The sequence below is a fragment of the Ensifer sesbaniae genome (genome assembly GCF_013283665.1).
In the GTDB taxonomy this organism is placed as follows: domain Bacteria; phylum Pseudomonadota; class Alphaproteobacteria; order Rhizobiales; family Rhizobiaceae; genus Ensifer; species Ensifer sesbaniae.
In genome coordinates, this window is sequence record NZ_JABEKU010000002.1 from 1,546,140 (window position 1) to 1,601,742 (window position 55,603).

Sequence of the window (55,603 nt, forward strand, 5' to 3'; positions counted from 1 at the left end):
TTCGATCGCGCCGCCTTTCATCAGCACGATCCGGTCGGCAAGCGTCATCGCTTCCAGTTGGTCGTGCGTCACGTAGATCGTCGTGGTCTTCAGCTTCTGGTGCAGCCGCGCGATCTCGACGCGCATATGGTTGCGGAGCTTGGCATCGAGATTGGAAAGCGGCTCGTCGAAGAGGAAGACCCGCGGCGTCTTGATCATGGCACGAGCGATCGCCACCCGTTGCTGTTGACCGCCCGACAACTCGGTCGGCTTGCGCGCAAGATAGGGCTCGAGCCCCAGCGTTGCGGATACGGCGCGAATGCGCGTGTCGATCTCCGCCTTCGGCACCTTCATGCGTTTCAGCCCGAAGGCGATATTGTCGTAGATCGTCATATGCGGATAGAGCGCATAGTTCTGGAAGACCATGGCGACCCCGCGGTCGCGCGGCGGCAGGTCGTTGACCGTCCGACCGCCGATCGACACGGTGCCGCCGGAGATGTCCTCAAGGCCGGCGATCATGCGCAGCAACGTGGATTTGCCACAGCCGGAAGGCCCGAGGAACACGATGAATTCGTGATCGGCCACATCGAGGTTGAAGCCCTTGATGACGTCGACGGCACCGTATTGCTTGTCGACATTGGAGCAGACGATATGCGCCATGGCTCAATCCTTCCCGCTGTCCATGAGGATCTGCAGCTTGATATCGGTCGGCCGCGCCGAGGCGGCGCGTTCGAAGGCCTTGATGCTGTCTTCGAACCGGAATGTGTCTGTGATCAGCGGTTTCAGGTCGACCTTGCCGGAGGCGATCAGTTGCAGAGCCCGATCGAAGATGTTGGCGTAGCGAAACACCGTCTCGATGCGGACTTCCTTCGAGATCGCCCCCGGCACGTCGAATTGCACGGCTTCCACCGGCAAGCCGACCAGTACGATGGCGCCGCCCGGTCGGACCAGATCGAAGATCCCTGAGAACGCCTTCGCGCTGCCGCTCGCTTCGAAGACGACATCGGCCCCCCAGCCGCCGGTCTCGGCGGCAATCACATCGGCAAAGGAGCCCCCGGCGATGTTGACCGGCGTGATGCCAGGATATTGCGCGGCAATCGCCAGTTTCTCGGCGCTGAAATCGGAGATGAAGACGCGGCTGCAGCCACCGGCAAGGGCAGCGAGCGCCACCATGATGCCGATCGGACCGCAACCGATGACGGCGGCGACGTCGCCGGGCGCAATGCGCGCGCGGGCGGCTGCCTGCATGCCGATCGCGAAGGGTTCGACCATGGCGCCCTCGGCAAAGGAGACGTTGTCAGGGAGCTTGTAGGTGAAGGCGGCGGGGTGCACGGCGAAAGGGGCGAGTACGCCATGGACCGGCGGTGTCGCCCAGAAGCGCACCTTTGGGTCGACGTTGTAGATGCCGAGCTTGGCGGCGCGCGACGCCAGATCGGGAATGCCCGGTTCCATGCAGACCCGATCGCCGACTTCGAGCGTTTCGACATTACTGCCGACGGCGACGACGGTGCCGGCCGCCTCATGGCCGAGCACCATCGGCTCGCGCACCACATAAGGGCCGATGGCACCATGGGTGTAATAATGCACGTCGCTGCCGCAGACGCCGACCGTGTGGATGGCGATCTTGACGTCATCGGGGCCGAGCTCCAGAGGGAGATCGATCTCCCTGATCGCGAGCTTGCCTTTTTGCTCGAGGACCAATGCTTGCATGTGGGATTTCCTTGTTTTCACCGTGTCTCGGTTTTCATTGGGTCTTGCGCTTGAAGGCGCTGTTGAGCATGCCGCTTAAGACCCCGATGAAGAGCAGGGGCGGGATGGAGAGCAGCACGACGGAAGCATTGAGGATGCCCCAGGGCACGTCGCGACCGAGCTGCGTCAGTTCCGAGGCGACGATCGGCAGCGTCTTGGCGTCGGACGTCGTCAGCATCAGTGCGATCAGGAACTCGTTCCAGACGAGCACGAAGGCAAAGGCGACGGCACCGATCAGCGAGCGGAGCGCGATCGGCAGCGCGACCCGGAAGAAGACCGCATAGGGGCCATAGCCATCGACACGCGCGGCCTCCTCGACCTCCTTCGGCACGCGGGCAAAGGCCGGAACGCTCAGCCAGATGATGGTCGCGAGCGTCAGCAGCGAATAGGTGACGATCATCGACAGACGCGTGTCGTAAAGCCCGAAGTCGAGCCAGATCACCATCAGGGGAATGGCGATCGCCACCGGCGGCAGGAAGCGCAGCGACAGAACGAAGAACTGGATGTCGCGCGACCAGCGGTTCGGATAGCGCGCGATCGCATAGGCCGCCGGAAGCCCGAGGATCGCGCCGATCAGCACCGAAGTGCCCGATATCAGCAGCGAATTGACGAGACCGGCAAAGACGCTTTCGCGCCCGAGAACGTAGGCGAAATTGTCGAGTGTCGGCTCGAAGATGAAAAGCGGCGTCGGTGTGACGATGTCGACGCGGTTCTTGAAGGCGTTGAGCGTCGTCCAGAACATTGGAAACACGGCAGAGAAGGCTGCGAGGCCGAGGATCAGCCGGCCAATGACGCGGCCAAGGGTGCGGGCGGTCATCACTGAACCCTCTTCCAAATGAAGGTGAACGCGATCGTGGTAGCGATCATCATCAGAACAGCCATGCTGGAGGCATAGGAGATGCGGCCGGACTCGATGAAACCTTGCGAGAAGGCGTACATGTCGAGCGTCTCGGTCGCGATGCCGGGTCCGCCGCGAGTCATCACATAGATCAGATCGAAGGCGCGCAACGACTCGATCATCTTGACGAAGGCGAGCGAGATCAGCGGCGCCTTCAGCATCGGCAGCGCGATGAAGGCGTAGATTTCGAAGGTGCGGGCATGGTCGAGCCGCGCTGCCTCGAAAGGCTGCGGCGGCAGGGTTTCCAGGAGCTTCAGTACGATGACGGCGAAGAACAGGCCCCATTGCCACACGTCCACCAGCGCCACAGTGGCAAGCGCCGTCGCCGGATTGGAGAGCAGGTCGAGCGGCTCGCCGGTTATCGCCTTGTAGGGATAGGTGGCGATGCCGTAGAGCGGATGGAAGGCAAACTTCCAGACGAAGGCGGCGGAAACGCGCGGCAGGATCACCGGCACCAGAAACAACAGCGCCAGCAGGTTGCGCATGCGCGGCGAGACGCATTCGAACAGCAGGATGCCGAGGCCGACGGCGATGAGCAGGGTCATGCCGACTGTTACCGCCTCCCAGGTCAGCGAGACGCCAATCGCGTTGATGAAGCGCCGATCCGAGAAGAGGTCGGCGTAGTTGGCGAAGCCGACGAAGCTGCCGTCGGGACGGCTGAGCTCCCGGTTCTGGAAGGATATGTAGATCGCATAGGCCGTCGGCACGAGAGCCAGAACGGCAAGGATCCCGATCGCCGGGGTGAGGAATACCGCCGGCAGGCTGTTTTTCTGCTTCATGTGATCTGTCCTACGGCTAAGCGCGACGCGCTCCCGATGGTGCGGGGCCACCGGCGCGACTTGCGCCAGCCGGTGGCTCCCTTGGGAGGAAGCGGCTTATTGGCTGCGGGCGACCAGGTCCTTGGCAAAGCCGTCGAGTTCGTCGAGACCTTCCTTGATGTCGGTGCGCGTGCCGGTGATCAGCTCTTCGAGGATGATGCCCCAGCGGTCGCCGAGATCAGGCCATTGCGGGCTCTGCCAGAAGTTGACGGCAGTGACCTTGCCGGTGTCGGCAAGCGCCTGGCCGAGATCGGGACCATAGAGCTCGGCGAATTTTGGGGCGGTCATGATGCTGGTGCGGTTGAGTTCGCTGAACTGGTTGGCTTCGAGCCGGCGCGTCTCGTTTTCCTTGGAGGTCGCCCAGGCGATGAAGAGACCGGCGCAAGCCTTGGAGGCCTCATCCTTGTTGGCCTTGGTACCGATTGCCAGGCCATGGCCATAGCCGCCGCCCGTCAGCGGTGCCGGGGGCGGCAGGTAGCCGACCTTGCCGGCGACCTTCGAGGACTTCGGGTCGATCGCCATGCCGACGAGCGGGGTGGATTCGATCAGCATCGCCACCTGTCCCGAAGTGAAGGCGCCGACCGCCTCATCCCAGCCGCCGGTCTGGCTGCCCGGTGCCGAATACTTGAACAGTTCGAGATAGGTTTCGGTCGCCTTGACCGCCTGCTCGCCATCGAAGACGGGCGTCTTGCCGTCGAACCAGTTGCCGCCAAACCCTTTGAAGAGCGGCATCCAGCGCCAGACATTGGCGCCCGAGCCACGCTGACCGCGAAGTGCGGTGCCATAGATGCCCTGGTCGGGCTGGTTGAGCTTCTTTACGGCCGCGATATATTCGTCGAGCGTCTTCGGCGGCGCGATGCCGGCTGCTTCGAGCAGGTCCTTGCGATAGACCATGAGGTCGCCGCCGCCGGTGATTGGCGCAAACCAGACCTTGCCGTCATAGGTCGCGACCTTCTGGCGGCCGGGATCAAAATCGGCGTAGTCGTACTCTGCAGGATAGTAGTCCATCAGCGGCGCGACCCAGCCGGCGGACGCAAAGAGCGCCACATTGGCTTCGTCGATGTAATAGACGTTATATTTGCCGATGGTCGAGGCGTCGGCTTTGGTCTTGGCGCGCCGGTCATTTTCGTTGAGATAATCGATCTCGAAGGAAGCGCCGCCGGAGAGCTTCTCGAATTCGGACTTGTAGTCTTCGAGCAGCGTCAGGCCGTCACGCGGCTGGGCGAGCACCTTGATCGTGCCGGAGCATTCGGCAGCGACCGCCAGCGTCGTGAGCCCGGTGGAAAGAAGGCATGCGAAGGCGATGCTCGAAACGAGCGTCTTGGCTTTTGTCATGTGAAGGACCTCCCCAAGGTCTGCGATGCGCGCTGGAAACTCCTCAGATCCGACGCGTTTTCCCGATAGCGAACCGTTTCGCTGGTCCCGATGATAGGCGCTATGACGTGTCGAACTAGCGTGCGCGATGCGCCGATTCTATACTTTGATGCGATATTTTGGCTCGATCTATCTCTTTGCGGTGCAACAAATGCAAGGATTCATCGTTTCGCTGTCACGGAAGGGATCTAGAGGCGTGCCGGTCGGCGTTGTCCCGTGAGCCGCCGATAGGCCGATGGCGTCATCTTGTGCTGACGCAGGAAGGTGCGGTTGAAGTTCGAGATGTTGAGGTAGCCGACCTCGAAGCAGATGTCGGTGATCGGCATGTCGGTTTCGGCAAGCAGCTTGCAGGCCCGCCATATGCGCAGCTTGTTGACGTGGTCGGTAAAGGTGTTGCCGGTGTTCTTCTTGAAGAAGCGGGAAAACGCCGTCTCGCTCATCCCGGCACGCTTGGCGAGGTCGGCAAGGTGGATGTCGGTGGCGATGTTTTCGTAGATGAAGGCGAGTGCGCCGCGCAGTACGTCGAGCGACTGCGCCTCCAACTCCGGTGCGAATTCCGGCGAAGAGAGCAGCTCGAACTCGTCGGTGTTGACGAGAAGATCGAGGAGCTGGATGAACAGCGAGAAGCGTGAGAGCCCCTTGAGATCGCCCATGCGCTCGATCAGCTCGGCGCCATTTGCACGGGTCTCTCGATGAAAAACCAGACCGCGTTCAGCGCGGGAGAAGAAGGCCTCGAGTTCGGCAAACTCCGGCAGGGCATCGGTGATCGCGCGCATGCGATCCGGATGAAACTGGATGACGATGTCGCGCCCTTCGATGATCTCGTCGGGTTCGGTGGCCGTTACCCAGTCATGCGGCAGGTTGCTGCCGATGACCGTGAGATAACCCGGCCCGAACTGGCCGATGTGATCGCCGACGAAGGCGAGGCCCGAGGCCTTCCGGATGAGATGGATCTCGATCTCCGGATGGAAATTCCAGACGTTTCGCTCCCAGGGGTAGTCATCGAGACGCCAGAGAAACGTCTCGTTGACGTTGGTGACGATGTGCTCGAACGTCGGCGGATTGGCTGCGAGCGAAGCGGGCCTGGCCGGCGCGCGCCTGGTGCGTCGCGTCGTGCTCATTGCCCAGCCCCTGTTCGTGCCGTGCCGATCGCTCGTCTCCCTCGCAGAATATTTGCCTTAAGCGCGCTCCGCCCAGATCTTTGCCAGTTCAACGAGCGTCTTGACGCTCCTCTCCATGTCCTGCCGGCTGACCCACTCGAGCGGCGAGTGGAAGGCATGGCCGCCTGCAAAGAGGTTGGCCGAAGGCAGCCCCAGGAAGGAGAGCCGCGAACCATCGGTGCCACCGCGGATGCTGCCGCGTACAGGCTGCATGCCGGCGCGCCGGATTGCCTCGATCGCGTTCTCGACGATTTCCGGATGGCGGTCGAGAACAGCCTTCATGTTGCGATACTGCTCCTCGACCTCGAAGCTGTAGCTGGAGCCGGGATAGGCGCTCATCACGTCCTTGACGATTGCTTCGAGCATCGCTTCTTTTTGGGCAAGTCCGGCTTCATCGAAATCGCGTACGATGAAACCGAGCCGGGCCTTGTCCATGGAGCCTGTGACACTCGTCGGGTGCACGAACCCATCGCGGCCTTCCGTGCCTTCCGGCGACACGTCATGCGGTAGCCGGCTAATGATCGCGCCGGCGATCTTGATGGCATTCTCCATCCTGTCCTTGGCAAAGCCCGGATGAATGGCGACGCCGTGAATGACGATCTCGACGCCATCGGCGGAGAAGGTTTCATCCTCGATATGGCCGGCCGTTTCGCCATCGACCGTATAGCAGAACTCAGCGCCGAGCTTCTTCAGGTCGACCTTGTCGACGCCGCGACCGATCTCCTCATCGGTGGTGAAGAGCAGCTTGATCGTGCCGTGCTTGATATCGGGATTGTCGACGAGGATCTGCGCGGCCGTGACGATTTCGGCAAGGCCGGCCTTGTCGTCGGCACCGAGCAGCGTCGTACCATCTGTCGTGATGATGTCATTGCCGATCTGATTGTTCAGGACCGGATGGTCGCTAACGCGGATCACCTGTTGCGGGTCGCCCTTGAGCTGGATATCGCCACCCTGGTAGTTGCTGACGATCTGCGGCTTGACGTTCGTGCCGGTGAAATCGGGCGCGGTGTCCATGTGCGAGCACCAGCAGATGACCGGCACCGGCTTGTCCACATTCGAAGGGATCGTGGCGTAGACATAGCCGTTTTCGTCGAGATGGGCATCGGCAAGCCCGATTGCCAGCAGTTCCTCGACAAGCACGCGACCGAGGTTCTTCTGCTTCTCCGTGGAAGGCTGGGTCTTCGACCTGGCGTCGGACTGGGTGTCAATGACGACGTAACGAAGGAAGCGGTCGAGAACGGTATCGGTCATGGCGGGATCCAATGAAGGTGGGCGTCAGACCGCTATACCCCCAGACCGAGACGAGGGAAAGTCCGGGACCGCCCAACGTATGCGGGCGGTCGTGGCCCGATCTGCCCCATCGGGCCACGACGCAGGCATTACCGGTCAGTAGGTCTCGCCGGCCGTCGTATCGGTCTCGTCTCTGGCTCCCTTGAACGCTGCAGGCAGACGGGCGGTTGCACCGACCAGCAGACTGACGTCGCTGGCGAGCGCCTGATCAGAGGTCAGGACTCCGGCCGCCTTTCCGTGCGACTGGATCCGAAGCAAGGCCGCTTCGACCGCTTTTCGCACTTAGCGGAGACATCGAGAGAAAGGTCGGCGACCATTCCGCTTGCGTCATCGGCAATACGGGCAAAAGCACCCGTCTCGATCGCCGGCCGAGAAATGCACAAAACGGGGATGGTTCATCGGTTGGCTTCCGTCTACTTCTGATGCTTGCTCAGCGCAGCGGCGACTTCGATGATGACTTCGAAAGCGGTCTCGGCATCCTCCTCCGTCATGTCGAACTGACCCGCCTGGAAGCGGATCGCGACGCGACCGTCGACACGGGTCTGGGTCAGGTAGATGCGGCCGTCGTCGTTGATCGCGTTGACGAGCGCGATGTTGTGGGCGTCCGGATCCCCTTCATTGCGGTGGCGGAACGAAAACAGCGACAATATCGGCTGTGTCACGATCTCGAAATCCTTGTGTCCCGCAAGCCGCTCCGCCAGCTGTTCAGACCAGCGCACATGGTTACGGATCATCGTCTGCAGCCCTTCAAGGCCGTGGAAGCGCAACAGGAACCACAGTTTTAGCGCGCGGAAGCGCCGGCCGAGCGGGATCGTCCATTCGGAATAGTTGATGATGCCGTCGTAGCCGTGGGTTTTCAGGAATTCCGGCTGGATCGCCAGCGTCTTGACCAGGTCGTCCGGGCTGCGAATGAAATGCGCCGAGCAATCGAACTGGGCGCCGAGCCATTTGTGCGGGTTGAAGACGATCGAATCCGCCTTATCGACGCCGGCCCAAAGCTGTCGGAATTCCTCGCAGATCATCGCGGCACCGGCCCAGGCGGCGTCGACATGGACGTAGAGACCATGGGCGTGCGCGACCCGTACCACCTCGGCGATATCATCGCAGGCGCCCGTGCTGGTGCCACCGGTGCAGGCGATCACGCCGGCCGGCAGCAGTCCCGCCGCCTTGTCCCGAAGAATGGCAGCTTCGAGCGCCTGGCAGTCCATGGCCCGCCTTGGACCCTTGGCTGGGATGCGCACCAGGTTTTCCTCGCCAATGCCAGAGACCCAGATCGCCCGGTCTATCGAGGTATGCACCTGATCGGAGGAATAGATGCGAAGCTGCGGCTGGCTTGCCAGCCCCTTCTTGTTGCCCTGCCAGCCAAGCGCGCGCTCGCGCATCACGAGCACGGCCGAAAGTGTCGCCGAGGAGGCAGAGTCCTGGATCACGCCGGAGAAGCCTTCCGGTAGGCCGATTGCCTGGCGCAGCCAGTCGAGCACTTTTGTCTCAAGTTCGGTCGCTGCCGGTGAGGTCTGCCAGAGCATGCACTGCGCCGCCATGGCCGTCACGAGATATTCGGCAACGACGGAAACCGGCGCCGCATTCGCCGGGAAATAGGCGAAGAAACGCGGATGCTGCCAGTGGGTCATGCCCGGCAGGATGATCTTCTCGAAATCCTCGAAGATCGCCTGCATGTCCTCGCCCGTTTGCGGCGGCCGCGATGGTATCTGCGCGGCAATCGCACCGGGTGCCGTCCTTGCGCGCACCGGCCGGTCGCGCAGCGATGCACGATAGTCTGCACCCCATTTCGCGGCCTTTAGTGACCACTCACTGAAACTCTTCTGGTCCATTTGCTACCTCCCGTTCGCCCGTCTGCCCTATGCCTTCGATTCGGTCGGCATCCTCTACAATCGGATACTGCTCGGCAAGGACGTCACAGGCTGGCGCGGCCTGATCGAAACAGTGAAGGCAAAGGGGCTGAAGTTCACGCTGCTCGACGACATGCGCGAAGTGTCCACGTGACTGCGAATTTGGAGAAGGCCCTGGCTGACGGCGAGGTCGCAATAGCGCAGCGCCCCTTGCGACCAGCAGCCGCCTTCGTCAGGCGGGGCGCAGTTCGCCCCAAAGCGCGAAGCCTTCGAGCAGCGTGCCGGAGACGTTCATTCGCGGAAGGCCGAGCGACAGCGTCGCATCGTGAAAATGCGGATCGCAGTACGCGGGCTGAGCAAGCGGCCGCTTGCGTCGATCTCTCGCCGTCGGTGGCGGTAAGGGTCTTCTCGATCGCGGTCTTTCCGTTGCTGACGCTCAGATCGAAGTCCTGGCGTCCGTCCGCAAGGTTGGCGTTGCGGATGATCAGATCGAACATGGTCAGCCCCTCCATTTCAGGCTCGGTTGACCGTCGCGATGCTCTTACCGAAAGAGGAACGCAATTCCGATCCCAAGCGTCCTCAGTGATAGCATCCAAGCGCGCGTTGCGGTCAAGGGTCGCCGGCTAAAGGCCGAGGGATGGGGTCACGGCGCTATGTAGCTGCGCCAGAGAACGTAGAGGCTGACGGAAAAAATGATGCCGCGGAAGATCTGGGTCAGGACATCGCGGTGGGTCGAAAGCCGGGTGGAGACGATCGTGCCGAAAATCCCGCCCGCAATGCCGCCGGCGATGAAATAGCCGGCGATGCGCCAATCCACCAGGCCTGAGGATGCATAGTTGATCGCCGTCGTCAGGCCGAAGGTGCCGACGGCGAGAAGCGAGGTGCCGACCGCGTTTATGAGCGGCATGCCGGTCGCAAGCAGCAGTCCGGGAACGATGAGGAAGCCGCCGCCGATGCCGAAGAAGCCGGAACAGGTGCCGGTCAGCAGGGCGGTCAGGCCGGTCTTGCCATGGGTGAGCGCCGAGAGCGATTGCGGCGTGCTGGCCGCCTGGCTCTTCGCCCTTCGCATGGCGAAGCTGACGAACATCATCACGAGGCCGAAGAGAAATAGCAGTCGCTGTCCATCGACCAGCTTGCCGAGGCTGGAGCCGAGATAGGCGCCGAGCGAGCCGGCGACGGTGAAGATCAAAGCACAGCGCCACCAGAGATGGCCGCGAAGCGCATGGCTGATAAGGTTGAGGTAGGCGTTGGCGGAAACGGCGAGCGCACCGGTGCCGAGCGCCGTATGCACGTCGCGGATGCCGACGACATAGATCAGCAGCGGAGTCGCAAGGATCGAGCCGCCGCCGCCGATCAGGCCGAGCGTGAAGCCGGTGAGCGAACCGGAGCCGATCGCAAGCAACATTTGCTGGAAGGGGTCCGCCACGATGCCGCTACCCCCACACCGCACCGGGAAGGGCGTCGAGCGGTATCTTCAGGTAGCGCCGGCCGTTGTCTTCGGCGGCCGGCAGTTCGCCGCCACGAACGTTCACCTGGAGCGCATGCAGAATGAGCTTCGGCATCGGCAAGGTCCCGTCGCGCGCCTCGCGCAGGCTGATGTAGTCCGCCTCAGTCTTGCCGGTGACATGCGGGTTTGTGGCCTTCTGCTCCGCCACCGTGCTTTCCCAGCGTGCCTCGCGGCCGCCGTGGCAATAGTCGTGGCCGGTGAATAGGCGTGTCTCGTCCGGCAACGCCAGGATCGCCTGGATCGAACGCCAGAGGTCCCTCGCACTGCCGCCCGGAAAATCGGCGCGGGCCGAGCCGCTGTCGGGCATGAACAGCGTGTCATGGATGAAGGCTGCGTCGCCGATTACATAGTTGATCGATGCCAGCGTATGGCCGGGCGAATGCATGACTCGGGCCTTGAGTTCGCCGATCCGGAATGTCTCGCCGTCGACAAACAGCCGGTCCCATTGCGAGCCGTCGCAAGCAAAATCCGGCCAGTTGTAGATCTCCTTCCAGATCCGCTGCACGCCTTTGACGTGTTCGCCGATCGCCGTCGGTGCGCCGGTCCGGCTCTTCAGGTAGCGCGCTGCCGAAAAATGGTCCGCATGGGGATGGGTGTCGAGGATCCACTCGACCGTCAGGCCCTTGGCGGCGATCTGGTCGAGGATCGCGTCGGCATTCCGCGTGGCGGTCGAGCCCGACTTCTCGTCGAAATCGAGCACTGGATCGATGATCGCGCATTTACCGGTCGCCGGATCGGCGACGACATACTGTATGCTGCCGGTGCGGGAATCGTAGAAGCCGGTAACATCGGGCTTATGCATAGGCGAGGGCCTCTTCAGCCGTGGCGCACGGGAAGAAGATCGCGCGGGCGGGGTCGAAATCGTAGTCGGCTTCGAAGGCGGGTGCGTCCGCCGCGAGTTGCGTTACGCAGTCGAGGATGTACTTCACCTTTTCGTCCGACAGCAGGACGCTGAAGTTCAGGCGCGTGAAGCCGGGCTTCTCGATCTCCTCGCCGGCGAGGATCGCCTGGCGGATTTGCTCGGAATGCGCCGCATCGATCGACAGCAGCCGGTGAACGTAAGGCCCGGCACAGGCACAGCCGCCGCGCGCCTGAATGCCGAAGCGGTCGCTGAGCATGCGGGTGACGAGCTGCTGGTGGACATAGCCGCCCTTGCCGTTCCTGATGCGGAAGGAAAAGATCGGCAGGCGATCCGGCTCTTGAAGACCGAGCAGCTCCAGTTGCGGTACGGCCTTCCAGGCGGCAAACGCCCGCCTGGTCAGCGCGCGGTTGCGCCTCTCGATCTCCTCAAGCCCGATCGCATGTTTGACGATGAAGGCGAGTGCGGCGCGGATGTCGCCGACGACGTTCGGCGTTCCGGCTTCTTCGCGTGCCTCGAGGCTGGCGCTGTAGTCGTGCGTATCGGGCGAAACGAACTTGACCGTGCCGCCGCCCGGCCAGGTCGGATTGTTCGTGGCGACGCCGTCGCGGCGGACAATCAGAATGCCGGAGGCACCCGGGCCGCCGATGAACTTGTGCGGCGAGATGACGACGGCGTCGATCTCGGCACCGGCGGCTGGCGACATCGAGACCGGAATGTAAGGGCCGGCGCCGGCATAGTCCCAGATCATCTTCGCGCCGGCAGCCTTGACCATCCGGGTGATCGTGACGACATCGCTGGTGATCCCGGTGATGTTCGATCCGGCCGAGAGGGTGCAGACCGTCAGCTCAGGCGAACCGGCGTTGAGCGCTTCGGCAAGTTCAGCAAGCTCCGGCCCCCCCGCCGAGCATTCGGCCAGTTCGATGATCTCGGCACCGCTTTCGCGCCAGGGCAGGATGTTGGAGTGATGCTCGTAGGGGCCGATGATAACCCGAACATTTTTCCCGGCCGCAACAGCTTCGGTGACGCCGAACAGCTTGACCAGGCGGTTGATGCCCGAGGTCGCGCCGGACCCGGTAAAGATGACCGCGTGTTCCGCCGTCGCACCGCAGAATTCGCCGATCAGCGTGCGCGCTTCCCGGCGCATCCGGGTCATGAAGCCTCCGCAATAGGAGGCCTCCGTGTGGCTGTTGGCGTAATAGGGCAGCACCTCTTCGAGCACGAAGTCTTCGATCACACGCAAGGCGCGGCCCGAGGCGACATAGTCCGCATAGACCAGGTCCTTCATGCCGTAGGGACCGGCAATCTTCGTCTTGGCACCGACGAGACCGTCGCGGAGGTCGGCAACCACGTCCGGGCCATTCAAAGCCTGGCGGAAACGGGTAAGGGGCGTAAGTGCCTCTGAGGGCTGGCGGTGGACGGCAGGTACGATCATCTCGCTGACTCCTCGGAGCGAACATTGACAGCTATTGTAATCTCGTCCACGGTCGAAAAATTCACCTATTTTCTGCAATTTTGGCCATGGATTGTGTCAGATGATCGAATCTTCATTCAAAATCGATGGCTTCGATCTGAACATCCTTGCCGCATTGCAAAAAGATTCGTCGCTCTCTCAGCGCGACTTGGCTGAAAAGGTCGGCTTGTCACAGAATGCGTGCTGGCGGCGCCTTCAGCGTCTGCAGTCGATCGGACTGATCCGCGGCTCGCACGCAGACATAGATCTGAGTGCGCTAGGGTTGGATCTCACCGTGTTCGTGATGATCCGCACCCGTCATCACTCCAAGGAGTGGAGCGACGGTTTCCGGCAACATGTCGAGAAGCTGCCGGAGGTGATCGACTTCTATCGGATCGGGGGTGATTGGGACTATCTGATCAAGGTGGTGACCAGGGGCATGCGCGGCTACGACAGCTTTTACCAGAAGCTGATCACCAATTTCGACCTCGCAACCGTCACTGGCTTCTTCTCGATGGAAGCGATCATCAACAATCGCCCCGTGGACCTCAGCCGGTTAAAATGAGGCGCCGGCTCTCCCGGCGCCCCACACACATTACATGACGCCGAAACGTTCGAACGCCTCGACGGTGCTCATGCCGGCCTCGATCGCGAGGCGAACCTTGTTTTCGGTTTCGGCCTTTTCCAGGGCTAGCGCGATTGCCTCCCGTTCCGCCTCGCGCGGAATGACGAGCACGCCGTCGCGGTCGCCGAAGAGAATGTCGCCCGGCCGGATACGGATGCCGCCGATCTCGATCGGAATGCCGTAGTCGACGACCTTGCCACGCGGGCCCTGGTCCTGTGCATAGGATCCGTAGCAGAAGGTCGGGAAATCAAGCGCAAGAATGCAGGCGCTGTCGCGGCAATAACCGTCGCAGATCGCACCCGCTGCCTTCAGCTTCAGCGCCCGCGTCGACATCAACTCGCCCCAGACGGCATAACGCGGTGAGGAGCCGGAGCAGACATAGATCTCGTTGGGCTTCAGGCTATCGAGCGCGTGGAACATCAGGCCGAACGGCTTGGCGCTGAACGCCGAGTTTCCGCTCGCCTCGGCGGCCGCGAAGAAATCGGCCTCGAGCACCGGCATCGCCCGCCCGATGGCAACCATGTCATCACGCAATGCCCGGATCTGCGGCGGCAGGAACTGGTGCTGCAGGCCCATCGTATCGAGAATGTCGCCGACCACAGCGGTAAACAGCCGGCTGCGCATGGCGGCAAACAGTTCGGCATCGTCTTCAAAATGGTTCATTTCTTCCCTCAAGCCTTGTGCGCCATGGCGGTCGCGATGCCCTGCATGACGCCTCTGATTTCCGCGAGGCCCTTCAGTCGACCGATCAGCGAATAGCCGGGATTGATCCGCTCCTTGCCGATATCGTCGGCCAGCAGATGTCCGTGGTCTGGCCGAAGCGGGATCTGCCAGTCGGCGCTGCCATCGCGCGCACGACGTTCCTGTTCCTGCATCAGCGCGAAGATCACCGCCGGCATATCGCTCGATCCGCCGAGATGGTCCGCCTCGTAGAACGAGCCGTCCTCCTCGCGTTGGACGTTGCGCAGATGGGCGAAATGAATGCGCGGGCCGAATTCGCGCACCATGGCCGGCAGGTCGTTGTCGGCGCGGGTGCCGTAGGAGCCGGTGCAGAAAGTGATGCCGTTGGCCGGGCTGTCGACAGCGGCGAGGATGCGCCTGACATCGGCTGCCGTCGAGACGATGCGCGGCAGGCCGTAGAGCGAAAAGGCCGGATCATCGGGGTGAATGCAAAGCCGGATACCGACGTCTTCGGCGACCGGTACGATCTCCCCGAGGAAGCGCGCCAGGTTGGCATGCAGATCGTCGGCCGTCACGCCGTCATATTCGGCAAGGGCGGCCAGAAAGCTTGCCCGGTTGAACTGGCGCTCGGTTGCCGGCAGGCCGGCAATGAGATTGCGCTCGATCCGGTCGATCTTTGCCTGGTCCATCTCATCGAGCCGCTGGCGCGCGAGGAAAATCTGCCTCTCGGAGTAGCTGTCTTCGACATGTGGGCGCTTCAACACGAAGAGGTCATAGGCGGCAAAGTCGACCGCATCGAAGCGAAGCGCAAAGCCGCCATTCGCCAAGGGCTGCATCAGCTCGGTGCGCGTCCAGTCGACCACCGGCATGAAGTTGTAGCAGACGATGCTTATGCCCGCCCGCGCCAGGGCGCGAAGCGTGTCCTTGTACCAGCCGATGTAGCGAGCGCTGTCGGCGGTCGCGAGCTTGATCGAATTGTGCACCGGAATGCTCTCGACGACGCTCCAGCGCATGCCCGCGGCTTCGATCAGCGCCTTTTGCGCCAGGATCGCTTCGTCGGGCCACGGCGAGCCGTCGTAGATGTGGTGCAGCGCCGAGACGATCCCTGTCGCGCCTGCCTGCCGGATATGGCTGAGCGGCACCGGATCGTTTGGCCCATACCAGCGAAAGCACTCTTCCATCAGTCTCATGCAAATTCTCCTGCCCGTTTCCGGTCGCCTATTGTTGGACCACGCCAGTCAATAATGTCCGATTGGTCCAACAATTCAAGCCTGAATACGGGCATTTAGCATGAAAATCATGGATGCGACACGGAATTTTCGAGTTTGCGCTTGACTGCCGGCGCAATCTGGACCAACAAATAAAGCATCGCAGGGAGGATGGTGGTGAGCAGTTCGGTACGGGAAGATGCATTGTCGGGCGTAGAGGCCGTGGAGCCGGGTAGGACTTCGGCCGTCGATCGCCTCGTCGAGCAGATCCGCGACATGATCTCCGAGCGCGGTCTCGGCATCGGCGATGCGCTGCCGACCGAGCGCGACCTCGGTGAGCAGTTCCAGGCCGGACGCAATACCGTGCGCGAGGCGCTGCAGGTGCTGCGCGCCTATGGCATGGTCGAGACCCGGCCGAAGGTCGGCGCCGTCATCAGCGGCGGACACGGCGAGGCCATCCGCCGGCTTTTCGCCTTCCACAACGGAATTTCACCGGACTCTTTTCGCGACCTGCAGGGTTTCCGGCGCATCATCGAGACCGGTGTCGGCGAGCATATCATCCTGACGGCTGGGGATGACGACTTAGAGCGGCTGGACGCGATCAATGCGCGGATCCTGGAGGCCGAGACCGTCGAGGATGCGGCGCGCTGCGATTACGAGTTTCATTCGGCGATCGTCGAGCTCTCAGGCAACCGCACGACGCTGGCCGCCTACCACATGCTGCGCTCGGTGATCGAGGAGGTCATGCGGCTCGGCAAGGCAGAGCGCACGGTGCATGCGGAAACCTTCGAGGCGCACGCCGAAATCATCCGGGCGCTGAAGGCTCGTGATCGCATCGCCTACGTCTACCTGATGAGCCGCCATTTGGAGTTCGGCATCCGGTTCGTCGATGCCGCGCCAGGCGGCCAGTAACCGCGATGAGCATATGGGAGTTTTGAGCCACACCGCCTTGGCGGTGCGGGCAGCCGTTTGCCGGATCCACTCGCCCGTTGGTCCGGCGGCACGAACAGGGCACTTGGGAGGAGAACCAATATGAGCAACATGAAACGTCTGGCGCTTGCCGCGCTACTTGCCTCTGTCAGCTTTGCGCCGGGCGCGGCCTTCGCCGGCGGCAAGGCGATCGCCGGCATCGTCTTTCAGCAGGACCAGTATTTCCGCGGCATTCAGATCGGCATGGAGAAGGCAGCGGAAGCTGCCGGAGACGAGCTCCTTGCCGGCAACAGCGACAGCAAGCTGGAGAAGGAAGCCCAGCTGATCGACACCTATATCGCCCGCGGCGTGAACTCGATCGTCGTGGCGCCGCTTTCGGCCGACGCTTCGGTGCCTGCGCTGAAAAAGGCGCGCGACGCCGGCATCACGGTGGTGACCTACGGCACCTCGGCCAACGGCGACGTCGCCCAGGCCACCGTGATGAGCTCGGATCGCGATATCGGCATCGGTACCGGCAAGGCCGCGACCGATTTCCTAAAGACGCTCGGCAACGGCGAGAAGGTGAAGATCGGCACGCTGGCCTTCAAGGCGCTGCTGCCTGAGCAGTCGAATGCCCGCGTCGATGGGTTCCTGAGCGTCGTCAAAGATCAGGTGGACATCGTCGCCCAGCAGGATGCCTGGCTTGCCGAGAAGGCGCTGGCAGTTGCAAGCGACATGCTGACGGCCAATCCCGATATCCGAGTGATCTATGCCGCCAACGAAGGCGGCACGATCGGCGCCGTTCAGGCGGTGAAGAAGGCAGGCCTCGAGGGCAAGGTTTTCGTCTTCGGCACCGACGGTTCCGAGCAACTCGCCAACATGCTCCTGAATTCGGACAACGTGCTGCAGGCAACGACGGCGCAGCAGCCGCTCGAGGTTGGCAAGCAGGCGATCGAAGCCGCGCAGAACCTGCTCGACGGCAAGAAGATCGAGACGAAGGTCAACGTTCCGGTTCTGCCTCTGACCCGCGCCGACGCGGAAGGCGTCGCTGCCTACAAAGAAGGCCTCAAAGCCTTGAAGTAAGGGCCCGAAAGTGAACTGGGCGGCGGGAGCATTGTCCCATCGCTCCTTCACCGCGCACAGCAGGAAATCCGCATGAGCTATCCGCAACCAAGGTCAGCCGCGTTGCAAGGGGTGCAGGGACGGCTGGACTTTCGGGCCGTGACCAAGCGTTATGGCCCGACCGTCGCCCTTTGCGAATTCACCCACAGCTTCGCGCCCGGGAAGGTGCATGCCCTGATGGGCAAGAACGGCTCGGGCAAGTCGACGCTAGTCAAGCTTCTCGCTGGCGTCACCGAACCGACATCCGGCACGATCAGCGTTAACGGCGAGGACCGCCACTTCACCTCGCCGCATGACGCCTTCGCCGCCGGCATCGTCACCGTGCATCAGGAGCTCTCGCTGGTGCCGGAACTTTCGGTCGGCGAGAACATCTTTCTCGGCCGGCTGCCGCATCGGCGGCGCGCCGGTTTCAGCGTCGTCGACTGGACGGGCCTGCACCGGCGCGCCGGCGAACTGCTCGCCGACATGGGACTTGCGCTCGATTCCCGCCAGCCGGTCTCCGCCCTCAGCGTCGGCCAGCAGCAGGTGGTGGAGATCGTCAAGGCGATGTCCTTCAACCCGTCGATCCTGCTGCTCGACGAGCCGACCTCGGCGCTCGCCACCCGCGAGGTCAAGCAGCTCTTTGCGCTGATCGAACGCTTGCGCGCCCGCCGCGTGACGATGATCTACATCACCCACCGCATGAGCGAACTCTTCGAGATCGCTGACACCTGTACGGTGATCCGCGACGGCCACTATATCGGCTCGGTCGCGATGAAAGAGACGACGCCTTCGGCGATCGTCGGAATGATGTTCGGCGATGCGGCGCGTGCCACGCGTCCGCCGCGGCGCGAGCTCGATCGCACCAAGCCGGTGCTCGAAGTGCGCGAACTCAGCCGGTCAGGGCATTTCCACGACGTCTCCTTCGACCTCTATCCCGGCGAAATCCTCGGCATCGCCGGCCTGCTTGGCGCCGGGCGCACGGAACTGATGCGGGCGATTTTCGGCGCAGACCGGATCGACGGCGGTTCCGTCAGGCTCGATGGCCGCATCATGACCGGCGCAAGCCCGCGCGATATGCGCAAGGCGGGGCTTGGCTACACGCCGGAAAACCGCAAGGAGGTCGGGCTCGTGCAGTCGCGCTCGACCGCCGACAACCTCTGCATGGCGAGCCTCGGCCCGATCTCCAACAGGGGCTTCATCTCGCGTCGGCGCGAACAACCGCATGTGCGCCGCCAGATCGCCGATCTGCATATCAAGTGCGGCGACCCGGAACTGCCGGTGTCGTCGCTTTCCGGCGGCAACCAGCAGAAGGTGGTGATCGGCAAATGGCTGAACCGGCAGCCCTCGGTGATGTTCTTCGATGAACCGAGCCGCGGCGTCGACGTTCAGGCCAAGCGCCAGATCTTCGACATCATCTGGCAGAAGGCGGCCGACGGCCTTTCCAGCATCTTCGTATCGACGGAACTCGAGGAGGTCCTCGAAGTCGCCGATCGCATCCTGGTGATGCACCACGGCGCCGTTGTCGCCGAAGTGGATCCGACGAGAACCGATCTTACCGAACTCTACGGCCTGTGCATGGAAGGGGCCAAGCGATGACACTTGTGAGCCAAACGACCGAGGCCGGCGGACAGAAAACGCCGCTCAAGTTCCTCAAGACCTATCCGATGGAGATCATTCTCGCGGCGCTGATGATCTTCCTGATCCTGGTCGCGCCCGGCTTTGCCTCGACCAGCAACGTCTTGAACGTGCTGCGCACGGTCTCGATGCTCGGCATCATCGCCTTCGGCATGACGGCGGTCATCATCAGCGGCGAGATCGACCTTTCGGTCGGGGCGGGCGCAGCACTTGCCGGCTGCATCGTTGCCTGGTTTGCCGACCGCTTCACCGATGCGCTCGGCGATTGGGGCGCGGTCACGGTCGGTTTTGCCGTGGCGCTGCTGCTCGGTTTCATGCTCGGCTATCTCACTGGCCGTTTCCGGCAATGGTTCAACGTGCCGACCTTCATCACCACGCTTGCGCTTTTTGCGGCGCTCCGCGGGGTCGCCAATCTCATCACCGGCGGCTTCCCGATGTCGTCCTTCCCGCTCGGCTTCGATTTCCTCGGCGGCGGCTACCTCTTCGGCATTCCGTTCCCGGTCTATATCTTTGCGCTCACCTTTGCCGGCATGCATTTCCTGATGAAGTATACGAGCTTCGGCCGCGAGGTTTATGCCGTCGGCGGCAACATGGAGGCAGCCCGCCTCTCCGGCATCGACATCTGGAAGGTAAAGGCGCTGACACTGGGGCTCACTGGCGCGCTCACCGCCGTCTCCGGCACGCTGATTGCCTCGCAGATCGGCGCCGGAACCGGGACGACGGCAACGGGCATGGAGCTCGACGTCATCGCGGCCGTGATCATCGGCGGCACCTCGCTCTTTGGTGGCAAGGGCCGTATTTGGGGCACGCTGATCGGGGTCCTGTTCCTCGGTTGCATTTCCAACGGCATGACGCTGATGAATGTCAGCGAATATTGGCAATACGTCGTGCGCGGCGGGATCATTCTCGGCGCCGTGCTCCTGAACCAGGTTCTGGAACGGGTGCGCTGAGACCGGCGCGGGATGCTCGCATCCCGCGGCCCTCATGAAAATCGATCACGCTGATGATCTTGGGTCGCCCGCGATCCAAATCATCGCGATCCATCGCGGAGACAATCATGACTGAATTCAAAGGAAAAATCGCACTCGTCACCGGCACGTCCGGTATCGGCCTCGCCTCGGCGATCCGCCTTGCCTCGTCAGGTGCCATCGTGCTCGCGTGTGGCAATGACCTTGCCACCAACGAGAGGTTCGACAAGATCGCCAGCGAGCGCAATCTGCCGATGTCGACGCGGCTGACGGATGTCTCGGTCGAGGCGGAGGTGGAGGCGGCCGTCCGTGAGGCAGTGCTGCGCCACGGCGGCCTTGATATCATCGTCAATGCCGCGGCCGTCCATCCCTATGGCACGGTAGTCGATACCAGCGCCGAGAGCTTTGCGCGCTGCCTCTCGGTCAATGTCGGTTCGATCTATCTGACCGGCCGCTTCGGCATTCCCGAAATGGTCAAGCGTGGCGGCGGCGCGATCGTCAACATTTCTTCGGTGCAGGGGCACGCCTGCCAGCAAAACGTTGCCGCCTATGTCGCCTCCAAGGGGGCGATCCACGCGCTGACGCGCGCCATGGCGCTCGATCACGCCGCGGCCAAGGTCCGGGTGAACTCGGTCAGCCCCGGGTCGGTGCGCACGCCTTTGCTTTCGCTTGCGGCCCGCACCTATGGCGGCGAGGGCGTCAGCGAGGCGGAAGCCTTTGCTCGCTTCGGTGCCGCGCACCCGATCGGCCGCATTGGCGAACCAGAGGAGGTGGCCGAACTGGTCGCCTACCTCGCCTCCGAGCGCGCCGCCTTCGTCACCGGCTCGGATTTCCGCATTGACGGCGGCCTCACCGCTGGCATCGGCGTCAAGTAATCACACGAGGAATCGACAAATGAAGATCGGCCTTGGGCTCTACCGGGAGCAACTCACTCCGGATAACTTTCAGTTTGCCTTGCAGGCAGGCGCGACCCATGTCGTCGCGCACCTGACCAACTATTTCGCGGGCAAGGATCCGAAGATCGACAGCGGTGATCAGGGCGGCTGGGGCGATTGCTCCAGCGATCGGCTCTGGACTTACGATGAGTTGTCGGCGCTGGTGAAGGACGTGCGCGCCGGCGGCCTGGAGGTGGCGGCGATCGAGAACTTTTCGCCGCGCTTCTGGCATGATGTGCTCCTGGACGGGCCTGAGCGCGCGCAGCAGATCGAGGGGCTGAAGCAGCTCATCCGCGACGCCGGCCGCGCCGGCATTCCCTGCATCGGCTACAATTTCTCGCTCGCCGGCGTCTATGGCTGGACCCGTGGCCCCTATGCCCGCGGTGGCGCCGAATCCGTCGGCTTTGGCGTCGAAAACAGCATCGCGCCGAGCCCGGATGCGCCGATCCCGGACGGCATGGTGTGGAACATGCGGTACCGCCGCGGCATCCCCGGTGTCGCCCCGGTTTCCGTCAGCTCGGCGGAGCTTTGGGACCGCCTCAGCCACTTCCTGAAGGCGGTTGTACCGGTCGCCGAAGAGGCGGGCGTCGTACTTGGCGCTCACCCTGACGATCCGCCGGCGGAGGAACTGCGCGGCACGGCGCGGCTCGTCAACCGACCGGAGAAATACGATCGGCTGATGGCGATCGTCGACTCGCCCTCGAACGGCCTGGAACTCTGCCTCGGCTCGCTGCAGGAGATGCCGGGCGGCGATATCTACGACCATGTCCGCCGCTTTGCCCGCTCCGGCCGCATCGGCTACATCCATTTCCGCAACGTGCGCGGAAAGATGCCGCGCTATGTCGAGACCTTCGTCGATGAGGGCGATATCGACATGGCCGAGATCATCCGCATCCTGCGCGACGAGAACTACCGGGGCGTGATGATCCCCGACCACACGCCGGCCATGACCTGCGGTGCCTCCTGGCATGCGGGCAAGGCTTTTGCGCTCGGCTACATGAAGGCGCTGGTGCAGAACGCCGAAGCGCTCGGGCCATCGCGCTCGATCCCTGCAAGCATGGCGGCGGAATAGGAGGCAGCGATGGCACCCGAGCTTATCTGTGTCGCGCCCGTCGGCGACCGCTGCGGTGAGGGCGCCGTCTGGTCCGCGGACGAGGCGGCTGTCTACTGGACGGACATCAACCGGTTCCTCGTGCATCGCTACGACGAGGCAACTCAAGCGGTCAGAACCTGGTTGTTCGACGAACCGGTGGTGGCGATCTCGCTGACAAATGAAGCCGGCCGCCTGCTCGTTGCTCTCGGTTCGAAACTCCTCTGGTGGTGGCCGGAGACCGATCGGCGCGAAGATCACGGCTTCCGCCTACCCGGCGCGCCGCGGGTACGGCTCAATGATGGCCGCACCGATCCCGCCGGAAACTTCTGGGTCGGTTCGATGAAGAACAATGTCCTGCCCGATGGCGAGCTCGGCGAAGCGGGCCCGGGCGAGGGCATTCTCTTTCGCATCGCGCCTGACGGGACTGTCACCGAATGGCGCCAGGGGCTCGGCATCTCCAACACGCTCTGCTGGAGCCCGGACCAGCGCACCTTCTACTTCGCCGACACGCTGGCAAACGAGATCTATGCCTTCGACTATGACGCGGCCGAGGGGGCGATTTCAGGCGAACGGCATTTCTTCACCGGATTCGATCGCGGCTCGCCCGATGGCTCGACGATCGACAGCGAAGGCTTTCTCTGGAACTGCCGTTTCGGCGGAAGCTGCATTGCCCGGATCGCACCCGATGGCCGTCTTGCCGAAGTAATCGACGTGCCGGTGACCAACATCACCACCTGCACCTTCGGTGGTGCCGATCTGAAGACGCTCTATATCACCACCGCCAGCATTCTTTCCGGCCCCGGTGAACGCCTCGCCGGCAGCCTTTATGCCATGCGCGTCGAAGTTCCCGGCCTTCCGGAAAACCGGTTTGGAGTGGCAACCAGGTGAGTGCGGTGACGACACGACGCGCGCTTGCCTGGGCGCATGGCTGCCTTTCGGTGCAGTCGCTCGGCGGCATGCTCGGCCCCGTGCTGTTTTTGCTGCCGGACGGGCGGCACGTCAGTCCCTTGCATGTGGCACCTTGGGGTAGTGATCCCGAGCGCGACACGCTGCCCGAAATCCTGCAAGAATTGCGCGGCGAATGGCCCTGCGTCCCCTTCGGCAGCGACGCCGACCGGGCGCTTCCCGCAGGCTGGTCTGCGACAGGAGAAAGTTTCGATGGCGCCGGCGTGCCCCATGGCCATAGCGCCAATGCTCATTGGGATTGGAGCGCTTGCGACGACCGTCAGATCACCATGGAATGCCGGTATCCGGAGGACCATCCGATCGGCCTTTTGCGGCGGAGGATTATGCCGGATCCAAGCGCGGCCGCCATCGACATCACCCTGGAAATCGAGGCGCGGCGGCCATGCCGGCTGCCGATCGGCCTGCATCCGACGTTCCGGCTGCCGAGCCGCCCGGGTTCGGTCACTATCGAACCCGGTGCCTATGATCGCGTCTTGAGTTTTCCCGGCGACGTCGAACCGGGCGCGGCCTTGTTCTCGCTCGATCGGCAATGGCCATCGCTTGGCAAAGTCGAGACCCGTAGCGGTGCGACAATCGACGCCTCGCAGGTGCCGCTCACCGAAGAAACCGAGGATCTGCTGCAGCTCTGCGGTGTCGACGGCAGCCTGGCGCTCCACTATCGCGACGAGGGGTTTCGCGCGCGGCTCACCTGGCAGAAGGATCACTTTCCGAGCCTGCTACTCTGGTTCAGCAATCGCGGCCGCAAGGCCTATCCCTGGAACGGGCGGCACGTGGCGCTCGGCCTCGAGCCCATCGCCTCTGCTTTCGATCTCGGACCGGCGGTCTGCACGGCGGCTAACCCGCTGGCATTATCGGGCGTTGCCACGGCGATTGCGTTCGAGCCGGGTCAGATCTTCATCACCCACTACCGACTTTCCGTCGAAGTCGCTCCTATCAGCAATCCTGCCGGGCACGCGGCCACAACAAGCCTAGCTGCAGTTCGGCAAGTTTAGTCGCATCACTGCTGGCCGACTAATGCCTAGCTGGTCAGCATTTTTCATTGGGGCAAGTCATGTCTAGTCTTGCATGCATTCTCGGGGCCGGAAATGTGGATCCCGCCATTCTTGAATTCCTTCACAGGTCCGGGCAGGTCCAGGATAAGCAGGCGTGGGCGATTGAGCCGCTGACCGGCGGCGTCGCATCGGACATTTGGAAGGTCACGACGAATGAAACGAGTTTCGTCGTCAAGAAGGCGCTGGCGAGCCTGCGCGTAGCCCAGGACTGGAAAGCGCCGGTGACGCGAAACGCCAGCGAGGTCGAATGGATGCTCGAGGCCGCAAAGGTCGCTCCGAATGCCGTTCCGCGCATTCTTGCACATGATCCGTCGCTCGGTGCATTCGCCATGACCTACTTCAATCCTTCCGAAAATCCCGTCTGGAAGGAGGAACTGCGTAATGGGCGCGTCGATGTGACGTTCGCGCGTCGTCTGGGGGGCGTTGTTGCGGCGATCCATGCGGCGACCGCGCACTCGCAAGATATCGGCCGCCGGTTCGCCAATGACGAGGTCTTTCACTCGATCCGCCTTGAGCCCTATCTTGAAGCGACGGCGCAGGTGCATCCTGATCTTGCTGCACCGCTTCTTGCACTGTCGCGGGACGTGATGAACACGAAGACCGCACTTGTTCACGGGGACGTCAGCCCAAAGAACATTCTGATTGGCCAGGATGGTCCGATCATCCTCGATGCAGAATGTGCTTGGTATGGCGATCCATGCTTCGATCTTGCCTTCTGTCTCAATCACCTGCTGCTGAAGTGTATCTGGCGACGGCAGGATGCGGCGGAGCTTCTGCACAGTTTCGAGGCTCTCGTGAAATCATATCTCACGGGAGTGACCTGGGAGCCGGCAATTGCGCTTGAGGCCCGGGCTGCGAGGCTCTTGCCGGCTCTTCTTCTGGCGCGCGTCGACGGAAAGTCGCCGGTCGAATACATCACAACAAGCACAGACAAGGACTTCGTCCGCCAATTTGCCCGTAACCTGATCCAGTCACCCCCAGCCACCCTGGCCGATGTAACGCGAGCCTGGGCCGAGGAACTCTGCAAATGAACGACACGCAAATCGCCGGGATCAAGGGCCGGCGCGTTTGGGACTCGCGGGGAAACCCGACCGTCGAGGCCGAAATTACGCTTGCCAGCGGAGCGCAAGGCCGCGCGATCGCACCGGCCGGCGCTTCGAGAGGAACCCGCGAAGCAACTGACTTGCGTGATGGCGGCAGCAGCTTGTGCGGGAAGGGCGTTGCAAAGGCCGTGGCAAATATCGACGGGCCGATTGCGAGGGCGCTGATCGGAAGGGACGTCTTCGATCAATCGGGAGCAGACGCTGCCCTCTGCGCGCTCGACCCGTCGCCGTCAAAGGCGGTTCTCGGCGGCAACGCCACAGTCGCCGTGTCACTTGCGGTATTGCACGCCGCTGCTGCGGCCGCCCGTGAGCCGTTATGGCGCCGTGTTGCCAGCGCATATGGCCGGCAGCCGTCCATCCCTCTGCCCGAGATCCAGATATTCGGTGGAGGGGCTCACGCAGGCAGGCGCGTGGACGTGCAGGACTTCATGATCATGGTTCCGGGCGCCTCGAGTTTCGAAGAGGTCATGGAGATCACCAATGCCGTTTACTTCGCCGCCGGCGATCTTATGGCGAGCAGAGGCCGGCTTGCGGGGGTGGCGGACGAGGGCGGATGGTGGCCCGCTTTCGATAGCAACGAAGAGGCGCTCGAGACGTTATGCGACGCTATCGTGAAAGCGGGCGAGACACCGGGCGACCGGGTCGTCATCTCGCTTGACGTTGCTGCCTCGGAGTTCGGACGAGGTGGCCGCTACAAATTGGCGCTGGAAAATCGCGAACTGGATTCGGGCGAGATGATCGACCAGCTGGGCCGATGGCTCGATACCTACCCGATCGCGTCGATCGAAGACCCTCTGGCCGAGGACGATATCGAAGGCATGGCCGCATTTACGACCCGTTTCGGGGGGCGTGTCCAAATAATCGGCGACGACTATCTCGTGACAAACGCGGCTCTCGTCCGCGATGCAGCCAGCAATGGCGCCTGTAATGCCGTACTGATCAAGGTCAATCAGGTAGGAACAGTCACGGAAGCCGTGGAAACCTATCTCACCGCCGAAAGGGCCGGTTGGCGATCGGTCGTGTCGGCACGCTCGGGAGAAACGGAGGACATATCCATCAGTCATCTCGCCATAGGGCTCGGCGCCGGCCAGCTGAAGGTTGGTTCATTCACGCGCTCGGAGCGGATGGCCAAGTGGAATGAGTGCATTCGAATCCAGGAGCAGCTCGGTGCCAGCGCGTTCGTGGCCGGCGCTCCGCTGCACAACACCTGGTGGTCTAAAAAGAACAATAGGACAACAGTATGAAATTGGTCCGGATAGGCGACATCGGTCGCGAAAAACCGTGCATGCTCGACGAGAACGGCAAAGCATGGGACGTATCCTCGTTGATCGGGGACGTCACGCCCGAAACGATTGGAACTGTAAGCGCGCAGCTGGCAGACGCCGATTTCGACGCACTTCCCGAGGTTGCGGTCTTGTCGACGCGTATCGGCGCCCCCATCAAGCAACCGCGCAACATTTGGTGCATCGGCCTCAACTATTCGGACCATGCTGCTGAAGCCGGGCTGCCGGTGCCTGCTGAACCAATCCTCTTCAACAAGGCGGCCGGCACCTATTGCGGTCCGAACGATCCAATCCTCTATTCGAGGACGATGGCCAAGCTCGACTGGGAGGTCGAGCTCGGCATCGTCATCGGCAAGCGGGCGTTGAATGTTTCGCGTAGCGAGGCGATGGACCATGTCTTCGGCTACACGGTTGTCAACGATGTCTCGGAACGCGCCTGGCAGATGGAGCGCGGCGGCCAATGGGTGAAGGGCAAGAGCTTCCCAAACTTCTGCCCGACGGGTCCGTGGCTCGTCACCCGTGACGAGGTGCCGGATCCGCAGGCGCTTTCGATGTGGCTCGACGTCAACGGCGAACGCATGCAGGCGGGCACGACCGCGCGCATGATCTTCGATGTCGCGACCATCGTCTCCTACATGAGCGAGTTCTGCGTGCTTGAGCCCGGCGATCTCATCTGCACCGGCACACCGCCAGGCGTCGGCATGGGCAAGAAGCCGCCGCGCTATCTGAAACCCGGCGACGTGGTGGAACTCGGCATCGACCGGCTCGGCCGCCAGCGCCAGATCGTTCAGTCACTCTAGGCTTACAAAAGGGGTCTCGCCATGAATGGAAAGACGGAACGTTTGGCCGGACGCGTGGCCGTGGTCACGGCGGCCGGCCAGGGCATCGGCCGTGCCGTCGCCGAGCGGCTGATATCGGAGGGCGCCGAGGTTCACGCCAGCGACATCAATGCCGACCTGCTCGCCACCCTTGACGGCGCCGCGACGACGCGGCTCGATGCGACCGATCACGCGGCGGTCGCCGCCTATTTCGAGGCCTTCGCACGGATCGATATCCTGGTGCATGCCGTCGGTTACGTGCATCAGGGCACGATCGAGGAATGCTCGGCTGCCGACTGGCGCCGCTCGGTAAACATCACCCTCGACAGCGCCTATAACGTCATCGCCGGCGCGGTCCCGAAGATGAAGGCTGATGGCGGCAGCATCATCACCATCGGATCGGTCGCCTCCTCGATCAAGGGCTTTCCGCGGCGCGCCGCTTACGGCGCCGCCAAGGGCGGCGTCATCGGGCTGACCAAGGCAGTCGCCGCCGACTACGTGTCCCTGGGCATTCGCTGTAACTCGGTCTGCCCCGGAACGGTCGCATCGCCCTCGCTGGAGGAACGCATCGGCGAACTTGGCGAGAAACTCGGAAGCCGGGACGAGGCTTACCGGTCCTTCATCAGCCGACAGCCGGCCGGGCGTTTCGGCACGGTGGAGGAGGTCGCTGCCGTCTGCGCCTTTCTCGCCTCCGACGAGGCTGCCTTCATCACCGGCCAGGCGATCAACATCGACGGCGGCATCACGATCTGACGCGATACTGTCGCTCAATGCGTCAAACGCAAGACACCTCCGGATGCGCTCCGGAGGTGTCTGTTTGTCGGGTGGCGCGTCGGGCCGACGCCACGCCCTGCGGCATCGTCCGCTGATCAGGCCGACAGCGCCTTGAACTCGGAAAGGATGGCGTCGCCCATCTCTGTCGTGCCGACCTTCTTCGCACCTTCGGCCATGATGTCGCCGGTGCGGATGCCCTGGTCGAGCACGTTGGCGATCGCCTTCTCCAGATTGTCGGCGTCCTTCACCAGGTTGAAGGAGTAGCGCAGGCACATGGCGAAGGAGGCGATCATCGCGATCGGGTTGGCAATGCCCTTGCCGGCGATGTCCGGGGCCGAACCATGCACCGGCTCGTAGAGCGCCTTGCGCTTGCCGCTGACCGCATCCGGGGCGCCGAGCGAGGCCGACGGCAGCATGCCGAGCGAGCCGGTCAGCATCGCCGCCACGTCCGACAGCATGTCGCCGAACAGATTGTCGGTGACGATGACGTCGAACTGCTTCGGCTGGCGCACCAGCTGCATGCCGCCGGCATCCGCCAGCATGTGCTCGAGCTGGACGTCGGCGTATTTCGCCTTGTGCGTCTCGGTCACCACCTGGTTCCACAGCACACCCGACTTCATGACGTTGCGCTTCTCCATCGAGCAGACGCGGTTCTGCCGCGTGCGGGCAAGCTCGAAGGCGACGCCGGCGATGCGCTCGATCTCGTAGGTGTCGTAGACCTGGGTGTCGATGCCGCGCTTCTGGCCGTTGCCGAGATCGATGATCTCCTTCGGCTCGCCGAAATAGACGCCGCCGGTCAGCTCGCGCACGATCAGGATGTCGAGGCCTTCGACGAGCTCGGGCTTCAGCGACGAGGCGCTGGCGAGCGCCGGATAGCAGATCGCCGGCCGCAGGTTGGCGAAGAGCTCGAGGTCCTTGCGCAGGCGCAGCAGACCGGCTTCCGGGCGGACCTCATAGGGCACCGCATCCCACTTCGGGCCGCCGACGGCGCCGAACAGCACCGCATCGGCGGCCAGCGCCTTTGCCATGTCCGCCTCCGAGATCGCCTGGCCGTGGGCGTCATAGGCCGAACCGCCGACCAGGCCCTCGTCCGTCACGAAGCCGGCGCCAAGCTCGGCATTCATGTAGGCGATGATCTTGCGGACTTCCGCCATGGCTTCCGGGCCGATGCCGTCGCCGGGAAGGATGAAAAGTTTGCGAGCCATTTCGGCACTCCTGTCGTTTTCGTCTGATTGTGAGCGGCGTTGCCGCAGGGGTTGGTTGAAAGCTGCGCCTGGTTACGAGGTGGCGGCGCCATGCTCGACGCCCGGCAGCGGTCGAGCGCCCTCGATTTGCGCGATGCGCTCCCTGAGGGTGTTGGCTACGGCGTGCGAAGCCGAGGACATGGCGATTTCGAGGTTCGCCTTGCCTCCATCCACCTCTATGGCAAGCTTGGAAACGCTGACGCCGAGCCGGCGAACGATGTCGAGCAGGCGGGAGACGATGTTTTCCAGGTCGCCGCTCTCGATGGTGTAGCGCATCGTGTGGCTCATCATGCGACCTTCGGCCAAGGCCGCTGCTCAGGGCGCATGGTTTCAAAGGCGCGTGCGAGACGCAGCACACCGATGTCGTCGAAGGACTGACCGATGATCTGCAGACCGATCGGCAGGCCGCCCGAAGTATAGCCGCAATTGATCGAAATCGCCGGTTGCCCGCCCATGTTGGCGGCGACGGTGAAGGCGATATGCTCGAACGGTTTTTGCGGGTCGTTGATCGGCGAGGCCCATTCGGCCGGATAGGACGCCGTCGGTGCGGTCGGCGACAGGATGAAATCGAAGCCGTTAAGGGCTGCGTGCAGCGCATTGCGCATGGCCTCGATCTGGGCGAAGCCGGTATAGACCTCGCGACCGGAGAAATTCTCGGCCGTTTTGATCCAGTCGAAGATGTAGGGCAGGATCTGCGCCTGTTTTTCCGGCGAAAGGCGCGACACGTCCTCCCAGCCGCGCGCCCGCCAGAAGCGGTCGAGGCCGTCGATCATCTCGCGGGTGAGGAACGGGCCGACCGGTTCGATGATCGCACCGGCATCGGCGAAAAGCTTCGCCGCCTGGCTGATCGCCTGTTCCGTTTCCTCGGTAACAGACTGGCCAAAGCCGGCGTCGAGCCAGAGACCGATCTTCAGGCCCCTCACGTCGCAATCGAGGTCGAGCCACGGGAGTTCCGCATAGGGCAGAGCCATCGTGTCGCGGGCATCGGGTTTTGAGAGCACGGACATGTAGAGCGCGGTGTCGGCGACCGTCCGGGTCATCGGCCCCGCGACGCGGCCGATGAAGGGTGGATTGATCGGGATCCGCCCCGCCGAAGGTTTCAGGCCGACGATGCCGCACCAGCCGGCCGGCAGGCGGACCGAGCCGCCGATATCAGTGCCGATATGTAGGGGACCATAGCCCGCGGCGGCTGCCGCTGCGGCGCCAGCGCTGGAGCCACCGGGATTGGCCGAAAGATTCCACGGGTTGCGGGCAAGTTTGTGGAAGCTGGAAAGGCCGGAGGAAAGCATGCCGTAGTCGGGCATGGTGGTCTTGGCGAGCAGAATGCCGCCCGCCTCTCGGGTGCGTGCGGCCGGCGGCGCGTCAGCGGCGGCCGGTGTGAGCGTCACGGCGGCGCAGCCGAGCGGGACCGCTGTCCCCTTGGTTGCGATGTTCTCCTTGATCGTCACGGGCACGCCATCGATCGCGCCCAGAGGAGCGCCTTTCGCCCAGCGTTCTTCCGAGGCCTTTGCGGCCTTGCGCGCTTCGGCCGGGTCATAGGCCCAAAGCGCGTTCAGTTTAGGTTCCGAGGCGTCGATGCGGGCGATGACGGCTTCGGTGACATCGACAGGGGAGAGCTTTTTCGAGCGGTAGGCCTCGACAAGATCGACGGCGGAGAAATCGGCAAGTTCGGACATGGGATCAATTCCTAGGCGAAATGGCAGCGGGCGGACCAGGCCGGCGATACCGGCTTGGCCTCAGGCGTTCGGGTCCGGCAGATCTCCTGCCTCATCGGACAGACGGCGGCATAGGCGCAGCCGGCTGCGGTCGTTGCGGTATGGACGGGCGTTTGCGGCGGTGCATCAGAGCGAATCCGCTTGCGACGGCCGGAAAACGGTTTCGGCACGGCGGCGACCAGCGCCTGGGTGTAAGGATGGCGCGGATTGTCGAAGACCTCAGCCGTCGGTCCCTCCTCGACGATCCGGCCGAGATGCATGACCGCGACCCGATCGGTGATGGCGCGCACCACGCCGAGATCGTGGCTGATGAAGAGATAGGAGAGGCCGAGCTTCTCCTGCAGGTCCATCATCAGGTTCAGGACCTGCGCCTGGATCGAGACGTCGAGCGCCGAAACGGGCTCGTCGGCGACGATCAGCGCCGGCCGGGTAATGAGCGCGCGGGCTATGGCGATGCGCTGGCGCTGGCCGCCGGAAAACTCGTGCGGGAACTTGTCGGCGGATGCAAGCGGCAGGCCGACAGCTTCCAGCACCTCGGCGATGCGCTTGTTGCGCTCCGCCGTGCTGGTGCCGCGTTCCAACGAAACGATCGGCTCGGAGATGATCGTGCGGACCGTATGGCGCGGATCAAGCGAACCGTACGGATCCTGGAAAATCGCCTGAAAGCCCTTGCGCGCTTCGCGCAGTCCGGCGCGGTCGAGCGCATAGATGTCCTTGCCGGCAATATTCACCTCACCCGATTGCGGCCGCTCCAGTCCCATAACCGCGCGTGCCAGCGTCGATTTGCCGGAGCCGCTTTCGCCGACGATGCCGAGGCTCCGGCCGGCTTGGAGTTCGATGCTCACGCTATGCAGCACCCGCAGGCGGCTTTGTTTCGAGAAGATCGAAGGGCGCGGCAGATCGTATTCACGCACGAGATCAGTGGTTTTGAGAATAACCTCGCTCACGGTGCCACCATCCTTTCGCGCGGATGAAAGCAGGCGGCGCGATGCTCGACATTTTCATCGGTGTTGATCAGATCCAGTGCCGGGATCGCCCGCCGGCAATCCGGCTGAACGTAAGCGCAGCGCTCGGCAAAGGAACAGTGAGGCGGCCGACCGAAAGGATCGGGAACGATGCCGGGGATAGCGTTCAGTCGCGGACGTCCTTCGCCCGCTTGGCGTGGCGCAAGGGCCGCGCCATGTGGTGAGGCGGCAAAGAGGCCGCGGGCATAGGGATGTGCCATGCGGGCGAAGACATCGTCGGTCCGCCCGGTTTCGATGATGCGCCCGGCATACATGACCGCGATGCGGTCGGTCATCTCGGAGACGACGCCGAGATCGTGGGTGATCAGCATCAGCGCGGTGCCGGTGTCTTCAACCAGTTCGTCCAGCAGGTCGAGGATCTGCGCCTGCACGGTGACGTCGAGCGCGGTCGTCGGCTCGTCGGCAATCAAGAGGTCCGGTTCGCAGGCGATCGCCATGGCGATCATCACGCGCTGCCGCTGGCCACCGGAGAGCTGATGCGGGTAGAGGTCCAGATCGAAGCGCGGCGCCGGCAGGCCGACCCGGTCGAGAAGCGCACGGGCCCGCTTTTCAGCATCGGCCCTGGTTTCGCCGAGGTGAAGCCGCCGTCCCTCGGCAATCTGCGCGCCGATCGATTTCACCGGGTTGAGCGCTGTCATCGGCTCCTGGAAGATCATCGCCATGCGCCGGCCGCGATAGTCGCAATAGTCGGCTTCCGACAGGCCGGCGAGATTGCGGCCGTCGAAAGAAAGTTCGCCCCGCACTCGCATGCGCTGCGGCAGCAGACCCATCACGGCGAGTGCGGTCATAGACTTGCCGCTGCCCGATTCGCCGACGATGCCGAGGCGCTCGCCACGTTTGAGCTCAAGATCGATGTCGCAGACGATATCGACCTGGCTCGTGCCCGCCGTGAGTTCGACCGACATGCCGGTCATTCTAAGCAAGGGTTTCGTCATCGTTGCCGCCTCACGCGCGGGTCGAGAATGTCGCGCAGGCCATCGCCTAACAGGTTGAGGCCGAGCACGGCAAAGGTGATCGCCAGCCCCGGGAAGATCGCGAGCCAGGGCGCCTGGTAGATGAAGGTCTGGGCGTCGTTCAGCATCTTGCCCCAGCTCGGCATCGGCGGCTGCGTGCCGAGCCCAACATAGGAGAGACCGGCCTCGGCGACGATCGCCAAGGCGAACTGGATCGTCACCTGGACGAGCAGCACGTGGTTGATGTTGGGCAGGATGTGCAAAAGGGTGATCGCCACGTCGCCGCGGCCGGCGCAGCGCGCCGCCTGCACATATTCGCGCTTCCAGAGCCCCATCGAGGCGCCACGGGTGACGCGGGCAAAGACCGGGATATTGAAGATGCCGATCGCGATCATCGCATTCGTTGCACCGGGGCCGAAGATGGCGGTGATGATGACGGCGGTCAGAAGCGCCGGAAAGGCGAAGGCAAGGTCGCTCATGCGCATGACGAGGCCATCGACAAAGCCGCCGCGCGCGGCAGCCCAGGCGCCGAGCGGTACGCCGATGCCGGCACCGACCAGAACCGCGACGATCGAAACGCTGATCGAGTTGCGTGCGCCCACCATGATCATCGACAGGATGTCGCGGCCGAAATTGTCGGTGCCGAACCAATGGGCAAGACTAGGCCCCTGCAGCTTGTCGCGGAAGTTCATCCCGGTCGGCGAATAGGGCGTCCAGACATAGGAGACGATCGCCATTGCCAGGAGGATGACGGTGACGGTGGCGCCGATCGTCAGGTTCCTGCTGCCGATGAGCTTGGAGACGATGCCTTGTTCAGAAGCGACTGCGGGATTGGACATCAGTGGCCTCCTCGCGACAGCCGCGGATCCAGATAGCCGTAAACCAGATCGACGAGGAAATTGATGGTGATGACGGAAGCCGCGAGCAGCGTCACCAGCGTCTGCACCGTCACCAGGTCGCGCTGAGCGATCGCCTGGAAGACCAGGCGGCCGATACCCGGCAGGTTGAAGACGTTCTCGATGATGATGGTGCCTGCAAGCAGGAAGGAAAACTGCAGGCCGATGATCGTGACGACCGGGATCAGCGCGTTCGGAACCGCATGCGTCCACAGCGCGCCGGACCGGCTGAGCCCCTTGGCGCGGGCGGTGCGGATGAAATCCTCGCCGAGCGTCTCGATGACGGCCGAGCGCGTGACGCGCCCGAGAATGGCGGCAAGCGGCAGGCCGAGCGCGAAGGCCGGCAGGATCAGCGAATGCAGGCCGTTCCAGATGCCGCCATCCCAACCGGCAAAGCCGGAGGCCGGAAACCAGGCAAGCTTCAGCGCGAAGAGCAGGATGAAGAGCAGCGCCAGCCAGAAATTCGGAATGGCGACGCCAACCTGGGCGATGCCCATGACCACCGTGTCTCCGGCCTTGCCGCGATTGGCGGCGGCATAGACGCCGATGGCGATGGCGACGACCACGGAGATCGCCATCGAGAGCAAAGCCAGCGGCAGCGTTACCAGGATGCGCGGACCGAGCAAGTCGCGGATCGGCACGGAATAGGTGAGGCTCATGCCGAAATCGCCGACAACGAAGCCGCCGATCCAGTGGAGGTAGCGGATCCAGATCGGCTGATCGAGGCCCAGTTGTCTGTGCAGCGCCGCAATCGCGTCCGGGTCCGCGTTCATGCCGAGCATCAGCACCGCCGGGTCGCCGGGCAATACCTGCATCAGCAGAAAGACGATGACTGAGGCGACCAATGTCGTCAAAACCAGCGACACGAGGCGACCGCCAATGAAGGAAATCACATCAACCTCCCGGAAAGAGCGAGCGTTGACCGGCGCCGGGTGCGGCGGTCAACGGCATATCTGCAGCCACCCTTCCCGACGGGAAGGGCGGGATGCCGGGGCGGGGTGCGGGTTTCTGCCCGCATCCCGCTCATTGAAAGTCGATCAGTTTTCCCAATGGGTCTGGGTCTGATCGTCGGCTGGCACCGGCATGTTCTTCCAAAGCCCCTTTACCTTCTTGTTCCAGACGCCGATCTTCGGCAGCGCATAGAGGAAGACGTTCGGTTCGTCGGCTGCCAGCTTGCGCTGGAGCTGGCCGCTGAGGTCCATCTGTTCGGTTTCGGTCGAGGCGAGCGTGTAGGACTTGTAGAGCGCCTTGTATTCCGGGTTCTGGTAGTTGAAGTAGTATTTGTCGCGGGCATAGATATCGAGGTCGCGGGCCTCGGCATGGGCGATGATCGTCGCGTCGAAGTCCGAGTTCTTGAACACCTGGTCCAGCCACTGCGCGAACTCGATCGGGACGAGGTTCACCTTGACGCCGACTTCGCTGAGCATGGCCGCGATGATCTCGCCGCCGCGGCGGGCATAGGCCGGCGGCGGCAGCATGATGGTGATCTCGAGACCTTGGACGCCCGCTTCCTGCAGCAATTGCTGCGCCTTGCCGGGGTCGTAGGGGTAGGTCTCGTTCAGATCGACGTAACCGGGTTCGACCGGCGAATAGTGCGAGCCGATCGTCGTGCCGAAGCCGGAATAGGTGCCTTCGACCAGCGCCTTGCGGTCGATTGCATAAGCGAGCGCCTGACGGACACGCACGTCGTCGAACGGCTTCCTTGCATTGTTGAGAGCGAGGACCACCTTGCCCGAGGTACTGCCGACCTCGACCTGGAGGTTCGGATCGCTCTGGAACTGGCTCACGAGTTCCGCTGCCTGGAACATTGGGAAGGCATCGACATTGCCAGCGAGAACGGCGGCGGCAGCGGCCGAAGGATCGCTGATGAACTTGAAGGTCACTTCGCTGAGCTTGGCCGGTTCGCCCCAGTAGTCGGCGTTCTTTTCGAGTACGACCTTGTCGCCCTTTGCCCATTCCTTGAACTTGAACGGACCGGTGCCGACAGGCTTGGTCTTGTTGTCGGCGGCGGATGAAGGCGCGATCATCACCGCGTCGCCCCAGGCCATGTTGAAGAGGAAATTCGACGCCGGGCGCTTCAGCGTCACGACGGCGGTGGCTGGATCCGGGCATTCGGTCTTTTCGATCGGCTCGAACAGGCCCTTCTGCGCATTGGTGGAGTCCGCCGCAACCGCGCGTTCATAGGAGAACTTGACGACCGAGCAGTCGAACGGCGTGCCGTCGTGGAACTTGACGCCCTGGCGAAGCTTGAAGCTGTAGGTCTTCTGGTCCCCGGAGACGGTCCAGCTTTCGGCGAGCAGCGGCTTCACCGTGCCGTCTTCCACCACGCGCACCAAGCCCTCGAAGAGGTTGCCGTAGGTGATGTAGCGGATCGGTGCTGCGGCACCGGCGGTCGGGTCGAGGCCCGGCGGCTCCAGCACCTGGCCGACGGTGATTGTGTCCTTGGCCATCGCCGTCGTCAGCGACGCGGCGATGAAGCACGAGGCAAGTGCCCATTTCGTCAAGTTCATCATGGTTCCCCCGCTTTGCGGTTTCGTTGTTTATGGTCCCAGTTACTTAGATCGAGCGTCCGCCGTCCACATCCAGTGCGACGCCGGTGATCATCGAGGCCTGCGGCGAGGCGACGAAGGCGGCGGCCTCGGCGAGATCCTCGGGCTTCAGCAGGCGTCCGAGCGGAATGGAATCGCGGAACTTCTTGCGGATTTCCTCGGTGTCTTCTCCCATGAAGGTCGAAAGCAGCGGCGTCTCGCCGGCGACCGGATTGAGCGCCACCACGCGGATGTTGAACGGCGCAAGTTCGATCGCCAGTGCCTTGGTGGCGGAGACCACCCAGCCCTTGGTCGCATTGTACCAGGCCAGATTCGGTCGCGGCCGGTTGGCGCCGGTGGACGCGATGTTGACGATGACGCCGGCCTTATTTTCCTTCATGTGCGGCAGCAGCGCCCGGGTCATCAGGTAAACGCCGCGCACGTTGACGCCGAGGATGCGATCGAACTCATCAGGCTCGACCAGTTCGGCGTTTTGCGGCTTGTGGCCGATGCCGGCATTGTTGATCAGGATATCGACGCGGCCGAACGACTCGATACCGGCCGCGACGGCGGCTTCGACATCGGTCTGCTTGGCGATATCGGCAACGACGGCAATGACGTTGTCGCCGAGTTCCTTGGCAACGCGCTCAGCGCCGACGGCATCGCGGTCGACGACAATGACCTTGGCGCCGCCTGCGACGAAGCGTTTCGCAATGCCCTCACCGAAGCCCGAACCCGCGCCGGTGATGAGAGCGACTTTACCTTCTAGTGACACGTGTTCCTCCCGGGGCAAACTTGGATCAGAAATTAGAGCGGGATGTGGGCGGAAAACGCCCACGGTTCCTGGCTCTAGCCGTGGTAGACGGAAATGGTTTTCATGCTGGCAAAGCCGTAGAGGGCCTCAAAACCCTTTTCGCGGCCATGGCCCGATTTCTTCACGCCGCCGAAGGGCAGCTCGACGCCGCCGCCCGCGCCATAATTGTTGATGAACACCTGGCCGGCGTGCACGGCGCGCGCCATGCGCAACTGCCGTCCGCCGTCATTGGTCCAGACGCCGCAGACGAGGCCGTAGGCGGTGCCGTTGGCAAGGCGGATTGCCTCCTCTTCGCCGTCGAAGGGCATGATCACCTGCACCGGTCCGAAGATCTCTTCCTGCACCGTGCGGTGTTCGTGCGGCACGTCGCGCAGAAGCGTGGGGGCGACATAGGCGCCCTCGGCGGGTGCGTCAGCGACGATCTCGCCTTGAGCTGCGATCTTCAGGCCATCCTTTGCAGCGTCGGCAAGGAAGCTCTCGATGATCGCCTTCTGCCGCTGCGAGACGACCGGACCGACCGAGAAATCGGCGCCGGCCGGGCCGACCTTGAGCGCACGATATCTCTCGCTCATGCGCGCGACCACCTCCTCGTAGACCGACCGCTCAACGAGAATGCGCGACGAGGCCGAGCAGGTCTGGCCGGCGTTCTGAATGCCGGCATTGACGAGGAAGGGAATGGCGCGATCGAGATCGGCATCGGCAAAGACGATCTGCGCCGACTTGCCACCGAGTTCCAGTGTCACCGGCACCGCATTCTTCGCGGCTGCCGCCTGCACCATCTCGCCGGTGCGGACAGAACCGGTGAACGATATGTGGTTGACGTCAGGATGTTCGGAAAGGGCCGCACCGGCCTCCGCGCCGAAGCCGGTGACGATGTTCAGCGCGCCCGCGGGCAGGCCTTCTTCTTCGGCGATGCGGGCAAATTCCAGAATGGTGAGGCAGGCTTCTTCCGCCGGCTTGACCACCGCCGCATTGCCCATCGCAAGCGCGGCACCCAGGCTACGGCCGAGGATCTGCATCGGGTAGTTCCAGGGGATGATATGGCCGGTAACCCCGTGCGGTTCATAGACCGTCAAGACGGTGAAGCCGTTCTGGTAGGGGATCGTGTCGCCATGCACCTTGTCGGCGGCGCCGCCATAGAATTCGAGATAACGGGCGAGCGCCACGACGTCGGCGCGCGCCTGCGTCAGCGGCTTGCCGACATCGCGCGCCTCGAGCTCCGTCAGCAGATCAATGTTGCGCAGCACTGCTGCCGAAATCCGGCTCAGCACCCGCCCGCGCTCCGTGGGCGTCATGCGCCCCCAGTCGCCGGAGAGCGCCGCGCGTGCAGACCGCACGGCGAGATCGATGTCGTCCCGGGTGCCCCGGGCAATGCGCGCGAATTCCTGGCCGTTGGAAGGGTCTCTGACGGCGATGAACTCTCCACCCGATGCATCCTGCCATTTGTTCGCGATGAAATTGCCGTAGGTCTTCACGATCATGCCTCGTTGTCAGTCTCGCGCTCGTCGAGGAGCGCTTTCAATCTCGTTGCGGTCGCGTGGATATGCGCGCGCGCCAGCTTCTCGGCCTCGTCGAGGTTCCGTGCCGCGATCGCCTCGACGATCAGCTCGTGTTCGGCGACGGCCGCGCTGGCGCGTTCGCTCGAAAGCGAAAAGGCCGGCGCAAAGACCTGCGAGGTCATGCGCAGAAGCGGGCCGAGCGGTGCCAGCGATGCATTGCGTGAGGCGGCGACGATTGCCTCGTGAAAAAGGACGTTGGATTGGGTGTAGGCACCGGGATCCCAGTTCTCGACGATCTTGCGCTGTCGCTCAACCTGCTTTGCGAGATCCTTGATTTCGGCCGGTGTCGCGCGCTCGGCGGCGTTGCGTGCCGCGACACCGTCCATTGCCTCGCGCACAGCATAGGCGTCGAGAAGTTTCGGCAGGTCGGCAGTCGCGACCCTGACGCCGCTGCCCGGCTTATTGACCACGAGCCCGTCGCGCTCCAGCACCCGCAGGGCTTCGCGCAGCGGCGTTCGGCTGATGCCGAATTCGGCAGCGATCCGCTCCTGGCGGAGCGTCGCTCCGGGGGCGTAGACGCCGGCATAGATGCGTTCGCGAAGCGCTTGCGCCACTTCGTCGAGTAGGCGCGATTGGCTTCGCCATTCGAAGGATTGGTTCATCGATCCCTCCCACAGTCGAAGCAAATTGTATCCAGGATACAGGTCGTGTCAATCCGTTGATGGAATGTAAGTCGCCAGGATGCTCAATCCCCGAGGCCACGACCTCGGCTCCGGCAAATCCCGATTACGCCGACGCGTTGACGAGTCACGCGTCGCGGCTTCTATTAGGAATAGCTGTGATGGGAGGCTGGGCCGTGCAGATGCTTGATTGGATTGCGATTATTCTGTTTCTCGCGACCTGGGTGGGATTGGAGCCGATGATGGCTCTTGGCTGGCCGCGCCGGACTGACAGCCTGATGCTGGACATGGTGCGTGTGAGGCAGGCCTGGATGCGCGAGGTTCTGACACGAGACACCAATTTCATCGGCGATGCGGCCATCCTCGGCCACACGATCAACTCGGCCTCGTTCTTCGGTTCGGCCAACCTTATCGTCATCGTCGCCATGAGCAGTGCGCTTTTCATCCAGCCGACGATCGGCCTTCAGGCGGGGATCATCGCGATCTTCGCCCCAATCGAGCCGCTGTGGCTGTTTCAATCCAAGGTGCTGCTCGTCATGGCGACATTGCTGCGAGGGCTTTCCGAGTTCATCTGGGCCGTGCGGCAGATCAACTATTGTCTCGCGGCGATCGGAGCCAGCCCGTCGCGCGATGAAGTCCGAGACATCACTGCCTGGACCCAGGCCCTGTCGCTGATGATCAATCCGGCGCTTCGCTCCTTCAGCCAGGGCGTTCGCTCGTACTACTTCACAGTTGCCGCGGCTCTCTGGTTCCTGGGTCCGATCGCGTTTCTCGTCGCCATCGTCGGCTCGGTAGGACTTCTCGTCTGGAGACATAGCTGGTCGGATACGGCCAAGGGCGTGATGGAGGTGCGCAAGCTGCTCGACAAGAGCAATCCACCCGCCGGCGCGGCACAGCCGACCACGGCGATCAGTTCTCCGGCGGCGGATAGCTGAGGACGAACCGCGGTGAGGGCCTAGGAATCCGGTATGTTCCGCTGTCCTTGACCAGGCTCGGCAGGTACTTTTGGCCCGATTGGTTGGAATTCGCGGGCAAGGCAACCATCTAGAGATTACCAATGTTTCAAAGGCGGCGACTATGTCCGACAAACCGATCAAGATTCCCGGCCCAGATCATCCGATCAGTATTGATCGAAACACGGCGCGCGTCGTCGTCAAGCTCGATGGACGCGTCGTTGCCGACACCCGCGACGCATTGACGTTGCGCTAGGCGTCCTACCCGCCGCTTCAATACATTCCGCGTGAGGATGTCGATATGTCCTTGCTTCAGCGCACGGATCATGCGTCGCATTGCCCTTACAAAGGCGACGCCTCCTATTACCAGCATCCCGATCGGTGGCGAGCGGTCGAGAAATGCCGTCTGGACCTACGAAAACCCGCATGCGGCGGTGGCCGAAATCAAGGGCCGCCTGGCCTTCGATCCCGATCGGGTGGATAGGATCGAGGAATTGTAGTCACCTTGCCCGTCCGTCTCATGGGTTGCCGAGGTGTCGTGGCACGCTCGTCGTTCTTGAGGCCCGGCGGCCCTTAATCAGCCCGAACACGGAACGTCTCGCGCACTGCCTTCAGGAACTGCGCCACTTTCGGCAGATCGCCCAGTTGCTGATGATAGAGGTAGTAAAGGGTCGTGGGCGGTCCCGACCATTCGGCAAGAACCGGAACCAGCCGCCCCGTGGCGACCCCGTCTGCGGCGAGCGCATCACTGAGCAGACCGATGCCGAGGCCCTCGGCGATCAGGCGCTCTCCAATGGCCGGATCGTCGACCACGATGGATGGTGGCCGCTCCAATGTGAAGTGCCGGTTGCCATCCGACAGCAGCCAGTGGGCGAGTTCGCGCCGCATGCGCGTCCGATGCGCCACCAGGGCGACCCCCATCAGATCCTCGGGTGACGACAGGGTCACCCCGGTGCAGTAGGTCGGGGCGGCATAGAGGCGCTGCTCGATCGTTCCGATCTTTCGGTAGATCATCTCGCTGTCGACCGGCTCGCCCATTCTCAGCGCCACGTCGACGCTTTCGCCAATCAGGTCGACATTGTGATGGGTCGTCTGCAGGTCGACCTGAACTTCGGGGCAGAGATCTGCGTAGAGCTTGAGGATCGGTGGCAGGTAAGTGCGCGCGAAAGCCACCGATGTTGCGACCCGCAGCCGCCCGCGGGCCGTTCCGTCGGCGGGGCGGAAACTGGCAATGCCACGATCGATCAATTCCACTGCTCCACCAATCGACTCCAGCAGCTGTTTGCCGGCTTCGGTCAAGGAGACGCGGCGCGTCGAGCGCAACAACAATGCGACGCCGAGCACGGTCTCTAGCTCCAGCAGGCGTCGGCTGACCGTGCTCGGTGGAAGGTGCAGGCGAAGCGCGGCGGCGGAAAAACTCTCGGTGCGGGCGACCTCCAGGAAGATCCTGAGGCTATTGAGATCGGGAGACTGGGGGGATTTCATGCGTTTCCGGAACAATCACTTCCATGATCGAAGGATAATCGACGAAGGGTTGAATTGATAGCTTCATCGCATTCAATCGAAGGAGCCGATCATGACCACCCGCAGACAAGCTTTGGGTTTTCTCGCCGCCACCGCCCTGTTGCCGCTCGCGCCGCGCCTGGCCTTTTCCGCCGCGCCGTTCTCGACCGTTGCCAATGCCGGTTTCTACCGCTTCCGCTTCGGAAAATATGAAGTCACTGCGCTGTCGGACGGCACGCTGGCGCTGCCTATGGCGACGATCTATCAGAACGAACCGGTGGACGACCTGCAGCGCAAGCTCGACGACAACTTTCTCGGCAAGGAGCCGCATCTGTCGATCAATGCCTATCTGGTGAACGACGGCGAACGCCTGGTGCTGATCGACGCGGGGTCGGGCGCGCTGCTCGGCGCCGCTGCCGGCAAGCTCCTTCGCCACATGACGGCCTCCGGCTACGCAGCCGAGCAGGTCGACGCCGTGATCCTGACGCATGTGCACGCCGATCATTCGGGCGGCCTCACCGTCGATGGCAAGCCGCAATATCCGAATGCCGAGATCCATCTCGCCGATCGCGAATATCGGTTCTGGATCGAGCGCGAAGGCGTGACGTCGATGACCGAGGCACAGAAGACCGACTTCCAGCGTGCCCACGATGCTCTCGCCCCCTATATCGCCGCCGGAAAGGTGAAGCGTTTCGCCGACAACGCCGACGTTTTGCCGAACATCGGTTCGATCCTCAGGGCCGGGCATACGCCCGGACATTCATCGATCGTGTTGAAATCCGATGACGGTCAACGCCTCGTCTTTTGGGGTGACGTGATCCACGGCGACCACATCCAGTTCGATGCACCCGACGTCTTCGTTACCTTCGACGTCGACGGCGCTGCGGCGGTCGCGACCCGTGCCATGGCACTTGCAGATGCGGCGGATGGCCGTTACCTCGTCGCCGGCGCGCACCTGCCGTTTCCCGGCATCGGCCACGTGGCCAGGGATGAAACGCTCTATCGCTTCATTCCCTGGAATTACATCGAGTAGCGCGCGCTCTTGCCGCTGCCTGAGGCGACGAGATCACCTCGAAACGACCGACTTCCCTCACGCGGCGCAACGGCGGAGGGCGGCCGGTTCGCTTAGGGCTCGATATCCAGCTCGCGATAGCGACGGAAGATGCCGTCCTCGTTGAAGGCCAGCCGTCGCGGCGAAGCGAGATAGGCGCCAAGCCTTGGTCTTGCCTTGACCCAGGCATGCAGCTTCAAGAGGTTGGGGTACAGGTGCTCATAGTGCCGCATCGCCCTGGGAAAAGCATAGCGCAGTCCTTCGATCACCTGGAACAGCGAGAGATCGACATAGCTAACGGCGCTGCCAACGGCGTGACCGCCGCCCTCAGGGTTCTGCGCAAGAACGCGCTCGAAATAGCCGAGAAACTTCGGGATGCGGTTCGTGACGAATTCGGATGCGCGGGCCTTCGCCTCTTCCTTCTGGTCTTCGTAGTATTTCGACGTTGCAATCGGGTGGTGTGTGTCATGCACTTCGGCGACGAAATCGGTGATGGTGAGCTGCAGGCCGTTGGCGTACCAGCGCAGCGCCTCCTCCTTTGGTGCAAGGCCGAGCTTGGGACCGAGGTAGAGGAGGATGTTCGCCACATGGGAAATGATCTGGTCGCCGTCTCTTAGGAACGGCGGCGCGAAAGGGATGTGTGCTGCGGTGGTACTTCCCATGAGCCTCATCATCTCGCCGGTGCCGCGGTCAGCGACGCGTGTGACATCGACGTAAGCCGCGTCGGCATCTTCGAGCGCCAGTCGTACGAATTCGCCACGGCCCTGAATGCCGTTCCAGTAGTACAATTCATAAGTCATGGAAGCCTCTGTGGTTCTTGGGCATCCAGTTGATATAGGCCATCGGCGGTAAGCGGCGAGGCTGACGCAGCAATTGCGGCGCGCACGCTGTCGAACGGGCCGTGCCGCATGCTATGGCGCTGTGGAGATGCATCGGAAATCCAGGCGAGGGATGTTGGGGTGAGCAAACCGAACTATCGCGATATCGCCAAGTTGGCAGGCGTCGGAACCGCGACGGTCGAGCGGGTCCTGAACGGGCGCGGCGGCGTTCGCCCGGATCTGGTCGAAAAGGTCGTCGTCGCCGCCCGCACGCTGAATTACCCGCGCACGCTTCCCGATACCCATCGCGGGCTGCTGCGCATAGATGTGCTAATGGTGCGGCCCGAAACCACGTTCTATCGGCGGCTGTCCCAGGCGTTCCAGCGAATTGCCGAGACGCTCGATCCGCTCGTCGTCGTCCAGCGCAGCTTCGCCGAGGAAATGAAACCGGAGGAGATTGCTGGGCGAATTCTGTCGAGCGAGGTGCCGCGTGCCGGCCTGATCCTTGCAGTGCCCAACAGCCCGCTGATCAGCGCCGCGGTCGAAGCGGTCGTCGCGCGCGGTGTGCCGGTGGTCCATGTCGTCACGCGGGCATCCGAGACGCTCGGAGAGTTCGTCGGGATCGACAACCACGCCGCCGGAAGAACGGCGGCCCTCTTCATCGCCCGCATGGCGCGTCGGGCCGGCCCGGTCGTTGCCCTCTGCCATCCGATCTATCAGGTCCATCGCGATCGTATCAGCGGCTTTTCGGATTATTTCCGCGAACACCCAGGCGAACGTCGGTTCGAGTGGCTGGGCTTCACCCGCGACGAAGAACTCTACGGCGCCGAAGCGCTGCGATCGGCGCTCGAGATCTATCCTGATATGGCCGGGCTCTATAATGCGGGCGGGGCCAACGCGGCCCTGATCGATGTGCTTCGCCGGCATCCGCGCGGCAGGGAGATCTTTTTCGTCGGCCACGAGCTCACCGACTATACGCGCAACGCTCTTAGCGACGGCGTCATGGACGTCGTGCTCGACCAGGCACCTGAAGCTCAGGCCCGTCGCGCCCTTGATATTGTCCTCCGCCGAATCGGCCTTACCGAAATGGAACCCGACAGGGCGCCCATTCGCTTCATCACTGTCACGGCCGAAAGCCTTTGATCTGATTTGATCAAAGAAGGCTTCGTCGTTCAGGCCGCCTCCTGCTAGATTTTTGTCAAGAAGGAGGCCGGGCTCCAGCGGCGAACCGGAACCGGCAAAAGCGCTGAAGGCGCCCCTTCCATCAGTGAAATTGTGCGGAGCGCAGGCGATCCGCCGGGAGGAGAGCGTCATGGATGATCTGAAGTATGGAACGCGCAACAAGCGCGGCGACTGGGCGCCGAACCAGCCGATCGAGACGGCGCCGCTGTTTGCCTTTCCACCCAGGCTCGTGGCCCTGATCAAGTGGCTGCCGCACTATTTCTTTCCGTGGAATGCCATCTTCGCCGTTTCGGCGGTCGCCTATTGGGCCTGGGTGATTCCGCCGATGGGAGCGATGCAGACGCTTGGCATCGGCTGGATCGCCTGGCTTTACGCGGTGAACGCCGTCTGCGTGTTCCTGTTTTATGGCGCTTTCGAACTGCATCTCTATGTGCTGAAGCGGCAGGAAAACCGCTTCAAGTACAATGGCAAATTCCCGGCCGAGCAGAAGAGCAAGGCCTTCTGGTTCGAGAGCCAGAACCTCGACAACATCCTGCGCACCTTCCTTTCGGGCGTGACCATCTGGACTGCCGTCGAGGTCGCCATGCTCTGGGCCTATGCCAATGGTTATGCGCCATGGCTGAGCTTCGCGGAAAATCCCTGGGCGCTCGCCGCGGTCGCGCTCGTCGTGCCCGTGATCCACGAGTTCCACTTCTTCTGCATCCACCGGCTCATCCACACGCCGTTCCTCTACAAGTGGGTGCATTCGGTCCACCACAATTCGGTGAATCCGTCGCCGTGGTCGTCGCTGTCGATGCATCCGGTCGAGCACCTGCTCTACTTCGCAACGGCCTTGTATCATCTGATCCTGCCGTCCAACCCGATCCTGATGCTCTATCAGCTTCACTATGCGGGCTTCGGCGCCATTCCCGGCCACGTCGGCTTCGACAAGGTCGAGGTCGGCGAAAAGACCCTCGTCGATAGCCACGCCTATGCCCATTACCTGCACCACAAGTATTTCGAGGTGAACTACGGCGACGCGCTCATACCGCTCGATCGCTGGTTCGGCACCTGGCACGACGGCTCGGCCGAGGGCGAGGCGCGGATGCAGGAACGCTACCGCAAACGCAAGGAAAAACTCGCAGCCCGCAAGGCACGCAACACGATCGGGGAGGCAGCCAAATGAGCAACATGATCACCTGGGTACCAGCCTGCAAGCTTGAGGACATCGAACAGGAAGGCGCGATCCGCTTCGACCATGCGGGCCGCACCTATGCGGTCTACCGCGGCCCGGACGACAGCGTCTATTGCACTGCCGGTCTCTGCACCCATGAGGCGATCCATCTCGCCGATGGGCTGGTTATGGACTTCGAGGTGGAATGTCCCAAGCATTCCGGCGCCTTCGACTACCGCACCGGCGAGGCTCTCAGGCTTCCCGCCTGCGAAAACCTCAAGACCTACCCCGCCGAAATCGTCGACGGAGAGGTCCGCGTGGCGCTCGGCTAGAGCCGCCTTCGGCGCTGCCGTGCGCCGCGATTGATCGGGCCCGCCGGGCCTTCCGGAATGCGATCGGGTGATCCGGCACCCATTGGGAGGATATGATGAAATCCATGTACCTGGCGGCAGCGCTTGCCGCCTTGCTGGGAAGTGCTGCCTCGGCGGAGACAATCGGCGTCTCGATGCAGAGCTTCGACAACAATTTCCAGACCCTGCTGCGCGCCGGCGCATTTCTCCTGCCTGCGCCGGCCACTTTTTCCTGAGCGGGATGAGGAAACGTGCGCGCGGTTTTCCGCCCGCATCCCGCTCCAACTTACGATCTACGGAGCAAGTTATGGACGGCATCGTTATCATTGGCGCCGGGGAGTCCGGCACCCGTGCGGCCTTTGCGCTGCGGGAAACAGGGTTTTCCGGCAGCGTCACGCTGGTCGGCGCGGAACCGCATCTGCCCTATGAGCGCCCGCCGCTCTCGAAGCCATTGGATGGTGCGGTGCAGATGAAGCCGATCTGCAGGGGCGACGCGCTGGAGTCCGTCGGGATCGACTATCTTCAGGGCGTATCCGCCTTGAGGATCGACGCGGATGCCCGGTCCGTCGCTTTGAGCGATGGACGGACGCTCGCCTATGACAAGTTGCTGCTCGCCACCGGCGCCCGCCCGCGACGGCTCAATTGCCCGGGGGCCGAGCGCGCGCTCGATTTTCGCACCTATGCCGATGCGGCGGCGATCTTCGCCCGTGCCGAAGCCGGCAAAATGGTTGCGATCATTGGCGGCGGTCTGATCGGCTTGGAGCTTGCGGCCGTGCTGCGCGGCAAAGGGATCGCCGTCAGCGTCATCGAAATGGCGCCGAAGCCGCTCGGCCGCGCCGTTCCTCCGCGCTTCGCCACAAGACTCCACGCCCGCCATCAGGATGAAGGCGTTGTTTTTCATCTCGGGCAGAGTATCGCCGAAATCACTGACGATGCGATTGTTCTCGCCGATGGCATTGCGGTGCCGGCCGATATCGTTGTCGCAGCCATTGGCGTTCAGCCGGATATCGCGCTCGCCGAGGCGGCGGGGCTTGCGACAGGAAACGGCATTCTGACGGACGGTCATCTGCGGACCAGCGACCCGAATATTTATGCGGCTGGCGACTGCGCGGCCGTTGCTCAGCCGGGTGGAGGGCATGTGCGATTTGAAAGCTGGCGCAATGCGCGCAGCCAGGCGGAGACGGCGGCTCGGAACTTAGCCGGCGGCAAAGAAACACTCATGGCCATCCCCTGGTTCTGGTCCGATCAGTACGATCTCGGCCTCCAGGTAGCGGGCTTGCCGCATCCAGACCATCAGAGCGTTACGCGCCGGCTCGACGGCGGCGAACTCGAATTCTACCTGGATGGCGGGCGTCTCGTCGCGGCCGCAGGCCTCGGTCTCGGCAATAGTCTCGCCAAGGATATCAAGCTGGCGGAGATGCTGATTGCCGCCGGCGTCAGCCCTGACCCCGCTGCACTCGCCGACACGAGCGTGAACCTCAAGGCACTGCTCAAGAGCGCGCGGGCGGCCTGATGCAGACGCTGCTTGTCTTTCAATCACTCTGGGCGATGGAACGTCGGCATGCCGACGGCTACGAGCGCAGCCTCGAAGAAAACATCGCTGATATCGTCGCGGCCGGGTTCGACGGCATCAGCGCGCACTACACCAGCCGTCGCGACGTCGTTCGCCTTAACGAAGCGATCCGGGGCACCGGCCTGAAGATCGAGGGCGTCTGCTTTCCACGGACTGTCGAGGACCTGCGGCTGACGCTCGAACTGGCGACGGATTTTCCCGTCAGCCACATCGATCTGCAGGCGGATGTCCGTCCGCGCCGGATCGAGGACTGTCTGCCGCTTCTCGACGGATGGATGCGGCTCGCAGAGGAGACAGGCGTTCCCGTCTATATCGAGACCCACCGCCACCGGATCACCAGCGACCTGTTGTTCACGCTCGATCTCCTCGAGCATCGACCCGATCTGCCGCTTCTCGCCGACCTCTCGCACTATCTGGTTGGTCGCGAATTTGCCTTCCCGGTCGAAGAGGAAAGCCACGCGCAGATCCGGCGCATCCTCGACAACGCCGAGGCCTTTCACGGCCGTATCGGTTCGTGCCAACAGATTCAGGTCGAGATTTCCTTTCCGCACCATCGCCCCTGGGTCGATCTCTTCTGCGGCTGGTGGAGCTATGGTTTCGCCAATTGGCGAACCCGTGCTTCTGCCGATGCCGAACTGGTCATGACCTGCGAGCTTGGTCCCAGGCCCTATGCGATCACCAGGGCGGACGGCGAAGACTCCACGGACCGGTGGGCCGAAGCGCTCGCGCTTCGGCAAATGGTACGGCAGCTATGGGGTGAGAGCACAGACGCCTCGGGCAACAGGATGCCCGACGTGCGAATGCCGGCCCTCATCACGTAACGAACGAAGGCCGGAAGGGGAGATTGTGCTCAAGGCCGAGCCAGGGCGGGTTTTCCGCATACATTTCCTCGATCAGCTGCTTGATCAGCTCGATGTGGCGCGAATTGTCGCCGACCCGGTGGTTGAGGATGACAGGCGAGGTCGCGCGTTCCCCCTCGATCATGCGGTAGTGGAGATCCGAGCGCACCTGGCGCGCCGAGGAGGGGACAATGCAAAGACCCGCTTCCGAGGCGACAAGACCAAGGGCGCTCTGGATCTCGCGCACTTCATGCACCTCCGCCGGGCGCACATCGTGGGCGTGAAGCAGGCTTAGCACGTGGTCGGCATAGCTCGGGCGCGGCTCCTTCGGATAGACGATCAGCGTCTGGCCACCAAGCGCACTTAAGGGCAGGGGCGACGTTTCCTCAGCCAGCGGCGTGCCCTGGGGTATCGCCAAGGCGAGGCGTTCCTCACGCATGAGGATGCCGACGACGTTGGGATCGTTGTGGTGAAGCCGGCCGAAGCCGACATCGATCCGTCCTTCCTTCAACGCCGCGATCTGCTGCACCGACACCATCTCGAGCAACCGTATGTCGAGCTCGGGCGCGTTCTGGCGCAGCTTGCGCACGAGCGTCGGCAATCCGCCATAGAGCGTGGAGGCGACGAAGCCGATGGACAGGACGCGGTTCTGGTTGAGGCCAACGCGGCGCGTGGCCTCAACCATCTGCTCGACTCGCCCCAGAACCTGCAGCGACTGTTCGTAGAACAACCGGCCGGCCTCAGTCAGCCGCACCGGGCGGCTCTTGCGGATGATCAGCGGGACACCCAGCTCTTCTTCCAAAAGCTGGATTTGCCGGCTGAGCGGGGGCTGGGCGATGTGCAACTGCTCGGCGGCGCGCGTGAAATTGCGCTCACGGGCGACGGCGACGAAATAGCGAAGCTGGCGCAGATCCATGGTCTAGCTCCCGATATTCTCCTACTATTGCGGTATGTTGCAATGCGGCAACTGCCTGAATACCCGCAATCTTTGCCATACTATATCATAAAGGTATCATAGCGAACCTAATTGGTGTTGGACGCCGCCGGGTCCGCGGCGCACAGTCACGCCATGAACAAGATCCTTGCCCCCATTGCTCCGACCGCAGCCCTTTCCCCCGTTGTCGAACGGGTCGAAACGATGCTGGTCGACCTGCCGACCATCCGGCCGCACAAGCTCTCCGTTGCGACCATGACCGGCCAGACGCTGATGCTGGTGAAGGTGCACTGCAGCGACGGCACGGTTGGCATCGGCGAGGGCACGACGATCGGCGGTCTTGCCTATGGGGGCGAGAGCCCGGAAACGATGAAGCTTGCCATCGATACCTATTTCGCGCCTGTCATGATCGGCGAGGACGCGAGCCATGTCCGCGCTCTGATGATGCGGATTGGCAAGGCGGTGAAGGAAAATCGCTTCGCCAAGAGCGCGGTGGAAACCGCCCTGCTCGACGCCCATGGCAAGCGTCTTGGCCTGCCGATCAGCGAACTGCTTGGTGGGGCATTGCGCAAGCGGCTGCCGGTCGCCTGGACGCTTGCCTCCGGCGATACCGCGAAAGACATTGCCGAGGCCGAGACGATGCTCGACCTTCGCCGCCATCGGATCTTCAAATTGAAGATCGGCGCCAGGCCTTTGAAGGACGATATCGCCCATGTGGCAGCGATCAAGCAGGCGCTGGGTGACCGCGGCGCTGTGCGTGTCGACGTCAACATGGCCTGGAGCGAATTCGAGGCGGCCTACGGCATGGCGGCGCTGGCGGAGGCCGGCTGTGAACTGATCGAACAGCCGGTCGCTTCGACGGCGGCGCTCAAGCGCCTGGTCCGTCGTTTCCCGGTGGCGCTGATGGCGGACGAGTCGCTCACCGGTCCGGAATCTGCCTTCGAGATAGCGAAGAGCAAAGGCGCCGACGTTTTTGCCGTCAAGATCGAGCAGAGCGGTGGCCTCTTCAATGCCCAGCGTGTCGCGGCGATCGCCGATGCCGCCGGCATCGAGCTCTATGGCGGCACGATGCTGGAAGGTGGCGTCGGCACGGCGGCGTCAGCCCATGTGTTTTCCACCTTCGCCAATCTGCAATGGGGCACGGAGCTTTTCGGCCCGCTGCTCTTGACCGAGGAAATTTTGGCGACGCCGCTCGATTACAGCGATTTCGAACTGACGGTGCCGGATGGACCGGGTCTCGGGATCGAACTCGACGAAGACCGCCTGAAGTTCTTTGCGCGCGACGGACTGCGCAAGACGATCAGCGTTGCAAAGTGAGGAGCAGGTCATGCTGTTTCACGTCAGAATGGACGTCTGCATTCCCCATGATTTCCCCGCCGAACAGGCGGCCGAAATTATCGCCCGGGAAAAGGCCTATTCGCAGGAGCTGCAGCGGAACGGCAAGTGGCGGCACATCTGGCGGATCGCCGGTGAGTACGCGAACTATAGTGTTTTCGACGTCAGGGACAATGCCGAGCTGCACGAGGTCCTCTCCGGCCTGCCGCTCTTCAAATTCATGGAGATCGCGGTGACGCCGCTTCTTCGGCATCCTTCATCGATCCGCGAGGACGATACCTAGAATTCGTTCAGCCGTCGCCGGGAGGTTGGCAGACGGCACCCGCTTTCAAACTGATCCAAGTGGAGGAATTGATATGAGCGTGAAGATTTTCGACAAGCCGGAGACCCAGGACTTCCTGAAGGTCTTGAGCGGCCTCGACAAGGACGGCGGCAACCCGCGCGTCAAAGAGATCGTGCACCGGCTGATGTCCGACCTGTTCAAGGCGATCGACGATCTCGACATCACTCCGGACGAATATTGGACTGGCATTGCCTGGTTGAACGAGATCGGTGCTGCCGGTCAGGCCGGCCTGATTTCGCCCGGCCTCGGCCTCGACCACTTCCTCGACGAACGTCTCGACGCGATCGACGAGGAGCTCGGCATCAAGAACCCGACGCCACGCACCATCGAAGGGCCGCTTTATGTCGCCGGCGCACCGGCTTCGGAAGGTTTCGCCCGCCTTGATGATGGCCGCGACACCAATGGCAAGACGCTGATCATGCACGGCACCGTCTATGGTGCTGACGGCAAGCCTCTCCAGGGCGCGACCGTCGAAGTCTGGCACTGCGACACCCGCGGCTTCTATTCCCACTTCGACCCGACCGGCCTGCAATCACCGTTCAACATGCGCCGCACGATCGTGACCGATACCAAGGGCTGTTACAAATTCCAGAGCATCGTGCCCCATGGTTACGGCGTCCCTCCAGGAAGCCCGACCGAACAGTTGCTCTCGGCGCTTGGACGCCATGGCCAGCGCCCGGCCCATATCCACTTCTTCATCAGCGCCGACGGCCACCGGAAGCTCACGACCCAGATCAACATCGCCGGCGACCCGCTGGTCAATGACGATTTCGCCTATGCGACGCGTGACGGCCTGGTGCCTGATGTTACCGAGCGGACCGACGAGGCGAGCATCAAGGCCAACAATCTCTCCGGCCCGTTTGCCGAGATCGAATTCGACATCCATCTCACCGCCTTGGTGAATGGCGTCGACAACCAGATCAACGAGCAGCGCAAGCGCGCTGCCGCCTGATCCTTTCCAGCGGCGGCCAAATGAGCCGCCGCCCCCGACACCGACATTGTTGCAATCGCCGAGCCGAACACGGGTCAGCCGTTTGCGGGAGAAGAACCATGTCTGCGATTATCGATAAAGCTGAGGCCCTCGACAACCTGCTCGCGACCGCGGTCGAGGATGATCATGAGGCAGGCACGTTCCGCTGCCGTCGCGACATCTTCACCAACGAAGATCTCTTCGAACTGGAGATGAAGCACATCTTCGAAAGCAACTGGGTCTACCTCGCCCACGAGAGCCAGATCCCCGAGAACAACGACTATTACACCACCTATATCGGCCGGCAGCCTGTCGTCGTCACCCGTGACAAGACAGGCGAGCTACACGCGGTCATCAATGCCTGTGCCCACCGCGGCGCGATGCTCTGTCGGCGCAAGCACGGCAACAAGGGCAGCTTCACCTGTCCCTTCCACGGCTGGACCTTCTCCAACGCCGGTAAGCTCTTGAAGGTGAAGGACGAGAAGACGACGCAATATCCGCCGCAATTCGCGAAAGACGGCTCGCACGACCTGAAGCGCGTCGCCCGTTTCGAGAGCTACCGCGGCTTCCTGTTCGGCAGCCTGAACCCGGACGTCTCGTCGCTCGAAGACTATCTCGGCGAAACCAAGGTCATCATCGACCAGATCGTCGACCAGGCGCCCGACGGGCTCGAAGTGCTGCGCGGCAATTCCTCCTACATCTACGACGGGAACTGGAAGCTGCAGATGGAGAACGGCTGCGACGGTTATCACGTCAGCTCCGTGCACTGGAACTATGCCGCCACGATGGGCCGTCGCAACGAAGAGGGCACCAAGGCGGTCGACGCCAGCAGCTGGAGCCGCTCGATCGCCGGCGTCTATGGCTTCGACAATGGCCACATCCTGCTCTGGACCAACACTATGAACCCGGAGGTTCGGCCGATCTTCAGCCATCGCGAGGAGATCAAGGCGCGGGTCGGCGAGGTCCAGGCGGATTTCATCGTCAACCAGACACGCAACCTCTGCCTCTATCCGAATGTGTTCCTGATGGATCAGTTCAGCACGCAGATCCGCGTGACCCGCCCGATCAGTGTCGACAAGACCGAGATCAGCATCTTCTGCTTCGCGCCGAAGGGCGAAAGCACTGCCGATCGCACACTGCGCATCCGCCAATATGAGGATTTCTTCAACGTCTCCGGCATGGGCACAGCGGACGATCTCGAAGAGTTCCGCGCCTGCCAGCAAGGCTATGCCGGCATCACCGCGCTCTGGAACGACCTGTCGCGCGGTGCCCCGCTCTGGATCGATGGCCCGGACGAGAATGCCAGGCGCATGGGTATCGAGCCGCTGCTTTCGGGCGAGCGCAGCGAGGACGAAGGCCTCTTTGTCCGCCAGCACGAGTATTGGGTGAAGGTGATGCGCGCAGCGCTTGCCTCTGAAAGGAAGGGAGCGGTCGCATGAGCATCTCCTTTGAAGCCGCTTGCGCCTTTCTCTACCGCGAAGCGCGCCTGCTCGACGATCGCCAATGGGACGAATGGCTGACCTGCTATGCGCCCGACGTCAGCTACTGGATGCCCGCCTGGGACGACGACGATCAACTGACCGAGGATCCGCAGTCAGAGATCTCGCTGATCTATTATCCGAGCCGCGACGGCCTGGAAGATCGCGTCTTCCGCATCAAGACCGAACGTTCCGGTGCATCCACGCCGGAGCCGCGCACCAGTCACAACGTCACCAATGTCGAACGGGTGGCTGATCGCGGTGAGGAGGCGGACTTCCGCTACAACTTCCACACGCTCAACCACCGCTACAAGGTCACCGACCATTTCTTCGGGACCATGTTCGTCACGCTGCGCAAGAGCGGCGGTGAGCTCGTGATTTCGCGGAAGAAAATCGTGCTGAAGAACGACTACATCCGCCAGGTCATCGACGTCTACCACATCTGACGGTCGGCGCCTGACAAGACAGGAATGGGAGGAGCAACCATGGCCAGCTACAGGATCGCTTTGAATTTTGAGGACGGCGTCACTCGCTTCGTCGAATGCAGGGACGATGAGAAGGTGCTCGACGCCGCCTTCCGCAACAAGATCAACCTGCCGATGGACTGTTCCGACGGTGTATGCGGCACCTGCAAGTGCCGCGCCGAAAGCGGCGCTTATGACCTCGGCGACGACTTTATCGACGATGCGCTGACGGCGGACGAGGCTCAGAGCGGATTGGTGCTCACCTGTCAGATGAAGCCGTCGAGCGATTGCGTAATCGCGGTGCCGACGACGTCGGCCGCCTGCAAGACCGGACAGCAGAAGTTCGCGGCAACAGTCGCGCGTGTCACGCCACACAATGATGCGGCGATCGTGCTCGAACTGGATATCGAAGGTGCTGCGGCGCCGGCCTTTCTGCCCGGGCAGTATGTCAATATCGACGTGCCCGGCAGCGGCCAAAGCCGTTCCTATTCCTTCTCGTCGGCGCCCGGTGAACAGCGCATCTGCTTCCTGATCAAGAAGATCCCGGGCGGGGTGATGAGCACGTGGCTGGAGCGTGCCGAAGTCGGCGCGAAACTCAACCTGACCGGCCCGCTCGGCAGCTTCTATCTGCGCGAGGTCCATCGCCCCCTCCTGTTTCTGGCTGGCGGCACCGGCCTTGCGCCGTTCCTGTCGATGCTTGAACAACTCGCCCGCACAAACGCCGAGCAGAAGGTCCATCTCATCTACGGCGTCACCCGCGATCTGGACCTGGTGCTGGTCGACGAGATCGAGGCCTACGCCAAACTACTTCCCAACTTCACTTACGCGACCGTCGTCGCGGACGCCGCCTCCAGCCATCCGCGCAAGGGGTGGGTCACCCAGCATATGCCGGAAGAGCTGCTCAACGGTGGTCATGTCGACGTCTATCTCTGCGGTCCGCCGCCGATGGTCGACGCGGTGCGCAAGCACTTCGACGAGAGTGGCATTACGCCCAACAGCTTCCACTACGAGAAGTTCACGCCGAATGTCGTGGCGAAGGAGGCAGCATGAAAACGGTCCTCTTTGCCGACCGTTTCGCCGGCAAAGTAATCGTGGTGACCGGTGCCGCCCAGGGCATCGGCCGTGCCGTGGCGCTGCGGGCCGCGGCGGAAGGCGGCAAGGTGCTGTTCGTCGACCGCGCCGATTTCGTCGCCGAGGTGGCGGCGGAGGCGG

The 55,603-nt window shown here is 63.0% G+C and carries 53 protein-coding genes and 5 pseudogenes (2 of these 58 only partly in view); 29 read left to right on the forward strand and 29 right to left on the reverse strand.

Annotation, left to right across the window (positions count from 1 at the left end):
* From BHMPCIPO_RS24945 to BHMPCIPO_RS25005, 13 genes and pseudogenes are all read right to left on the reverse strand, one after another.
* A protein-coding gene (locus tag BHMPCIPO_RS24945; RefSeq protein WP_173519429.1) for an ABC transporter ATP-binding protein crosses the window boundary here: on the reverse strand, positions 1-639 show its 5' portion. It extends 444 nt beyond the left edge of the window; the window shows 639 of its 1,083 coding nt (coding positions 1-639); its start codon is at positions 637-639; the stop codon falls past the left edge of the window.
* A gap of 3 nt (positions 640-642) precedes the next feature.
* Complete coding sequence (locus tag BHMPCIPO_RS24950; protein WP_173519430.1) at positions 643-1,689, reverse strand: NAD(P)-dependent alcohol dehydrogenase; 1,047 nt, start codon at positions 1,687-1,689, stop codon at positions 643-645.
* Between the two features lie 34 nt (positions 1,690-1,723).
* Positions 1,724-2,545 (reverse strand): carbohydrate ABC transporter permease, encoded by an 822-nt coding sequence (locus BHMPCIPO_RS24955; protein ID WP_173519431.1) that lies wholly within the window; start codon positions 2,543-2,545, stop codon positions 1,724-1,726.
* The gene (locus BHMPCIPO_RS24960) at positions 2,545-3,405 is read right to left on the reverse strand and encodes a carbohydrate ABC transporter permease (RefSeq protein WP_173519432.1); all 861 of its coding nucleotides are present in this window, start codon (positions 3,403-3,405) and stop codon (positions 2,545-2,547) included. The genes BHMPCIPO_RS24955 and BHMPCIPO_RS24960 overlap by 1 nt, the downstream gene beginning before the upstream one ends.
* A gap of 96 nt (positions 3,406-3,501) precedes the next feature.
* On the reverse strand, positions 3,502-4,779 hold the full coding sequence (locus BHMPCIPO_RS24965; RefSeq protein ID WP_173519433.1) for an ABC transporter substrate-binding protein: 1,278 nt from the start codon (positions 4,777-4,779) through the stop codon (positions 3,502-3,504).
* 227 nt (positions 4,780-5,006) lie between these two features.
* Positions 5,007-5,939 carry a helix-turn-helix domain-containing protein gene (locus tag BHMPCIPO_RS24970; protein ID WP_173519434.1) on the reverse strand — a complete coding sequence of 311 codons (933 nt, stop codon included), beginning with the start codon at positions 5,937-5,939 and terminating at the stop codon, positions 5,007-5,009.
* A gap of 57 nt (positions 5,940-5,996) precedes the next feature.
* On the reverse strand, positions 5,997-7,229 hold the full coding sequence (pepT, locus tag BHMPCIPO_RS24975) for a peptidase T (RefSeq protein ID WP_173519435.1): 1,233 nt from the start codon (positions 7,227-7,229) through the stop codon (positions 5,997-5,999).
* A 135-nt stretch (positions 7,230-7,364) separates the two neighbouring features.
* Positions 7,365-7,550 (reverse strand): annotated as a pseudogene (locus BHMPCIPO_RS33130) (2-keto-3-deoxy-L-rhamnonate aldolase); the annotation flags it as partial.
* A gap of 131 nt (positions 7,551-7,681) precedes the next feature.
* Entirely contained in the window at positions 7,682-9,100 is a 1,419-nt protein-coding gene (locus BHMPCIPO_RS24985) for a pyridoxal phosphate-dependent decarboxylase family protein (protein WP_173519436.1), read from the reverse strand.
* 156 nt (positions 9,101-9,256) lie between these two features.
* Positions 9,257-9,615 (reverse strand): annotated as a pseudogene (locus BHMPCIPO_RS24990) (cytosine deaminase); the annotation flags it as partial.
* A 146-nt stretch (positions 9,616-9,761) separates the two neighbouring features.
* Positions 9,762-10,523: a sulfite exporter TauE/SafE family protein gene (locus BHMPCIPO_RS24995; RefSeq protein ID WP_173520180.1), complete on the reverse strand. Its 762-nt coding sequence runs from the start codon at positions 10,521-10,523 to the stop codon at positions 9,762-9,764.
* Between the two features lie 28 nt (positions 10,524-10,551).
* Positions 10,552-11,427 carry an MBL fold metallo-hydrolase gene (locus BHMPCIPO_RS25000; protein ID WP_173519437.1) on the reverse strand — a complete coding sequence of 292 codons (876 nt, stop codon included), beginning with the start codon at positions 11,425-11,427 and terminating at the stop codon, positions 10,552-10,554.
* A complete protein-coding gene (locus BHMPCIPO_RS25005) occupies positions 11,420-12,919 on the reverse strand; it encodes an aminotransferase class V-fold PLP-dependent enzyme (protein WP_173519438.1) in 1,500 nt (499 codons plus the stop codon). Before BHMPCIPO_RS25005 ends, BHMPCIPO_RS25000 begins: the two co-directional genes overlap by 8 nt.
* Before the next feature lie 100 nt (positions 12,920-13,019).
* Between BHMPCIPO_RS25005 and BHMPCIPO_RS25010 the strand changes: the two genes are divergently transcribed.
* Complete coding sequence (locus BHMPCIPO_RS25010; protein WP_173519439.1) at positions 13,020-13,502, forward strand: Lrp/AsnC family transcriptional regulator; 483 nt, start codon at positions 13,020-13,022, stop codon at positions 13,500-13,502.
* A gap of 30 nt (positions 13,503-13,532) precedes the next feature.
* Here BHMPCIPO_RS25010 and BHMPCIPO_RS25015 read toward each other — a convergent pair whose 3' ends face one another.
* Entirely contained in the window at positions 13,533-14,225 is a 693-nt protein-coding gene (locus BHMPCIPO_RS25015; RefSeq protein WP_173519440.1) for an RraA family protein, read from the reverse strand.
* Positions 14,226-14,233: 8 nt separating this feature from the next.
* Positions 14,234-15,424, reverse strand: coding sequence for a mannonate dehydratase (gene uxuA / locus BHMPCIPO_RS25020; protein ID WP_173520181.1), 1,191 nt, complete (start codon positions 15,422-15,424; stop codon positions 14,234-14,236).
* Positions 15,425-15,628: 204 nt separating this feature from the next.
* On the opposite strand from uxuA, the gene BHMPCIPO_RS25025 reads away from it, so the two are divergent.
* From BHMPCIPO_RS25025 to BHMPCIPO_RS25080, 12 genes are all read left to right on the forward strand, one after another.
* Entirely contained in the window at positions 15,629-16,363 is a 735-nt protein-coding gene (locus BHMPCIPO_RS25025; RefSeq protein ID WP_173519441.1) for a FadR/GntR family transcriptional regulator, read from the forward strand.
* Positions 16,364-16,483: 120 nt separating this feature from the next.
* On the forward strand, positions 16,484-17,443 hold the full coding sequence (locus BHMPCIPO_RS25030; protein ID WP_173519442.1) for a substrate-binding domain-containing protein: 960 nt from the start codon (positions 16,484-16,486) through the stop codon (positions 17,441-17,443).
* 72 nt (positions 17,444-17,515) lie between these two features.
* Entirely contained in the window at positions 17,516-19,060 is a 1,545-nt protein-coding gene (locus BHMPCIPO_RS25035; protein WP_173519443.1) for a sugar ABC transporter ATP-binding protein, read from the forward strand.
* The gene (locus tag BHMPCIPO_RS25040; RefSeq protein ID WP_173519444.1) at positions 19,057-20,049 is read left to right on the forward strand and encodes an ABC transporter permease; all 993 of its coding nucleotides are present in this window, start codon (positions 19,057-19,059) and stop codon (positions 20,047-20,049) included. The genes BHMPCIPO_RS25035 and BHMPCIPO_RS25040 overlap by 4 nt, the downstream gene beginning before the upstream one ends.
* A gap of 107 nt (positions 20,050-20,156) precedes the next feature.
* Entirely contained in the window at positions 20,157-20,942 is a 786-nt protein-coding gene (locus BHMPCIPO_RS25045) for an SDR family NAD(P)-dependent oxidoreductase (RefSeq protein WP_173519445.1), read from the forward strand.
* Positions 20,943-20,961: 19 nt separating this feature from the next.
* The gene (locus BHMPCIPO_RS25050) at positions 20,962-22,074 is read left to right on the forward strand and encodes a mannonate dehydratase (protein ID WP_173519446.1); all 1,113 of its coding nucleotides are present in this window, start codon (positions 20,962-20,964) and stop codon (positions 22,072-22,074) included.
* Positions 22,075-22,083: 9 nt separating this feature from the next.
* Positions 22,084-22,983: an SMP-30/gluconolactonase/LRE family protein gene (locus BHMPCIPO_RS25055; protein WP_173519447.1), complete on the forward strand. Its 900-nt coding sequence runs from the start codon at positions 22,084-22,086 to the stop codon at positions 22,981-22,983.
* A gap of 5 nt (positions 22,984-22,988) precedes the next feature.
* A complete protein-coding gene (locus tag BHMPCIPO_RS25060) occupies positions 22,989-24,053 on the forward strand; it encodes a hypothetical protein (RefSeq protein WP_173519448.1) in 1,065 nt (354 codons plus the stop codon).
* A 95-nt stretch (positions 24,054-24,148) separates the two neighbouring features.
* Complete coding sequence (locus tag BHMPCIPO_RS25065; RefSeq protein ID WP_312033064.1) at positions 24,149-25,144, forward strand: phosphotransferase; 996 nt, start codon at positions 24,149-24,151, stop codon at positions 25,142-25,144.
* Complete coding sequence (eno, locus tag BHMPCIPO_RS25070; RefSeq protein ID WP_173519449.1) at positions 25,141-26,460, forward strand: phosphopyruvate hydratase; 1,320 nt, start codon at positions 25,141-25,143, stop codon at positions 26,458-26,460. The genes BHMPCIPO_RS25065 and eno overlap by 4 nt, the downstream gene beginning before the upstream one ends.
* Positions 26,457-27,299 (forward strand): fumarylacetoacetate hydrolase family protein, encoded by an 843-nt coding sequence (locus BHMPCIPO_RS25075; RefSeq protein WP_173519450.1) that lies wholly within the window; start codon positions 26,457-26,459, stop codon positions 27,297-27,299. The genes eno and BHMPCIPO_RS25075 overlap by 4 nt, the downstream gene beginning before the upstream one ends.
* 21 nt (positions 27,300-27,320) lie before the next feature.
* Positions 27,321-28,070: an SDR family oxidoreductase gene (locus BHMPCIPO_RS25080; protein ID WP_173519451.1), complete on the forward strand. Its 750-nt coding sequence runs from the start codon at positions 27,321-27,323 to the stop codon at positions 28,068-28,070.
* Between the two features lie 116 nt (positions 28,071-28,186).
* Here BHMPCIPO_RS25080 and leuB read toward each other — a convergent pair whose 3' ends face one another.
* The 11 genes from leuB to BHMPCIPO_RS25135 all read right to left on the reverse strand — a co-directional run bounded on the left by leuB (position 28,187) and on the right by BHMPCIPO_RS25135 (position 39,427).
* Positions 28,187-29,296 carry a 3-isopropylmalate dehydrogenase gene (gene leuB / locus BHMPCIPO_RS25085; RefSeq protein WP_173519452.1) on the reverse strand — a complete coding sequence of 370 codons (1,110 nt, stop codon included), beginning with the start codon at positions 29,294-29,296 and terminating at the stop codon, positions 28,187-28,189.
* Between the two features lie 72 nt (positions 29,297-29,368).
* Positions 29,369-29,623 carry a hypothetical protein gene (locus BHMPCIPO_RS25090; protein ID WP_173519453.1) on the reverse strand — a complete coding sequence of 85 codons (255 nt, stop codon included), beginning with the start codon at positions 29,621-29,623 and terminating at the stop codon, positions 29,369-29,371.
* Positions 29,623-31,011: an amidase gene (locus tag BHMPCIPO_RS25095; RefSeq protein ID WP_173519454.1), complete on the reverse strand. Its 1,389-nt coding sequence runs from the start codon at positions 31,009-31,011 to the stop codon at positions 29,623-29,625. Before BHMPCIPO_RS25095 ends, BHMPCIPO_RS25090 begins: the two co-directional genes overlap by 1 nt.
* Positions 31,012-31,022: 11 nt before the next feature.
* A complete protein-coding gene (locus tag BHMPCIPO_RS25100; RefSeq protein ID WP_173519455.1) occupies positions 31,023-31,997 on the reverse strand; it encodes an ABC transporter ATP-binding protein in 975 nt (324 codons plus the stop codon).
* A complete protein-coding gene (locus BHMPCIPO_RS25105) occupies positions 31,994-33,010 on the reverse strand; it encodes an ABC transporter ATP-binding protein (RefSeq protein ID WP_173519456.1) in 1,017 nt (338 codons plus the stop codon). Before BHMPCIPO_RS25105 ends, BHMPCIPO_RS25100 begins: the two co-directional genes overlap by 4 nt.
* Complete coding sequence (locus tag BHMPCIPO_RS25110) at positions 33,007-33,867, reverse strand: ABC transporter permease (RefSeq protein WP_173519457.1); 861 nt, start codon at positions 33,865-33,867, stop codon at positions 33,007-33,009. Before BHMPCIPO_RS25110 ends, BHMPCIPO_RS25105 begins: the two co-directional genes overlap by 4 nt.
* Positions 33,867-34,817: an ABC transporter permease gene (locus BHMPCIPO_RS25115; protein WP_173519458.1), complete on the reverse strand. Its 951-nt coding sequence runs from the start codon at positions 34,815-34,817 to the stop codon at positions 33,867-33,869. The genes BHMPCIPO_RS25110 and BHMPCIPO_RS25115 overlap by 1 nt, the downstream gene beginning before the upstream one ends.
* 144 nt (positions 34,818-34,961) lie before the next feature.
* Entirely contained in the window at positions 34,962-36,437 is a 1,476-nt protein-coding gene (locus BHMPCIPO_RS25120) for an ABC transporter substrate-binding protein (protein WP_173519459.1), read from the reverse strand.
* A 43-nt stretch (positions 36,438-36,480) separates the two neighbouring features.
* Entirely contained in the window at positions 36,481-37,227 is a 747-nt protein-coding gene (locus BHMPCIPO_RS25125) for a glucose 1-dehydrogenase (protein ID WP_173519460.1), read from the reverse strand.
* Between the two features lie 74 nt (positions 37,228-37,301).
* Positions 37,302-38,747, reverse strand: coding sequence for an aldehyde dehydrogenase family protein (locus tag BHMPCIPO_RS25130; RefSeq protein WP_173519461.1), 1,446 nt, complete (start codon positions 38,745-38,747; stop codon positions 37,302-37,304).
* Positions 38,744-39,427 (reverse strand): GntR family transcriptional regulator, encoded by a 684-nt coding sequence (locus BHMPCIPO_RS25135; RefSeq protein WP_173519462.1) that lies wholly within the window; start codon positions 39,425-39,427, stop codon positions 38,744-38,746. Before BHMPCIPO_RS25135 ends, BHMPCIPO_RS25130 begins: the two co-directional genes overlap by 4 nt.
* Before the next feature lie 200 nt (positions 39,428-39,627).
* Here BHMPCIPO_RS25135 and BHMPCIPO_RS25140 point away from each other — a divergent pair.
* Both BHMPCIPO_RS25140 and BHMPCIPO_RS25145 read left to right on the forward strand, forming a co-directional pair.
* A pseudogene (locus BHMPCIPO_RS25140) lies at positions 39,628-40,311 on the forward strand (DUF599 domain-containing protein); the annotation flags it as partial.
* A 211-nt stretch (positions 40,312-40,522) separates the two neighbouring features.
* Positions 40,523-40,898: pseudogene (locus BHMPCIPO_RS25145) on the forward strand (DUF427 domain-containing protein).
* Positions 40,899-40,971: 73 nt separating this feature from the next.
* On the opposite strand, the gene BHMPCIPO_RS25150 reads toward BHMPCIPO_RS25145, so the two are convergent.
* The gene (locus tag BHMPCIPO_RS25150) at positions 40,972-41,883 is read right to left on the reverse strand and encodes a LysR family transcriptional regulator (RefSeq protein WP_173519464.1); all 912 of its coding nucleotides are present in this window, start codon (positions 41,881-41,883) and stop codon (positions 40,972-40,974) included.
* Between the two features lie 91 nt (positions 41,884-41,974).
* Between BHMPCIPO_RS25150 and BHMPCIPO_RS25155 the strand changes: the two genes are divergently transcribed.
* Positions 41,975-42,934, forward strand: coding sequence for an MBL fold metallo-hydrolase (locus BHMPCIPO_RS25155; protein WP_173519465.1), 960 nt, complete (start codon positions 41,975-41,977; stop codon positions 42,932-42,934).
* Between the two features lie 92 nt (positions 42,935-43,026).
* Here the strand turns inward: BHMPCIPO_RS25155 and BHMPCIPO_RS25160 are convergent, their stop codons facing one another.
* Complete coding sequence (locus tag BHMPCIPO_RS25160; protein ID WP_173519466.1) at positions 43,027-43,752, reverse strand: glutathione S-transferase; 726 nt, start codon at positions 43,750-43,752, stop codon at positions 43,027-43,029.
* A 159-nt stretch (positions 43,753-43,911) separates the two neighbouring features.
* On the opposite strand from BHMPCIPO_RS25160, the gene BHMPCIPO_RS25165 reads away from it, so the two are divergent.
* The 6 genes and pseudogenes from BHMPCIPO_RS25165 to BHMPCIPO_RS25190 all read left to right on the forward strand — a co-directional run bounded on the left by BHMPCIPO_RS25165 (position 43,912) and on the right by BHMPCIPO_RS25190 (position 48,849).
* A complete protein-coding gene (locus BHMPCIPO_RS25165) occupies positions 43,912-44,913 on the forward strand; it encodes a LacI family DNA-binding transcriptional regulator (RefSeq protein WP_173519467.1) in 1,002 nt (333 codons plus the stop codon).
* 169 nt (positions 44,914-45,082) lie between these two features.
* A complete protein-coding gene (locus BHMPCIPO_RS25170) occupies positions 45,083-46,117 on the forward strand; it encodes a sterol desaturase family protein (RefSeq protein WP_173519468.1) in 1,035 nt (344 codons plus the stop codon).
* Positions 46,118-46,125: 8 nt separating this feature from the next.
* The gene (locus tag BHMPCIPO_RS25175; RefSeq protein ID WP_173520183.1) at positions 46,126-46,437 is read left to right on the forward strand and encodes a MocE family 2Fe-2S type ferredoxin; all 312 of its coding nucleotides are present in this window, start codon (positions 46,126-46,128) and stop codon (positions 46,435-46,437) included.
* Positions 46,438-46,532: 95 nt separating this feature from the next.
* Positions 46,533-46,655 (forward strand): annotated as a pseudogene (locus BHMPCIPO_RS25180) (rhizopine-binding protein); the annotation flags it as partial.
* A gap of 107 nt (positions 46,656-46,762) precedes the next feature.
* Complete coding sequence (locus BHMPCIPO_RS25185; protein WP_173519469.1) at positions 46,763-47,968, forward strand: NAD(P)/FAD-dependent oxidoreductase; 1,206 nt, start codon at positions 46,763-46,765, stop codon at positions 47,966-47,968.
* A complete protein-coding gene (locus tag BHMPCIPO_RS25190) occupies positions 47,968-48,849 on the forward strand; it encodes a sugar phosphate isomerase/epimerase family protein (RefSeq protein ID WP_173519470.1) in 882 nt (293 codons plus the stop codon). The genes BHMPCIPO_RS25185 and BHMPCIPO_RS25190 overlap by 1 nt, the downstream gene beginning before the upstream one ends.
* Here BHMPCIPO_RS25190 and BHMPCIPO_RS25195 read toward each other — a convergent pair.
* Positions 48,842-49,783: a LysR family transcriptional regulator gene (locus BHMPCIPO_RS25195; RefSeq protein ID WP_173519471.1), complete on the reverse strand. Its 942-nt coding sequence runs from the start codon at positions 49,781-49,783 to the stop codon at positions 48,842-48,844. The two genes, BHMPCIPO_RS25190 and BHMPCIPO_RS25195, sit on opposite strands and share 8 nt — an antisense overlap.
* Positions 49,784-49,936: 153 nt before the next feature.
* On the opposite strand from BHMPCIPO_RS25195, the gene BHMPCIPO_RS25200 reads away from it, so the two are divergent.
* From BHMPCIPO_RS25200 to benD, 7 genes are all read left to right on the forward strand, one after another.
* Positions 49,937-51,118 carry a muconate/chloromuconate family cycloisomerase gene (locus BHMPCIPO_RS25200; RefSeq protein WP_173519472.1) on the forward strand — a complete coding sequence of 394 codons (1,182 nt, stop codon included), beginning with the start codon at positions 49,937-49,939 and terminating at the stop codon, positions 51,116-51,118.
* A 10-nt stretch (positions 51,119-51,128) separates the two neighbouring features.
* Entirely contained in the window at positions 51,129-51,419 is a 291-nt protein-coding gene (gene catC / locus BHMPCIPO_RS25205) for a muconolactone Delta-isomerase (RefSeq protein ID WP_173519473.1), read from the forward strand.
* Positions 51,420-51,492: 73 nt separating this feature from the next.
* A complete protein-coding gene (gene catA, locus BHMPCIPO_RS25210; RefSeq protein WP_173519474.1) occupies positions 51,493-52,431 on the forward strand; it encodes a catechol 1,2-dioxygenase in 939 nt (312 codons plus the stop codon).
* 98 nt (positions 52,432-52,529) lie between these two features.
* Positions 52,530-53,888: a Rieske 2Fe-2S domain-containing protein gene (locus BHMPCIPO_RS25215; protein WP_173519475.1), complete on the forward strand. Its 1,359-nt coding sequence runs from the start codon at positions 52,530-52,532 to the stop codon at positions 53,886-53,888.
* Positions 53,885-54,373 (forward strand): benzoate 1,2-dioxygenase small subunit, encoded by a 489-nt coding sequence (benB, locus tag BHMPCIPO_RS25220; protein WP_173519476.1) that lies wholly within the window; start codon positions 53,885-53,887, stop codon positions 54,371-54,373. The genes BHMPCIPO_RS25215 and benB overlap by 4 nt, the downstream gene beginning before the upstream one ends.
* Positions 54,374-54,412: 39 nt before the next feature.
* Positions 54,413-55,441 (forward strand): benzoate 1,2-dioxygenase electron transfer component BenC, encoded by a 1,029-nt coding sequence (gene benC / locus BHMPCIPO_RS25225; RefSeq protein WP_173519477.1) that lies wholly within the window; start codon positions 54,413-54,415, stop codon positions 55,439-55,441.
* A protein-coding gene (gene benD, locus BHMPCIPO_RS25230) for a benzoate diol dehydrogenase BenD (protein WP_173519478.1) crosses the window boundary here: on the forward strand, positions 55,438-55,603 show its 5' portion. It continues 623 nt past the right edge of the window; 166 of the gene's 789 nt are visible here — the first part of the coding sequence; its start codon is at positions 55,438-55,440; its stop codon lies off the right edge, out of view. The genes benC and benD overlap by 4 nt, the downstream gene beginning before the upstream one ends.

Excerpts from the sequence above, each read along its gene's own strand:
- BHMPCIPO_RS24950 (WP_173519430.1), bottom strand. The coding sequence starts at position 1,689 with ATGCAAGCATTGGTCCTCGAGCAAAAAGGCAAGCTCGCGATCAGGGAG.
- BHMPCIPO_RS24955 (WP_173519431.1), bottom strand. The coding sequence starts at position 2,545 with ATGACCGCCCGCACCCTTGGCCGCGTCATTGGCCGGCTGATCCTCGGC.
- BHMPCIPO_RS24960 (WP_173519432.1), bottom strand. The coding sequence starts at position 3,405 with ATGAAGCAGAAAAACAGCCTGCCGGCGGTATTCCTCACCCCGGCGATC.
- BHMPCIPO_RS24965 (WP_173519433.1), bottom strand. The coding sequence starts at position 4,779 with ATGACAAAAGCCAAGACGCTCGTTTCGAGCATCGCCTTCGCATGCCTT.
- BHMPCIPO_RS24970 (WP_173519434.1), bottom strand. The coding sequence starts at position 5,939 with ATGAGCACGACGCGACGCACCAGGCGCGCGCCGGCCAGGCCCGCTTCG.
- pepT (WP_173519435.1), bottom strand. The coding sequence starts at position 7,229 with ATGACCGATACCGTTCTCGACCGCTTCCTTCGTTACGTCGTCATTGAC.
- BHMPCIPO_RS24985 (WP_173519436.1), bottom strand. The coding sequence starts at position 9,100 with ATGGACCAGAAGAGTTTCAGTGAGTGGTCACTAAAGGCCGCGAAATGG.
- BHMPCIPO_RS24995 (WP_173520180.1), bottom strand. The coding sequence starts at position 10,523 with ATGTTGCTTGCGATCGGCTCCGGTTCGCTCACCGGCTTCACGCTCGGC.
- BHMPCIPO_RS25000 (WP_173519437.1), bottom strand. The coding sequence starts at position 11,427 with ATGCATAAGCCCGATGTTACCGGCTTCTACGATTCCCGCACCGGCAGC.
- BHMPCIPO_RS25005 (WP_173519438.1), bottom strand. The coding sequence starts at position 12,919 with ATGATCGTACCTGCCGTCCACCGCCAGCCCTCAGAGGCACTTACGCCC.
- BHMPCIPO_RS25010 (WP_173519439.1), top strand. The coding sequence starts at position 13,020 with ATGATCGAATCTTCATTCAAAATCGATGGCTTCGATCTGAACATCCTT.
- BHMPCIPO_RS25015 (WP_173519440.1), bottom strand. The coding sequence starts at position 14,225 with ATGAACCATTTTGAAGACGATGCCGAACTGTTTGCCGCCATGCGCAGC.
- uxuA (WP_173520181.1), bottom strand. The coding sequence starts at position 15,424 with ATGGAAGAGTGCTTTCGCTGGTATGGGCCAAACGATCCGGTGCCGCTC.
- BHMPCIPO_RS25030 (WP_173519442.1), top strand. The coding sequence starts at position 16,484 with ATGAGCAACATGAAACGTCTGGCGCTTGCCGCGCTACTTGCCTCTGTC.
- BHMPCIPO_RS25035 (WP_173519443.1), top strand. The coding sequence starts at position 17,516 with ATGAGCTATCCGCAACCAAGGTCAGCCGCGTTGCAAGGGGTGCAGGGA.
- BHMPCIPO_RS25040 (WP_173519444.1), top strand. The coding sequence starts at position 19,057 with ATGACACTTGTGAGCCAAACGACCGAGGCCGGCGGACAGAAAACGCCG.
- BHMPCIPO_RS25045 (WP_173519445.1), top strand. The coding sequence starts at position 20,157 with ATGACTGAATTCAAAGGAAAAATCGCACTCGTCACCGGCACGTCCGGT.
- BHMPCIPO_RS25050 (WP_173519446.1), top strand. The coding sequence starts at position 20,962 with ATGAAGATCGGCCTTGGGCTCTACCGGGAGCAACTCACTCCGGATAAC.
- BHMPCIPO_RS25055 (WP_173519447.1), top strand. The coding sequence starts at position 22,084 with ATGGCACCCGAGCTTATCTGTGTCGCGCCCGTCGGCGACCGCTGCGGT.
- eno (WP_173519449.1), top strand. The coding sequence starts at position 25,141 with ATGAACGACACGCAAATCGCCGGGATCAAGGGCCGGCGCGTTTGGGAC.
- BHMPCIPO_RS25075 (WP_173519450.1), top strand. The coding sequence starts at position 26,457 with ATGAAATTGGTCCGGATAGGCGACATCGGTCGCGAAAAACCGTGCATG.
- BHMPCIPO_RS25080 (WP_173519451.1), top strand. The coding sequence starts at position 27,321 with ATGAATGGAAAGACGGAACGTTTGGCCGGACGCGTGGCCGTGGTCACG.
- leuB (WP_173519452.1), bottom strand. The coding sequence starts at position 29,296 with ATGGCTCGCAAACTTTTCATCCTTCCCGGCGACGGCATCGGCCCGGAA.
- BHMPCIPO_RS25090 (WP_173519453.1), bottom strand. The coding sequence starts at position 29,623 with ATGAGCCACACGATGCGCTACACCATCGAGAGCGGCGACCTGGAAAAC.
- BHMPCIPO_RS25095 (WP_173519454.1), bottom strand. The coding sequence starts at position 31,011 with ATGTCCGAACTTGCCGATTTCTCCGCCGTCGATCTTGTCGAGGCCTAC.
- BHMPCIPO_RS25105 (WP_173519456.1), bottom strand. The coding sequence starts at position 33,010 with ATGACGAAACCCTTGCTTAGAATGACCGGCATGTCGGTCGAACTCACG.
- BHMPCIPO_RS25110 (WP_173519457.1), bottom strand. The coding sequence starts at position 33,867 with ATGTCCAATCCCGCAGTCGCTTCTGAACAAGGCATCGTCTCCAAGCTC.
- BHMPCIPO_RS25120 (WP_173519459.1), bottom strand. The coding sequence starts at position 36,437 with ATGATGAACTTGACGAAATGGGCACTTGCCTCGTGCTTCATCGCCGCG.
- BHMPCIPO_RS25130 (WP_173519461.1), bottom strand. The coding sequence starts at position 38,747 with ATGATCGTGAAGACCTACGGCAATTTCATCGCGAACAAATGGCAGGAT.
- BHMPCIPO_RS25135 (WP_173519462.1), bottom strand. The coding sequence starts at position 39,427 with ATGAACCAATCCTTCGAATGGCGAAGCCAATCGCGCCTACTCGACGAA.
- BHMPCIPO_RS25150 (WP_173519464.1), bottom strand. The coding sequence starts at position 41,883 with ATGAAATCCCCCCAGTCTCCCGATCTCAATAGCCTCAGGATCTTCCTG.
- BHMPCIPO_RS25155 (WP_173519465.1), top strand. The coding sequence starts at position 41,975 with ATGACCACCCGCAGACAAGCTTTGGGTTTTCTCGCCGCCACCGCCCTG.
- BHMPCIPO_RS25160 (WP_173519466.1), bottom strand. The coding sequence starts at position 43,752 with ATGACTTATGAATTGTACTACTGGAACGGCATTCAGGGCCGTGGCGAA.
- BHMPCIPO_RS25170 (WP_173519468.1), top strand. The coding sequence starts at position 45,083 with ATGGATGATCTGAAGTATGGAACGCGCAACAAGCGCGGCGACTGGGCG.
- BHMPCIPO_RS25185 (WP_173519469.1), top strand. The coding sequence starts at position 46,763 with ATGGACGGCATCGTTATCATTGGCGCCGGGGAGTCCGGCACCCGTGCG.
- BHMPCIPO_RS25190 (WP_173519470.1), top strand. The coding sequence starts at position 47,968 with ATGCAGACGCTGCTTGTCTTTCAATCACTCTGGGCGATGGAACGTCGG.
- BHMPCIPO_RS25195 (WP_173519471.1), bottom strand. The coding sequence starts at position 49,783 with ATGGATCTGCGCCAGCTTCGCTATTTCGTCGCCGTCGCCCGTGAGCGC.
- BHMPCIPO_RS25200 (WP_173519472.1), top strand. The coding sequence starts at position 49,937 with ATGAACAAGATCCTTGCCCCCATTGCTCCGACCGCAGCCCTTTCCCCC.
- catC (WP_173519473.1), top strand. The coding sequence starts at position 51,129 with ATGCTGTTTCACGTCAGAATGGACGTCTGCATTCCCCATGATTTCCCC.
- catA (WP_173519474.1), top strand. The coding sequence starts at position 51,493 with ATGAGCGTGAAGATTTTCGACAAGCCGGAGACCCAGGACTTCCTGAAG.
- BHMPCIPO_RS25215 (WP_173519475.1), top strand. The coding sequence starts at position 52,530 with ATGTCTGCGATTATCGATAAAGCTGAGGCCCTCGACAACCTGCTCGCG.
- benB (WP_173519476.1), top strand. The coding sequence starts at position 53,885 with ATGAGCATCTCCTTTGAAGCCGCTTGCGCCTTTCTCTACCGCGAAGCG.
- benC (WP_173519477.1), top strand. The coding sequence starts at position 54,413 with ATGGCCAGCTACAGGATCGCTTTGAATTTTGAGGACGGCGTCACTCGC.